The sequence below is a fragment of the Pantoea sp. ACRSB genome (assembly GCF_022346905.1).
Classification (GTDB): domain Bacteria; phylum Pseudomonadota; class Gammaproteobacteria; order Enterobacterales; family Enterobacteriaceae; genus Pantoea; species Pantoea piersonii.
On record NZ_JAKRNL010000009.1, the window covers coordinates 57,672 to 115,034 of the forward strand.

At 56.6% G+C, this 57,363-nt stretch carries 51 protein-coding genes and 2 pseudogenes (2 of these 53 running past the window's edge); 26 read left to right on the forward strand and 27 right to left on the reverse strand.

Translation table 11 applies throughout. From position 1 onward, the window contains the following. From MHZ89_RS20060 to pdeR, 4 genes are all read left to right on the forward strand, one after another. Window positions 1-1,482, forward strand: partial view of an exoribonuclease II gene (locus tag MHZ89_RS20060; protein WP_311784431.1) — the 3' portion only. The gene continues 453 nt to the left of window position 1, outside the view; 1,482 of the gene's 1,935 nt are visible here — the last part of the coding sequence; its start codon lies beyond the left edge, outside the window; it ends in the stop codon at window positions 1,480-1,482. A 181-nt stretch (window positions 1,483-1,663) separates the two neighbouring features. Then, entirely contained in the window at window positions 1,664-3,730 is a 2,067-nt protein-coding gene (locus tag MHZ89_RS20065; RefSeq protein ID WP_311784432.1) for a carbon starvation CstA family protein, read from the forward strand. After that, window positions 3,723-4,007, forward strand: a complete 285-nt coding sequence (locus MHZ89_RS20070; protein WP_311784433.1) for a CstA-like transporter-associated (seleno)protein — start codon at window positions 3,723-3,725, stop codon at window positions 4,005-4,007. Before MHZ89_RS20065 ends, MHZ89_RS20070 begins: the two co-directional genes overlap by 8 nt. Before the next feature lie 159 nt (window positions 4,008-4,166). After that, window positions 4,167-6,152, forward strand: a complete 1,986-nt coding sequence (pdeR, locus tag MHZ89_RS20075; RefSeq protein ID WP_311784434.1) for a cyclic di-GMP phosphodiesterase — start codon at window positions 4,167-4,169, stop codon at window positions 6,150-6,152. Between the two features lie 12 nt (window positions 6,153-6,164). On the opposite strand, the gene MHZ89_RS20080 is transcribed toward pdeR, so the two are convergent. The 3 genes from MHZ89_RS20080 to araD form a co-directional block, all read right to left on the reverse strand. Beyond that, the gene (locus MHZ89_RS20080; protein WP_103795955.1) at window positions 6,165-7,031 is read right to left on the reverse strand and encodes a crotonase/enoyl-CoA hydratase family protein; all 867 of its coding nucleotides are present in this window, start codon (window positions 7,029-7,031) and stop codon (window positions 6,165-6,167) included. Between the two features lie 140 nt (window positions 7,032-7,171). Then, window positions 7,172-8,155 (reverse strand): 2-keto-3-deoxygluconate transporter, encoded by a 984-nt coding sequence (gene kdgT, locus MHZ89_RS20085; RefSeq protein WP_311784435.1) that lies wholly within the window; start codon window positions 8,153-8,155, stop codon window positions 7,172-7,174. Window positions 8,156-8,547: 392 nt separating this feature from the next. Continuing rightward, the gene (gene araD, locus MHZ89_RS20090) at window positions 8,548-9,249 is read right to left on the reverse strand and encodes an L-ribulose-5-phosphate 4-epimerase (RefSeq protein ID WP_120454092.1); all 702 of its coding nucleotides are present in this window, start codon (window positions 9,247-9,249) and stop codon (window positions 8,548-8,550) included. 354 nt (window positions 9,250-9,603) lie between these two features. Between araD and osmB the strand changes: the two genes are divergently transcribed. Next, window positions 9,604-9,819 (forward strand): osmotically-inducible lipoprotein OsmB, encoded by a 216-nt coding sequence (gene osmB, locus MHZ89_RS20095; RefSeq protein WP_033746828.1) that lies wholly within the window; start codon window positions 9,604-9,606, stop codon window positions 9,817-9,819. A gap of 82 nt (window positions 9,820-9,901) precedes the next feature. Here the strand turns inward: osmB and yciH are convergent, their stop codons facing one another. The 5 genes from yciH to pgpB form a co-directional block, all read right to left on the reverse strand. Beyond that, entirely contained in the window at window positions 9,902-10,225 is a 324-nt protein-coding gene (yciH, locus tag MHZ89_RS20100) for a stress response translation initiation inhibitor YciH (RefSeq protein WP_311784436.1), read from the reverse strand. Next, entirely contained in the window at window positions 10,222-10,944 is a 723-nt protein-coding gene (pyrF, locus tag MHZ89_RS20105) for an orotidine-5'-phosphate decarboxylase (protein WP_311784437.1), read from the reverse strand. The genes yciH and pyrF overlap by 4 nt, the downstream gene beginning before the upstream one ends. 199 nt (window positions 10,945-11,143) lie before the next feature. Further along, the gene (lapB, locus tag MHZ89_RS20110; RefSeq protein ID WP_311784438.1) at window positions 11,144-12,313 is read right to left on the reverse strand and encodes a lipopolysaccharide assembly protein LapB; all 1,170 of its coding nucleotides are present in this window, start codon (window positions 12,311-12,313) and stop codon (window positions 11,144-11,146) included. Between the two features lie 6 nt (window positions 12,314-12,319). Then, window positions 12,320-12,628, reverse strand: a complete 309-nt coding sequence (locus tag MHZ89_RS20115) for a LapA family protein (protein WP_311784439.1) — start codon at window positions 12,626-12,628, stop codon at window positions 12,320-12,322. Between the two features lie 128 nt (window positions 12,629-12,756). Continuing rightward, a complete protein-coding gene (pgpB, locus tag MHZ89_RS20120; protein WP_311784440.1) occupies window positions 12,757-13,521 on the reverse strand; it encodes a phosphatidylglycerophosphatase B in 765 nt (254 codons plus the stop codon). Window positions 13,522-13,750: 229 nt separating this feature from the next. Between pgpB and ribA the strand changes: the two genes are divergently transcribed. Further along, window positions 13,751-14,347 (forward strand): GTP cyclohydrolase II, encoded by a 597-nt coding sequence (gene ribA, locus MHZ89_RS20125; RefSeq protein WP_311784441.1) that lies wholly within the window; start codon window positions 13,751-13,753, stop codon window positions 14,345-14,347. Between the two features lie 193 nt (window positions 14,348-14,540). Here the strand turns inward: ribA and acnA are convergent, their stop codons facing one another. The 4 genes from acnA to topA form a co-directional block, all read right to left on the reverse strand. Beyond that, complete coding sequence (acnA, locus tag MHZ89_RS20130; RefSeq protein WP_311784442.1) at window positions 14,541-17,222, reverse strand: aconitate hydratase AcnA; 2,682 nt, start codon at window positions 17,220-17,222, stop codon at window positions 14,541-14,543. 623 nt (window positions 17,223-17,845) lie between these two features. Continuing rightward, the gene (locus MHZ89_RS20135) at window positions 17,846-18,004 is read right to left on the reverse strand and encodes a YmiA family putative membrane protein (RefSeq protein WP_120454073.1); all 159 of its coding nucleotides are present in this window, start codon (window positions 18,002-18,004) and stop codon (window positions 17,846-17,848) included. Between the two features lie 495 nt (window positions 18,005-18,499). After that, window positions 18,500-19,474 (reverse strand): HTH-type transcriptional regulator CysB, encoded by a 975-nt coding sequence (cysB, locus tag MHZ89_RS20140; RefSeq protein WP_033746805.1) that lies wholly within the window; start codon window positions 19,472-19,474, stop codon window positions 18,500-18,502. 197 nt (window positions 19,475-19,671) lie between these two features. Then, window positions 19,672-22,269, reverse strand: a complete 2,598-nt coding sequence (topA, locus tag MHZ89_RS20145; RefSeq protein ID WP_311784443.1) for a type I DNA topoisomerase — start codon at window positions 22,267-22,269, stop codon at window positions 19,672-19,674. Window positions 22,270-22,640: 371 nt separating this feature from the next. On the opposite strand from topA, the gene MHZ89_RS20150 reads away from it, so the two are divergent. Further along, the gene (locus MHZ89_RS20150; RefSeq protein ID WP_120454067.1) at window positions 22,641-22,889 is read left to right on the forward strand and encodes a YciN family protein; all 249 of its coding nucleotides are present in this window, start codon (window positions 22,641-22,643) and stop codon (window positions 22,887-22,889) included. A gap of 49 nt (window positions 22,890-22,938) precedes the next feature. Here the strand turns inward: MHZ89_RS20150 and sohB are convergent, their stop codons facing one another. Continuing rightward, the gene (gene sohB, locus MHZ89_RS20155; protein WP_311784444.1) at window positions 22,939-23,988 is read right to left on the reverse strand and encodes a protease SohB; all 1,050 of its coding nucleotides are present in this window, start codon (window positions 23,986-23,988) and stop codon (window positions 22,939-22,941) included. Window positions 23,989-24,161: 173 nt separating this feature from the next. Between sohB and MHZ89_RS20160 the strand changes: the two genes are divergently transcribed. Next, window positions 24,162-24,923, forward strand: a complete 762-nt coding sequence (locus MHZ89_RS20160) for a YciK family oxidoreductase (protein WP_311784445.1) — start codon at window positions 24,162-24,164, stop codon at window positions 24,921-24,923. Then, on the forward strand, window positions 24,923-25,513 hold the full coding sequence (gene cobO / locus MHZ89_RS20165; RefSeq protein WP_311784446.1) for a cob(I)yrinic acid a,c-diamide adenosyltransferase: 591 nt from the start codon (window positions 24,923-24,925) through the stop codon (window positions 25,511-25,513). Before MHZ89_RS20160 ends, cobO begins: the two co-directional genes overlap by 1 nt. Window positions 25,514-25,544: 31 nt before the next feature. Here cobO and rluB read toward each other — a convergent pair whose 3' ends face one another. Continuing rightward, complete coding sequence (gene rluB / locus MHZ89_RS20170) at window positions 25,545-26,426, reverse strand: 23S rRNA pseudouridine(2605) synthase RluB (protein WP_311784447.1); 882 nt, start codon at window positions 26,424-26,426, stop codon at window positions 25,545-25,547. A gap of 284 nt (window positions 26,427-26,710) precedes the next feature. Between rluB and MHZ89_RS20175 the strand changes: the two genes are divergently transcribed. Beyond that, window positions 26,711-28,060, forward strand: a complete 1,350-nt coding sequence (locus tag MHZ89_RS20175) for an MFS transporter (RefSeq protein ID WP_311784448.1) — start codon at window positions 26,711-26,713, stop codon at window positions 28,058-28,060. A gap of 631 nt (window positions 28,061-28,691) precedes the next feature. Continuing rightward, window positions 28,692-29,339 (forward strand): trypsin-like peptidase domain-containing protein, encoded by a 648-nt coding sequence (locus MHZ89_RS20180; protein ID WP_126690435.1) that lies wholly within the window; start codon window positions 28,692-28,694, stop codon window positions 29,337-29,339. A gap of 8 nt (window positions 29,340-29,347) precedes the next feature. Here the strand turns inward: MHZ89_RS20180 and MHZ89_RS20185 are convergent, their stop codons facing one another. Together MHZ89_RS20185 and rnm are read right to left on the reverse strand one after the other, a co-directional pair. Then, on the reverse strand, window positions 29,348-29,968 hold the full coding sequence (locus tag MHZ89_RS20185) for an L-threonylcarbamoyladenylate synthase (RefSeq protein WP_311784449.1): 621 nt from the start codon (window positions 29,966-29,968) through the stop codon (window positions 29,348-29,350). A gap of 13 nt (window positions 29,969-29,981) precedes the next feature. Continuing rightward, a complete protein-coding gene (gene rnm / locus MHZ89_RS20190) occupies window positions 29,982-30,866 on the reverse strand; it encodes an RNase RNM (RefSeq protein ID WP_311784450.1) in 885 nt (294 codons plus the stop codon). 279 nt (window positions 30,867-31,145) lie between these two features. Here rnm and MHZ89_RS20195 point away from each other — a divergent pair, with 279 nt between their 5' ends. The 6 genes and pseudogenes from MHZ89_RS20195 to MHZ89_RS20220 all read left to right on the forward strand — a co-directional run bounded on the left by MHZ89_RS20195 (window position 31,146) and on the right by MHZ89_RS20220 (window position 38,164). Further along, window positions 31,146-32,708 (forward strand): anthranilate synthase component 1, encoded by a 1,563-nt coding sequence (locus MHZ89_RS20195; protein WP_311784451.1) that lies wholly within the window; start codon window positions 31,146-31,148, stop codon window positions 32,706-32,708. Next, window positions 32,708-34,302: pseudogene (trpD, locus tag MHZ89_RS20200) on the forward strand (bifunctional anthranilate synthase glutamate amidotransferase component TrpG/anthranilate phosphoribosyltransferase TrpD). Before MHZ89_RS20195 ends, trpD begins: the two are co-directional and overlap by 1 nt. A 2-nt stretch (window positions 34,303-34,304) precedes the next feature. After that, window positions 34,305-35,666, forward strand: coding sequence for a bifunctional indole-3-glycerol-phosphate synthase TrpC/phosphoribosylanthranilate isomerase TrpF (trpCF, locus tag MHZ89_RS20205; protein WP_311784452.1), 1,362 nt, complete (start codon window positions 34,305-34,307; stop codon window positions 35,664-35,666). A 43-nt stretch (window positions 35,667-35,709) separates the two neighbouring features. Then, window positions 35,710-36,900 (forward strand): tryptophan synthase subunit beta, encoded by a 1,191-nt coding sequence (gene trpB / locus MHZ89_RS20210; RefSeq protein WP_311784453.1) that lies wholly within the window; start codon window positions 35,710-35,712, stop codon window positions 36,898-36,900. After that, a complete protein-coding gene (trpA, locus tag MHZ89_RS20215) occupies window positions 36,900-37,706 on the forward strand; it encodes a tryptophan synthase subunit alpha (protein ID WP_311784454.1) in 807 nt (268 codons plus the stop codon). The genes trpB and trpA overlap by 1 nt, the downstream gene beginning before the upstream one ends. A 143-nt stretch (window positions 37,707-37,849) precedes the next feature. After that, entirely contained in the window at window positions 37,850-38,164 is a 315-nt protein-coding gene (locus MHZ89_RS20220) for a BON domain-containing protein (protein ID WP_311784455.1), read from the forward strand. A gap of 43 nt (window positions 38,165-38,207) precedes the next feature. Here the strand turns inward: MHZ89_RS20220 and ompW are convergent, their stop codons facing one another. Next, a complete protein-coding gene (gene ompW / locus MHZ89_RS20225; protein WP_311784456.1) occupies window positions 38,208-38,840 on the reverse strand; it encodes an outer membrane protein OmpW in 633 nt (210 codons plus the stop codon). Between the two features lie 253 nt (window positions 38,841-39,093). Between ompW and MHZ89_RS20230 the strand changes: the two genes are divergently transcribed. From MHZ89_RS20230 to yciA, 4 genes are all read left to right on the forward strand, one after another. Next, window positions 39,094-39,510, forward strand: a complete 417-nt coding sequence (locus MHZ89_RS20230) for a YkgJ family cysteine cluster protein (protein ID WP_311784457.1) — start codon at window positions 39,094-39,096, stop codon at window positions 39,508-39,510. 27 nt (window positions 39,511-39,537) lie between these two features. Beyond that, window positions 39,538-40,272: a YciC family protein gene (locus MHZ89_RS20235; protein ID WP_311784458.1), complete on the forward strand. Its 735-nt coding sequence runs from the start codon at window positions 39,538-39,540 to the stop codon at window positions 40,270-40,272. A 59-nt stretch (window positions 40,273-40,331) separates the two neighbouring features. After that, entirely contained in the window at window positions 40,332-40,871 is a 540-nt protein-coding gene (locus MHZ89_RS20240) for a septation protein A (protein ID WP_311784459.1), read from the forward strand. A gap of 65 nt (window positions 40,872-40,936) precedes the next feature. Further along, complete coding sequence (gene yciA, locus MHZ89_RS20245) at window positions 40,937-41,359, forward strand: acyl-CoA thioester hydrolase YciA (RefSeq protein WP_103795988.1); 423 nt, start codon at window positions 40,937-40,939, stop codon at window positions 41,357-41,359. Window positions 41,360-41,387: 28 nt separating this feature from the next. Here yciA and tonB read toward each other — a convergent pair whose 3' ends face one another. Continuing rightward, window positions 41,388-42,131, reverse strand: a complete 744-nt coding sequence (tonB, locus tag MHZ89_RS20250) for a TonB system transport protein TonB (RefSeq protein WP_311784460.1) — start codon at window positions 42,129-42,131, stop codon at window positions 41,388-41,390. Between the two features lie 201 nt (window positions 42,132-42,332). On the opposite strand from tonB, the gene MHZ89_RS20255 reads away from it, so the two are divergent. After that, entirely contained in the window at window positions 42,333-42,629 is a 297-nt protein-coding gene (locus tag MHZ89_RS20255; RefSeq protein ID WP_120454027.1) for a YciI family protein, read from the forward strand. A 77-nt stretch (window positions 42,630-42,706) separates the two neighbouring features. After that, a complete protein-coding gene (locus MHZ89_RS20260) occupies window positions 42,707-42,880 on the forward strand; it encodes a hypothetical protein (protein ID WP_311784461.1) in 174 nt (57 codons plus the stop codon). A 25-nt stretch (window positions 42,881-42,905) separates the two neighbouring features. Here the strand turns inward: MHZ89_RS20260 and MHZ89_RS20265 are convergent. Next, window positions 42,906-43,079 (reverse strand): annotated as a pseudogene (locus tag MHZ89_RS20265) (YciY family protein). Window positions 43,080-43,240: 161 nt separating this feature from the next. Between MHZ89_RS20265 and cls the strand changes: the two are divergent. After that, complete coding sequence (gene cls / locus MHZ89_RS20270) at window positions 43,241-44,701, forward strand: cardiolipin synthase (RefSeq protein WP_311784462.1); 1,461 nt, start codon at window positions 43,241-43,243, stop codon at window positions 44,699-44,701. Window positions 44,702-44,746: 45 nt separating this feature from the next. Further along, window positions 44,747-45,070, forward strand: a complete 324-nt coding sequence (locus tag MHZ89_RS20275; RefSeq protein WP_033746744.1) for an HI1450 family dsDNA-mimic protein — start codon at window positions 44,747-44,749, stop codon at window positions 45,068-45,070. Window positions 45,071-45,191: 121 nt separating this feature from the next. On the opposite strand, the gene oppF is transcribed toward MHZ89_RS20275, so the two are convergent. The 7 genes from oppF to MHZ89_RS20310 all read right to left on the reverse strand — a co-directional run bounded on the left by oppF (window position 45,192) and on the right by MHZ89_RS20310 (window position 53,773). Continuing rightward, window positions 45,192-46,193 (reverse strand): murein tripeptide/oligopeptide ABC transporter ATP binding protein OppF, encoded by a 1,002-nt coding sequence (gene oppF / locus MHZ89_RS20280; protein WP_033746742.1) that lies wholly within the window; start codon window positions 46,191-46,193, stop codon window positions 45,192-45,194. Then, the gene (locus MHZ89_RS20285) at window positions 46,190-47,203 is read right to left on the reverse strand and encodes an ABC transporter ATP-binding protein (RefSeq protein ID WP_311784463.1); all 1,014 of its coding nucleotides are present in this window, start codon (window positions 47,201-47,203) and stop codon (window positions 46,190-46,192) included. Before MHZ89_RS20285 ends, oppF begins: the two co-directional genes overlap by 4 nt. A gap of 11 nt (window positions 47,204-47,214) precedes the next feature. Then, a complete protein-coding gene (gene oppC, locus MHZ89_RS20290; RefSeq protein WP_311784464.1) occupies window positions 47,215-48,123 on the reverse strand; it encodes an oligopeptide ABC transporter permease OppC in 909 nt (302 codons plus the stop codon). A gap of 14 nt (window positions 48,124-48,137) precedes the next feature. Next, complete coding sequence (gene oppB / locus MHZ89_RS20295; RefSeq protein WP_311784465.1) at window positions 48,138-49,058, reverse strand: oligopeptide ABC transporter permease OppB; 921 nt, start codon at window positions 49,056-49,058, stop codon at window positions 48,138-48,140. 93 nt (window positions 49,059-49,151) lie between these two features. Continuing rightward, entirely contained in the window at window positions 49,152-50,789 is a 1,638-nt protein-coding gene (gene oppA / locus MHZ89_RS20300) for an oligopeptide ABC transporter substrate-binding protein OppA (protein WP_120454015.1), read from the reverse strand. Between the two features lie 150 nt (window positions 50,790-50,939). Further along, the gene (locus MHZ89_RS20305) at window positions 50,940-52,556 is read right to left on the reverse strand and encodes an ABC transporter substrate-binding protein (RefSeq protein ID WP_311784466.1); all 1,617 of its coding nucleotides are present in this window, start codon (window positions 52,554-52,556) and stop codon (window positions 50,940-50,942) included. Between the two features lie 569 nt (window positions 52,557-53,125). Further along, window positions 53,126-53,773, reverse strand: coding sequence for a YchE family NAAT transporter (locus MHZ89_RS20310; RefSeq protein ID WP_033747940.1), 648 nt, complete (start codon window positions 53,771-53,773; stop codon window positions 53,126-53,128). A 428-nt stretch (window positions 53,774-54,201) separates the two neighbouring features. Here MHZ89_RS20310 and adhE point away from each other — a divergent pair, with 428 nt between their 5' ends. Beyond that, a complete protein-coding gene (adhE, locus tag MHZ89_RS20315) occupies window positions 54,202-56,889 on the forward strand; it encodes a bifunctional acetaldehyde-CoA/alcohol dehydrogenase (RefSeq protein WP_311784467.1) in 2,688 nt (895 codons plus the stop codon). Between the two features lie 59 nt (window positions 56,890-56,948). Here adhE and tdk read toward each other — a convergent pair whose 3' ends face one another. Then, window positions 56,949-57,363, reverse strand: the 3' portion of a protein-coding gene (gene tdk, locus MHZ89_RS20320) for a thymidine kinase (RefSeq protein ID WP_311784468.1). The gene runs 203 nt beyond the window's last position; 415 of the gene's 618 nt are visible here — the last part of the coding sequence; its start codon lies beyond the right edge, outside the window; the stop codon is at window positions 56,949-56,951.

Sequence of the window (57,363 nt, forward strand, 5' to 3'; positions counted from 1 at the left end):
GTTAAAGCCGACGATCATCTGGCGCCGTGGTGGGTCACCCTGTCGCGCCATAATCTGGAGCGCGAAGCGCCGCAGGTTGGCTTTGGCGAGATGCTGGATGAAAACCTGACGCGTGAAGATCTGACCGCGCTCGATTTCGTCACCATCGACAGCGCCAGCACCGAAGATATGGATGACGCGCTCTATGTCGAAGAGAACGCCGACGGCATGCTGAGCCTCACTATCGCTATCGCCGACCCGACCGCTTACGTGCCGGAAGGCAGCGAGCTGGATAAACTGGCGGCGCAGCGCGCGTTCACCAACTATCTGCCGGGCTTTAATATCCCGATGCTGCCACGCGAACTCTCCGACGACGTCTGTTCGCTGCGTCCGAACGTGCGCCGCCCGGCGCTGGCCTGCCGCGTTACCGTCGCGCAGGATGGATCGCTGGGCGACGACGTACACTTTTTTGCCGCGTGGATCGAATCTAAAGCCAAACTGGTTTACGACGAGGTTTCCGACTGGCTGGAAAACAGCGGCGAATGGCAGCCGCAGAGCGAGGCGATCGCCCGTCAGATCCGTCTGCTGCACCGCATCTGCCTGGCGCGCAGCGAATGGCGTCACAACCATGCGCTGGTGTTTAAAGATCGTCCCGATTACCGCTTTGTTCTCGGCGAGAAAGGCGAAGTGCTGGATATCGTCGCCGAACCGCGCCGTATCGCCAACCGTATGGTAGAAGAAGCGATGATCCTCGCGAACGTCTGCGCCGGTAAGGTGCTGCGCGAGAAGCTCGGCTTCGGGGTCTACAACGTGCACACCGGCTTTGACGCGACGAACGCCGAGCAGGCTGCTGCTGTGCTGTCCAGCCATGGCGTGACCGTTGACGCCGCCGCCATCACAACGCTGGAAGGCTTCCGCCAGCTGCGCCGCGAGCTGGATGCGCAGCCGACGCAGTACCTGGACAGCCGTATTCGCCGCTTCCAGTCATTTGCTGAGATCAGCACCGAGCCGGGCCCCCATTTCGGGCTGGGTCTGGAGGCTTACGCCACCTGGACCTCGCCGATCCGTAAGTCGGGCGACATGATCAACCATCGTCTGCTGAAAGCGATTATTCGCGGCGAGCAAGGCGCGCGCCCTGATGAGGCGTTGACGGTGACCATGAGCGAACGTCGTCGCCTTAACCGTATGGCGGAGCGCGACGTCGGCGACTGGCTCTACGCGCGCTGGCTGGCACCCCATGCCGGCACCGACCGCAAGTTCAGCGCGGAGATTATCGACGTCTCGCGCGGCGGCATGCGCGTGCGCCTGCTGGAGAACGGCGCGGTCGCCTTTATCCCGGCGCCCTTTATCCATGCGGTGCGCGACGAGCTGGTGTGCAGCCAGGAAAACGGCACCGTACAGATCAAAGGTGAGGTTGTCTATCGCGTCACTGACGTGATTGACGTCACCATCGCCGAAGTGCGTATGGAAACGCGCAGCGTGGTTGCCCGCCCCGCAGTCTGAGCATAAAAAAACGGGGGGATAACGATTGTTATTCCCCTTTCTTCTTTACCGCTGCTACAAATGTTAAATTTGTTCCCCGCTTCACACTTCTCAACACATTAACTTTCACTTACATTCCATTACATTACTTTTGACTCGTTGTCTTTGAACGTCCCTTTCGGTTCATACAAGGAGTGAGGTCATGAAGAACGTCAAAACCGGTGCAATCTGGTTAGCGGTGGCGTTAGTCGGCGCGGGCGCATTCGCTATGCTGGCGTTAAATCGCGGCGAACAGGTTAATGCAGTCTGGCTGGTGGTGGCCGCCGTCGCCTGCTACAGCATCGCCTATCGCTTTTATAGCCTGTTTATCGCACGCAATATTTTTGAACTGGACGACCGTCGTCGTACGCCAGCCGAACGCTTCAATGACGGCCTCGACTATGTGCCGACCAATAAATGGGTGCTGTTCGGCCACCATTTTGCCGCCATTGCAGGCGCGGGTCCGCTGGTCGGCCCGATACTGGCGGCGCAGATGGGCTTTTTGCCCGGCACCATCTGGATCCTCGTCGGCGTGATGCTAGCGGGCGCGGTGCAGGATTTCCTCGTGCTGTTTATCTCAACCCGCCGCGACGGTCGCTCGCTGGGCGAAATGGCGCGCCAGGAGCTGGGCGCTTTCGCTGGCGTGATCACCATGCTCGGCGCGCTCGGCGTGATGATCATTATTCTCTCCGCGCTGGCGCTGGTGGTGGTGAAAGCGCTGGCTAACTCGCCGTGGGGTCTCTTTACTATCGCCGCGACGATCCCGATTGCGCTGCTGATGGGCGTCTATATGCGCTTTATCCGCCCTGGCAAAATCGCGGAAGTCTCCTTGATTGGCTTTGTGCTGATGATGGCGGCGATTATCTACGGCGGAAACGTCGCCCAGGATCCCTTCTGGGGCCCCTTCTTTACCCTGAAAGGCACCTCGCTGACCTGGGTGCTGGTTATCTACGGCTTTGTTGCCTCGGTGCTGCCGGTCTGGCTGCTGCTGGCGCCGCGCGACTACCTCTCGACCTTCCTGAAAATCGGTGTGATTGTCGGGCTGGCGATCGGCATCCTGTTTGCCATGCCGGAAATGAAAATGCCAGCCGTTACGCGTTTTATTGACGGCAGCGGCCCGGTCTTCTCGGGACAGCTTTTCCCCTTCCTGTTTATCACCATCGCCTGCGGCTCGATTTCCGGCTTTCATGCGCTGGTCTCCAGCGGCACCACGCCGAAGCTGGTGGAGCGCGAGAGTCATATCCGCTTTATCGGCTATGGCGCGATGCTGATGGAATCTTTCGTCGCCATTATGGCGCTGATCTGCGCCTCGGTTATCGATCCTGGCGTCTACTTCGCCATGAACTCACCTGCCGCGCTGATCGGCACAACGGTCGAGAACGCCTCGCAGGTGATTAACGGCTGGGGCTTTGTGGTGACGCCGGAGACGCTCGCCAGCATCGCGCGTGACGTCGGCGAAACCTCAGTGCTGTCGCGCGCGGGCGGCGCGCCGACCTTTGCAGTCGGCATGGCGCATATTATCACCGACGTCTTTAACAGCCGCGCGATGATGGCCTTCTGGTATCACTTCGCTATTCTGTTTGAAGCGCTGTTTATACTTACCGCCGTGGATGCCGGCACGCGCGCCTGTCGCTTTATGGTGCAGGACCTGGTCGGCACCGTAGTGCCGTCGCTGGCGAATAACCGGTCGTGGGCGGGCAATATGGCGGGCACCGCGGTGTCAGTCGCCGGCTGGGGCTTTTTCGTCTATCAGGGCGTGGTCGATCCGCTGGGCGGCATTAATACGCTATGGCCACTGTTCGGCATCGGCAACCAGATGCTCGCTTCGATGGCGCTGATCCTCGGCACCGTGGTGCTGTTTAAGATGAAGAAGCAGCGCTACGCCTGGGTAACGATTCTGCCGACCGCCTGGCTGTTTATTACCTCCATGACGGCGGGCTGGCAGAAAATTTTCCATGAGAAGCCCTCAATCGGCTTTCTGGCGCAGGCGAATAAGTTCCGTAAAGGCATCGACGAAGGCGTGATTATCGCGCCGGCGAAGAGCGTGGCGGATATGCAGACCATCGTGTTCAGCAATCAGATCAACGCTGTGCTGTGCGGCTTCTTTATGCTGGTGGCGGTGACGATGCTTATCGCCGCGTTCTTCGTTATTCGTCGCGCCCTGCAAAGCAACGTGCCGACCACGCACGAAGCGGAGCCGTCGCTGCGTAAGGAGGTTCATCATGTCTGATGCGATTCGCCGCGCCGTCCGCCCGGCAAGCCTGGGCGGCATTATCTGCTGCCGCCCCATCGCCGCGCCCGCGCGTTTTAGCTGGCGCAGGTTATGGCGTGGGCTGCAGCAAAGTTTCCGGCTGATGGTCGGCGTGCAGGATTATCAAAATTATCTTCAGCATATGCAGCGTCAACATCCGGATCTGCCCCCGATGAGCGAGCGCGATTTCCATCGATACTGTCTTGATGCCCGGTTCCCCAGCCAGGCAGGCAAGCTGGGGAAATGTCCTTGTTAAGCAGGGAAATCGGCCCCGCGGTGCGGGGCTTTTTTGTGCCATTGTTAATCAGACCGGAAAATATATTTGGCTGGCATCTTGTGCTGAAGTCAGATGCCGAATACTGTTGATAAAATAATGAGATAACGCCAGCAGAGCACTCCCCCGGAGGACCTTTCCATGACCGATGAACAAGGGCAAACGTTGCTATACACCTTGTTTGGCACGACCAGCCCTCATTGGCGCCTGACCACCGACAGCGATGCTTTGCATTTAGCAGAGGATGAAAACGCGCATACCAACATCGCCGTTGCGCTGACCCCCGCGCAGGCCAGCCTGTTGCGCGCGATGCCGGTGATCACCTCCAGCGTCAACCTGACGCTGTCGCTGCACGGCACGCCGGTGCCCATGCACTTTGTCGGCCGTAAGGTTAATCAGTCAAGCTGGGCGGGCACCGCTTCCGCCTGGGGCGATACCTCTGCGGTCGCGCGCGATCTGACCCAGGGCCTCTCTTTTGCCGAACAGGTGGTTTCTGAAGCCAACTCGGTGATCGTTATTCTCGATCAGCGCGGCAATATTCAGCGCTTTAACCGCCTCAGCGAAGAGTACACCGGCCTGAATGAACATGAAGTGATTGGCCGTAACGTTTTCCAGCTGTTTATGACCAAACAGGAGGCGGCCGCTTCGCGCCGCAATATCGCCGGTTTCTTCCGCGACGGCAATTCCTATGAGGTTGAGCGCTGGGTGAAAACCCGTAAGGGCCAGCGACTCTTTCTGTTTCGTAATAAGTTCGTTCACAGCGGCAGCGGGAAAAATGAAATTTTCCTCATCTGTTCAGGAACGGACATAACTGAAGAGCGACGGGCGCAGGAGCGCCTGCGGGTGATGGCAAACACCGATACCGTGACCGGTTTGCCTAATCGCAACGCTATTCACCAGCAAATTAGCCTGGCGCTGGAGCTGGCGAAAGGCGATGAGACCGGCGTGGTCTACCTCGATCTCGATAATTTTAAAAAAGTTAACGACGCCTACGGTCATATGTTCGGCGATCAGCTGCTGCAGGCGGTATCGCTGGCTATCCTCAGCTGTCTGGGCAAAGACCAGACGCTGGCGCGCCTCGGCGGCGATGAGTTCGTGGTGCTGGCGGAGCATACCAGCCAGGCAGCTCTGGAGGCGATGGCGTCGCGCATTCTGGAGCGCCTGCGCCAGCCCTTCCGTATCGGCCTGATTGAGGTCTACAGCGGCTGTTCCATCGGCATCGCCCTCGCCCCGCTACACGGCGAGGATCGGGAAAGCCTGATCCGCAACGCCGATACCGCGATGTATCACGCAAAAGAGAACGGGCGCGGCAAGTTCTGCGTTTTCGCCGCCGAAATGAATCAGCGCGTGTTTGAGTATCTCTGGCTCGACACCAACCTGCGCAAGGCGCTGGAGCAGGATCACCTGACGGTGTTCTATCAGCCGAAGCTCGACAGCGACGGTGTAGTACGCAGCGCAGAGGCGCTGGTGCGCTGGAATTCGCCGGAGCGCGGCATGGTCTCGCCCGCCGACTTTATCCCCTATGCCGAAGAGTCTGGCCTGATTGTGCCGCTCGGCCGCTGGGTGATGCTGACGGTGCTGCGTCAGATACTGGTCTGGCGCGAACAGGGCATCAATCTGCGCGTGGCGGTCAACGTCTCCGCGCGGCAGCTCATCGACCAGAGTATCTACAGCGATCTCAGGCTGGCGCTTATCGACAGCGGGCTGACGGAGTGCCCGATCGATATTGAGCTGACCGAAAGCTGCCTGATAGAGAACGAAGCGCAGGCGCTGACCCTGATGAAACAGTTTCAGGAGCTGGGCGCGCAGGTACACCTCGACGATTTCGGTACGGGCTACTCTTCGCTGTCGCAGCTGGCGCGCGTACCGATCAACGCCATCAAGCTTGACCAGAGTTTTATTCGCAATATTAATGAGCAGCCGGTCTCTCAGTCGCTGGTGCGCGCTATCGTCGCCGTCGCCAAGGCGCTGGCGTTGCAGGTGATTGCCGAAGGCATCGAGACCAAAGCGGAAGAAGAGTTTGTCCTCCTTAACGGCGTAGATGGGCGTCAGGGATATTTCTACGCAAAACCAATGCCCGCAGAACAGTTCGGGCATTGGCTGGCTAAGCATCCTGCCCGCGTTTAAAACGTGTTGTTACTAGCCGGCTTTACGCAAGGATGCGCTATGACGGTTCTGTAACTGTACCAGACGTTCCATATAGGCAATGTCTTTGGGTTCCAGCGTAAAGGCATAATCTACCCAGTCTTCAGTGATATCCATCAGCTCGGCGCGCGACAGCTGCAGTACGCGCTGACGCGCTTTCAGCATGGCACGCACGCCGTTCAGCTTCGGCCGCAGCGTATCGATAAAGGTACGCGTGCAGCGATAGCTTTCGCCAGGCTGAAAGACTTTGTCCACCAGACCGCGCGTTTCATACCATTCGGCGCTGTGCGACTCCCCTTCGCAAATCAGCTCTTCTGCCAGCTTCATCCCGGCGCGACGCGCGACTAAGGAGTAGCCGCCCATGCCGGGGAACAGGTTAAAGGCGATTTCCGGAAAGCCGAGCCGCGCGTTGTTTTGCGCCAGGATAAAGTGGTGCGCCAGCGCGGCCTCGAAACCGCCGCCTAGCGCGCTACCCTCTATCATCGCCAGCGTAACCGCGCCCGTGTCAAAGCCGCGCGCCGCCGAGTGGATGCAGTCGACGCAGGCGCGCGCATAAGCGCGCAGCGCCTCGCGGCGGTTGTTACGAATGCACTCGACAAAGAAACGCAGATCGCCGCCCGCATTGAACATCTGCGGCACCAGCGAACCCGTGACCCAGAAATCAATCGGCAGACCGGAACGCTGCGCCGCATAGCTCAGGTTCATGATCTCCTCGATTAATTCGTGGTTAAAACTGGGACGCGGTTGCGCCCGCAGCATCATCCACATGGTACGGCGGCCCTCTTCGTAATACGCGGCAAGCTGGGTGGTCTGTCCCACTTCGGTGAACAGTCGGCAGGTTGGTTGGTTAATTACTGTCATCGTCTCATCCTCTGTTTATTTGATGCGTTAAACGCCACATCAGCGTAATGCAGAGAGAGGCCAGACCAAATGAGAGATTGATTTATAAAGTAAAATCCAGAGATATCCCCGACTTAGAGGTCGGGGATGCTTAAGCAGGGTTACTTGATCGCCGCGCGCTGGCCAACCGCAACGCGAGAACGCTTAACGCGTTTTGAATAAACAGCAGTTATGACTGGCACCAGCACTGAGGTCACAATCACCGAGGTTGCTACCAGCGCAGTTGCGGCTGGCGCAACCGGTTTAAACTGCGGCAGCATTTCTGCTATCAGCACCGGCGTCGCGACCGCCGCGCCTGCCGTACTGGAGGCGGCGATGCCTGCGGTACCGTCGCCGCCGCCAATCAAACGGTCGGCGATAATCAGCGGAATGCCGGTTACGATAATCACCGCCACGCCCAGCAAAATACCCAGTAAGCCGGTCTGCGCGATAACCGTCAGGTCGATGGTGTTACCCAGCGCAAAGGCGAAAAAGGGGATAAGCGTATGCACCGCTTTGCCGAAAAATTCCCGCAGTTCCGGATCCAGATTGCCCAGCGCGAAACCGAACAGGAATGGCAAGACCGCGCCGACAAAGACATGAGGCTCAAAGGAGGCGATGCCTGCGGTACCAAGGATCACCATTGTCATCAGCGGGCCTGACTCAAGCGACATCAGCACAAAGGCGCCCGCTTCTTCCTTGCTGCCGTACTGCTGCATGATCGAGGCATAGAGACCACCGTTTGTCATATCCATCGCCGCGACCAGCGCCAGCGTTGACAGCCCGGCAAGCATCCCGACTTCTACGCCATTTTCCGGCATTACGCGTGAAGCGATAGCCGCCACGATCCAGGCCACCGCGATCTTGGTAATGACCAGCGTGCCGGATTTGCGCAGTACGGTGCCGGTGGCGCTAATCCTGATTGAGGCACCCATACAGAAGAACCAGATGGCGAGGATCGGCACCGTACCGGTCATCAGGCCATTGGTGAATGAGCCAAGATATTTCCCGGCGCCAGGAGAAAGGGTATGACAAAGCGCGCCGAGAAAGAGCGGGATAAGCATCATGCCGCCAGGGATTTTATCGATAGCACGTTTGATATGCATCAGGGATCACCTTTGCTGTCCAGAGGGAGGTGCGTTTTTATGCCCGAAGGCGTGACAGCAAAGTACGTGGGGCGACGGGAGAAAACAGTGATCTCATCCTTAAAATGAAACGCTGTTTTATTTTTTGTGAATATCACGTTTCATTTATTTGATCGACGTCGCCATACCAGCCGCTTCAGGCACAGATAGTGCACATGTCACTGGCTTTGTGTTTTGAGCAGCGCAGGCAGTAACGTCCGCTCGCGCAGAGGCAAAAGCGGCATCCCTGCCCGCCCGGCCTGTTTGCGTTGTCGGTTTGTACTACCTGCTCAGGTGAGATCTGAGTTCTCTGTGAGAAGCAGAGCGCGGCGGATCAGGCGCTTTGCTCTTTATTGAGGAGAGGATGCTGCAGGTTACCCTTTTTGACCATACCAGGCGTTTTCGCCATGCTTACGCAGGTAGTGAAGGTCAAGCAGCGTCTGATTGATCGGCGGCAGGTCGGCGCGCAGCTGCTGGCTGAACAGCCCCATATAGGCAACCTCTTCCAGCACCACCGCGCTATGTACCGCCGCGTGCGCGTCGCGTCCCCAGGCGAAAGGTCCGTGTGAATTGACCAGCACCGCCGGAATCGCGCTCGGCGACAAATCGCGCTGGGCGAAAGTCTCGATGATAACGCCGCCGGTATTCCATTCGTAGTCGTTCTGAATCTCCTCATCACGCATGGCGCGTGTACAGGGGATCTCGCCGTAAAAGTCATCGGCATGGGTCGTTCCCCATGCCGGTATCGGCCGACCAGCCTGCGCCCAGATGGTGGCGTGGCGCGAATGGGTATGAACAATACCGCCGATTTCCGGCCATGCCTGGTAGAGCGCGCGGTGAGTGGCGGTATCAGAGGAAGGCCGCTTGTCTCCTTCTACCACCTCGCCGCTGGCGAGATCCACCACTACCATATCGTCGCGCTTCATGCTTGCGTAGCTGACGCCCGAAGGCTTGATCACCAGCAGCCCCTGCTCGCGATCGACCGCGCTGACGTTGCCCCAGGTAAAGGTGACGAGGTTATAACGCGGCAAGTCCAGGTTCGCTTCCAGTACCTGCTGTTTAAGTTGTTCCAGCATTGTTTTCTCCTGCTCAGATTTATCACTGAATTGTGCAGGGGCTGGCTCAGAAAAGGTTATGGAGCGATCGGCTGGAAAAGCGGCGGAAAACGGCTGATAACGCAAAAATGCGGCGCGAATTAGGAATCTTCCATCTTCGGAAAATTTGCATAAGGCTTAGAATTCCCTCATGCAATGGGCGGATCTGTTTGTCGGTTGCATTTATCTGTCCGAGACAACATTGTCCATAGTGAAAAGGCATATCGGCATCTTCAGGGAAGAAGCGATGGCGTAATACGGGCGGATTTAAGAACAGAGGAAAAAACCACCTATACTGAGTGTGTTGCCTCTGTGAGCACAATCAAGGAGAAGTTTATGACAACAACCATGAAACGTATTACCGCAGCTGTTTTGGCTACCACTTTAGTTGTCGCGCTGAGCGGCTGCTCCAACTGGTCAAAACGCGATCGTAACACCGCCATCGGTGCCGGAGCCGGCGCAATTGGTGGCTCGGTGTTAACACACGGCAGCGCGCTCGGCACTCTCGGCGGCGCAGCAGTGGGCGGTGTCATCGGTCATCAGGTCCATTAATGACCAAAAAGCATTTTTAATAATAAAGGCTACGCAGCGCATCTACAAAACTCTCGGGCTACCTTCGTAGCCCGATTTTGTTTTAACCACCGGCCAGTTTTACCTTCAGGCCCTTCGCTTCCAGCAGTTGCTTAAGCAGATCGCGTTTATCGCCCTGAATTTCAATTACGCCCTCTTTCACTGAGCCGCCGCATCCGCATTTTTTCTTAAGTTCCGCGCCCAGCTTGTTCAGCGCGTCGTCGTCGAGATCGAGTCCGGTAATCAGGCAGACCCCTTTGCCTTTGCGGCCGCTGGTCTGACGCTGAATGCGCACAATGCCGTCACCTTTTGGACGTTCGACTTTTTCTTTTGGCTGCTCGATGCGGCCCGCATCGGTTGAGTAGACCAGAGGATTATCGCGGCTCATGAAGACTCCTTAAGGCTGGTTAAAATGGCGGTCAGCGTAGCGGCCGGATCGGCCGACTGGGTAATGGGACGTCCGATCACCATATAGTCTACCCCTGCCTGTTTCGCCTGTTGCGGCGTCATAATACGGCGCTGATCGCCAGCGTCGCTGCCTGCCGGACGGATACCCGGCGTCACCAGCGTAAAATCCGCGCCGATTGCCGTTTTGAAACGTGCGGCCTCATGCGCTGAACAGACTACGCCGTCGAGGCCGCACTCGCGGGTCAGCTTCGCCAGACGCTCGGCCTGTTCGGCAGGCGATAAGGTGATACCGAGGCCGCGCAGATCCTCTGCATCCATGCTGGTTAATACCGTTACTGCGATCAACAACGGCGCGTCACTGCCGAACGGCACCAGCGCTTCGCGCGCGGCATTCATCATGCGCGCCCCGCCGCTGGCGTGCACGTTGACCATCCAGACGCCAAGATCCGCCGCCGCCGCGACCGCATGCGCGGTGGTATTGGGAATGTCGTGAAATTTGAGGTCGAGAAAGACCTCGAACCCGCGCTGCTGTAGCTCCTTTACCAGCGATGGCCCGAACAGGGTAAACATCTCTTTACCGACTTTTAGCCGACAGCTCTGGGGATCAATCTGGTCGACGAAACGCAATGCGCTGTTGAGATCGTGATAATCGAGCGCCACAAGAATGGGCGAAGCGGTCACGGCTGATGATAAGGGCATGGCATTTCCTCATAGTTAACGGCAGCGGGCGTACAGGACAAACGGCAAGCATTCTACCCGCGCGTTATGTCAGGGACAACGTTTGCGGCTACCTTCCCGCCTGCGTGGCGATAAGTTGCACGGTGCCGACTGGTTGCTCAGTTGTCTTTTAGTATGTTGTAACTATTGAAATACCGATAAACGAACGTCCAACGGCCAGTTACTGGCCGTCGAGTCCGCGAATAGGTTTGACGGAGGACCAGGTGCGGCAGGAAGGACAATGCCAGTAGAGCGCATGCGCGGTAAAACCGCACTTCTGGCAGCGGTAGCGCGGCTTGGTGCGGATCTGCTCGCCGACCATATCGCGCAGCACCATCAGGCTCTCTTTAGCGCGTCCGTCTTCCGCCTCATGCAGGTGAAAGTCCATCAGGCGATGGAAAACGCGCATAGTGGGATGACGCTGCAGCTGACGGTTGATATAGAGCTGCGCGGCGTCCGGCCCTTCCTCTCTTTCCAGAATATCAGACATATAGAGTTCAGCCGCCGCGCCCGTATTCTCGTCCACGCAGCGCTGCAAAAATGCAGCCCAGGCAGCGGGCTGGTTAAGCCGCTGATAACAGGTTTCCAGCATCGGCAGAGTTTCGCTCACCAGCTCTTTATCCTGATCCAGCACGCGCTGCAGATGCTCAATAGCTTTGGCATATTCGCCTTTTTCAATCAGGATGCGTCCCATCATGATCGACACGCGCGCGCTCTGGCGATCGGCGGCTTCGCCTTTTTTCAGCAGCCCCATGGCGCGATCGAGATCGTCGCTGCTCATCGCCTGCAGCGCCAGTTCGCAGTAGAAGTGGGCTATCTCCCCTTTCTGCTTATCCTTGCCGAGCTTGACCAGCCTTTCGGCCACCTCTATCGCCTGATGCCAGTCGCTGGTCGCCTGATGGATAAGCAGCAGCTGTTGCAGCGCGCTAATGCGAAAATCGGTTTCATCGGTCAGCTGCTTGAACATATCTTCGGCGCGATCGTAAAGTCCGGCGGCCATGTAATCGCGGCCCAGCTGCTGGATCGCCAGCAGGCGCTGGTCGTAGTTAAGCGAGGCGCTCTCCATCAGCGACTGGTGAATACGTATCGCGCGATCCACCTCGCCCCGCGAGCGGAACAGATTGCCCAGCGTCAGGTGCGCCTCTACCGTCCCGCTGTCCTCTTTCAGCATATCGAGAAAGAGATCGACCGCTTTATCCTGCTGGTTAGAGAGCAAAAAGTTAACGCCTGCAACATAATCACGCGACAGGCGACTCGCTTCCTGTTGCTTGTCCTGCTGCGCGCTGCGTCGACCCATATACCAGCCGTAAGCCGCAGCGACGGGCAATAACAGAAACAGCAATTCGTGCATGGAGGGCTATTCCCGACCCGCGACGGCGGTCGATGAGGTCGCAGGCTGATTACTTTTATCCAGCTGCGTCTGCATACGTTTGATTTTGCGTTGCGCATGCGCCAGCGAAACGCGGACGCGCAGCCAGAAGAGACCGCAGATGGCCCAGCCCAGCACAAACCCCGCGCCGAACAGCGAGGCCAGCAGCGTAGAGATACGGAATTCGCCCTGCGCCAGCAGATAGTTAAAGGTGATGACCTGGTCGTTATGCGCGCCTAAGGTGACGGAAATAATAAAAATGACCAATACCACTAAAAAAATCAGCAAATATTTCACAGTGCTTCCTGTTGTGAGGTTATCCAGTAGAAGTATGCCAAAAAAGCGGCAACAATGCTGCTCCCTGCAGCGCCAGGCGAATGGCTTTTACGCAAGCGCAATCAATAATATGGGGATAAAGTACGGAATTACAATCCGTTTTCCCTTTGCGCCACGTCCTTTCGCTCTTCCGGCGGTACGGTAAGCGGGCCGCAAAAGCGCTGCGCCAGCCAGGTGGCAAAGGAGACCAGCAGCCAGGAGAGTGCTACCGCCATCGCCAGATCGCCCGGCCAGTGCATGCCCAACAGCAGTCGGCTGGCCATGACCGCGCCCGCCCAGACGCCGATCGCCGCAATGGTGATATAGCGGCGGCGAGGCCAGAGCAGCCCTACCGCCAGCAGCGCCCAGCTGGCAGCAAACAGCGTATGGCCGGAAGGAAAAGCAAAGCCGGTTTCAAAGGCCCAGTGCCGCTTCAGCCAGCCCGGCAGCAACTGATCGCTGGCGAGCAGCTCATCGACGCGCTGGCTGCGCTCTTTGCGCGTCATGCTGTAAAATTCGCGGTCGTCCAGCCCATGATTATGCTCAAGCCAGACCACATAGGGCCGCGGTTCCTGCACCTGATCTTTGATATAAGATTTGGTGTATTGTCCGGTCAGGATGGTGGCGTTCATGATCAGCAGCAGCAGTAGCGCAGGCTTGAGGCGAAAGCGCAAACACCACAGCACCCACAGGCTGAGCACCAGGCTGGTCAGGGTTCCCCAGGGGCGCGTCACGGTTTCTGTCATCCAGTAGAGTACGCGCAGCAGCGCGTCGCTTTGGCCGGGTTGCCAATGCCAGCCGGTCAGCCAGACCGTTGCCGGAATAATCATCAGCAGCAACATGCCTGCCGTGGTGCGACGCAAAATCTGCAGCATCCCTTCTCCTTCAATTTGGCGCCTTTGCGCCGCTGGTGAATAATTTTATCTTAAAAAATAGTAACATAACTTATTGCGCATTGGATAATTGTGCTTTATCGCTACAATCGCTCTGACAAATTACCAGCCCAACTTCTCGTTGTGGCACAATATTGCCAATTTTTTCAGGCCATACTGGCCTGTGCGCTATTTTAGAGTAGCGCATCCTCTGAAGGTTCTGGAGAGTCACATGCAGCTTAAACGGGTGGCGGAAGCCAAACTGCCCACGCCCTGGGGCGATTTCCTCATGGTAGGTTTTGAAGAAGTGGCAACCGGTCACGATCACGTCGCGCTGGTATTCGGCGACATCAGCGATAACACGCCCGTACTGGCGCGCGTTCATTCGGAATGTTTGACCGGTGATGCGCTGTTCAGTTTACGCTGCGATTGTGGTTTTCAACTGGAAGCGGCGCTGAACGCCATTGCCGAAGAGGGTCGCGGCGTGCTGCTTTATCACCGTCAGGAAGGGCGTAATATCGGCCTGCTGAATAAGATCCGCGCCTACGCGCTGCAGGATAAAGGCTATGACACCGTTGAAGCCAACCATCAGCTCGGCTTTGCAGCAGACGAGCGTGATTTCACGCTGTGCGCCGATATGTTCAAACTGCTGGGGGTAAATGAAGTGCGTTTGCTGACCAATAATCCGCGTAAGGTGGAGATCCTCAGCGAAGCGGGCATTAATATCGTCGAGCGCGTGCCGCTGATTGTCGGCCGTAACCCGAAGAACGCGCACTATCTTGATACTAAAGCGGAAAAGATGGGCCACCTGCTGCCTAAATCTGAATAGACGCACGATTTATCGCCTGCAAACGGCTCAAATGTAGAGACGCGGATGGCAGGGTACGAGGAGCAAAGCGTCCTGCGCCAGGGATGGCGCGGGCCGAGCTGGCAGGGATGCCGTTTTTTGCGTCTTTGCGATCGGACCCTGCCATCCGCGTTAGCGCCTTACTGCTATAAGCCGGGTTTCCCCGGCTTTATCGTTAGTTCAGCATATTGCGAATCACATAGTGCAGAATGCCGTCGTTGCGGTAGTAGGTCAGCTCATTACCAGTATCGATACGGCAGTGCGTCTCCAGCGTCTCCTGCGTGCCATTCGGGCGCGTCATCGTCACTTTCACCGTACAGCCCGGCTGCAGCTGCGACAGATTTTCGATGTCGAACACCTCTTCGCCGGTAAGCTGCAGGGTTTTACGCGTCACGCCTGGCGCGAATTCCAGCGGCAGAATGCCCATGCCGATCAGGTTGGAACGGTGGATACGCTCAAAAGATTCCGCTATCACCACGCGAACGCCCTGCAAGCGTGGGCCTTTTGCCGCCCAGTCGCGGCTTGAGCCAGAGCCATACTCTTTACCGGCAATTATCGCCAGCGGCGTCCCCTCTTCCTGATACTTCATCGCCGCATCGTAAATCGCCAGCTGTTCGCCACTCGGAATATGACGGGTATAGCCGCCTTCAACGCCTGGCACCATCTCATTGCGAATACGGATATTGGCGAACGTACCGCGCATCATCACTTCATGGTTGCCGCGTCTTGAACCATAAGAGTTAAAGTCAGCTTTATCGACGCCATGCGACTGAAGATAACGTCCTGCAGGACTATCCGCTTTAATGCTGCCCGCAGGCGAGATATGGTCGGTCGTCACCGAATCGCCCAGCATCGCCAGCACGCGCGCGCCTTTGATATCCTGGACAGGTTTCGGTTCACGCTCCATATCGTCAAAGAACGGCGACAGACGAATATAGGTCGATCCTTCATCCCATTCATAGGTGGCCGCTTCGCTCACCTTGATCTGCTGCCAGTCCTTCGTTCCGTAGAACACCTCGGCATACTCTTTATGGAACATATCACTGGTCACCTGCTGCACCGCCGTGGCGATCTCTTCCGGTGACGGCCAGATATCCTTCAGGAAAACGTCGTTGCCCTGACGATCCTTGCCCAGCGGTTCAGTCTGCAGATTGACTTTCATATTGCCCGCCAGCGCATAGGCAACCACCAGCGGTGGCGACGCCAGCCAGTTGGTTTTCACCAGCGGATGGATACGACCTTCAAAGTTACGGTTGCCGGAGAGTACGGCACCGACGGTAATATCGCCCTCTTTAATAGCAGCTTCTATTTCATCGGGCAGCGGCCCAGAGTTGCCGATACAGGTAGTACAGCCGTAACCGACAAGGTTGAAACCCAGCTTATCGAGGTACGGCGTCAGCTGCGCTACCGCCAGATAATCGGAGACAACTTTCGAACCCGGCGCCAGTGAGGCTTTCACCCAGGGCTGACGCTTCAGGCCGCGCTCTACCGCTTTTTTCGCCAGCAGCCCCGCCGCCATCAGCACGCTCGGGTTGGAGGTGTTGGTACAGGAGGTAATGGCGCTAATAACTACTGCGCCATCTTCGATCTGATGGCTCAGGCCGGTTTTGCTGTCGGTATAGGTAACGGATTTATGCGCCGGCTGGCTATGATTTACCTCAAGCTCGTTGCTGGCGTTGAACGCGGCGGGCACATCGCCAAGAGAGACGCGATCCTGCGGACGTTTGGGGCCGGCAATGCTGGATTCTACGCTCTGCATATCGAGCGCCAGCGAGCTGGTGAAGATCGGCTCGTCGCCAGGATTACGCCACAGCCCCTGCGTTTTCGCATAGGCTTCAACCAGCGCAACCTGCTCGGCATCGCGTCCCGTCAGCGTCAGGTAGCCCAGCGTCACGTCGTCAATCGGGAAGAAGCCGCAGGTGGCGCCATATTCGGGTGCCATATTGGCGATGGTGGCGCGGTCCGCCAGCGGCAAATCGGCCAGACCGTCGCCGTAAAACTCTACAAACTTCCCGACCACGCCATGCTTACGCAGCATCTGGGTGACGGTCAGCACTAAATCGGTCGCGGTAATGCCCGGACGCAGCTTACCGGTCAGCTTAAAGCCGACAACATCTGGGATCAGCATAGAAACCGGCTGGCCCAGCATCGCCGCCTCGGCTTCAATGCCGCCGACGCCCCAGCCCAGTACGCCCAGCGCGTTAATCATTGTGGTATGCGAATCGGTGCCGACCAGCGTATCTGGCCAGGCGAACTGCTTGCCGTCTATCTGCTCATGCCAGACAGATTTACCGAGATATTCCAGGTTAACCTGGTGGCAAATACCGGTTCCCGGCGGCACAACGCGGAATTTATTGAACGCTTTCTGTCCCCAGCGCAAAAACACATAGCGTTCATGGTTGCGCTCCATCTCCAGCTGCACGTTCTCTTCAAAGGCGCTGTCGTCGCCGAAGCGGTCTACGGTGACGGAGTGGTCGATAACCAGATCGACCGGCGACAGCGGATTCACCTTCGCTACATCGCCGCCTAAACATTTCACCGCCTCGCGCATTGCCGCCAGATCCACCACCGCCGGGACGCCGGTAAAATCCTGCATCAGCACGCGCGCAGGACGGTAAGCAATTTCACGGTCGGCATGCCCGGTCTGCTGCCAGCCGACCAGCGCACGAATATCTTCTTCCGTTACGGAATCGCCATCCTGCCAGCGCAGGAGATTCTCCAGCAGCACTTTTAATGATTTGGGAAGGCGGTCGATGTTACCAAGATGTTGGGCGGCGCGGGGTAGACTGAAAATATGATACTGCTGCTTGTCGACCTGCAGCGTGTCCTGACTCTGCTCGCGTAGGGTGTCCGACATAGCTCCTCCTTTTCTTATCGTGATCGCGTTAACCTCAGAGAGAACAAGGTTTATGTTAAAGATAGACTACATTTTCCTTAACGTTTTGATTACAACAAAAAATGCTACATTATTGCGCACGCAAACGAAAACGCCCCGCAGGCTATGCGGGGCGTAAGCGAAAAGAATGAGGGTCAATACTGCTTTCAGGTTATACAGCAATCCATACGGCCGCGGCCCAGAATGCAAATGAGAATGCATAAGCGCTCAGCCAGGACATCTTAATCATATTGATGTTCATACGTCACTCCTCCCGAAAACGGGCGTAAAAAAGTCCTGCTGCCATCATTTATGTGATGACACCCTTTTTATATGCTGAGTGTAAAGAGTGGGCTTTTAATTTGCCCGCCGGAAAACCGGAAAGAAGTATTGCACTGGCGATGCCAGGTAACGCTGACAGCTTATTTGGCTTTCGGGTCCATGAAAGACTCGATGAAGTGACGCTGATTTTCACTCAGTTCCCAGCTATCCGGGATAGTCACTTTGTGTTCCGTCACGCTGCTCTCTTTGCCTTTACAGGCCGGGGCTTTAAGCTGAGGCGCGGATAACGACTGTTTACTGCTGAGTGTGTTCGCCCACATGGTTTAACCCCATATACGCCAGATCATCAATGCCACAACCACCCAGAACAGCGCAGAAGCAGCTATTACGGTTAACCAGGCTTTGCGACGGATATTACCAGAGCGCTCAACCTTGGTGCTTTTTGCCCGGAAGTCGGGTTGTACAGTCAGTCTCGTAGCCATAGTTTCTGATAATCACTCTCAATAAAACGATTGATAACATCGATTAAGATTTAGGACGAATCCTAAACTCATTAAGGCCGAAAATCCAGTTATTTTTATTGAGCACAACGATTAACGCTATTAATCAACGTGGCCATAAAACTTAAGGAATAATGAATCGCGACATATTTCCTTAATTGAATTATTAGATTGCAAATTTGAGTTAAATTGCGATTAGGGCCATTTCAAATTTGAGTTAACTTTAAAGAACCTGATAAAAAGCGCTTTCACATCAGGTCTTAACTGGAGTATGGGAATAATCCTGGCAGCACGCAAAGCGGCAAAGTAAATTTTGTGTACTGTTTCTCATTTAAGTAATGCAAACGGAAAAACATGTGATCGATGTTTCATTTACAAAAAAATAATAACAATTTTCGACATTAAGGTGGCGCTAACGACTACGGACAAAAAAGGCTGCCCAGGGCAGCCTTTAACAAAATTAAACGATACGCGGATTTACTTAAACGGCAGCTTAATATCTTTGAACATCGCTTCAATATCTTCATTGGAGCGTAACGCTACCGCCGCATCGACCACATCGCGCGTAAGATGAGGCGCGAAGCGCTGAATAAAATCATACATATAGCTACGCAGAAAGGTGCTGCGGCGGAAGCCAATTTTCGTGGTGCTGTTGGTGAAAATTTCTGCCGCTTCGATGCGCACCAGGTCAGGATCGGCAATCGGATCCACGGCCATACTGGCGATAACCCCCACCCCCAGGCCTAAGCGAACATAAGTTTTGATTACGTCTGCGTCGGTAGCGGTGAAGACGATACGCGGCGTAAGGCCTGCCCGATTGAATGCAGTATCCAGTTCTGAACGTCCGGTAAAGCCGAAGGTGTAGGTAACCAGAGGGTATTCCGCCAGCTCCTCGATTGAAACCTGCCCCTTGCCCGCCAGCGGATGATCGGGCGTGACAACAATCGCGCGATTCCAGTGGTAGCATGGCAGCATAATCAGGTCGTCGTAAAGATGCAGCGCTTCGGTGGCGATAGCGAAATCCGCATTGCCTTTGGAAACCGCTTCGGCGATTTGCGTCGGCGAGCCCTGATGCATATGCAGTGAGACGCGCGGATAGCGCTCAATAAAGCCTTTGATCACCCCTGGCAGCGCGTAACGCGCCTGCGTATGGGTCGTCGCCACGTAGAGCGAGCCTTTATCCGGCCAGGTATGCTCTCCCGCCACCGACTTTATCGCATCGACCTTAGACAAGACTTCACGGGCGATACGAATGATCTCTTCGCCTGCTGGCGTGACCTGCGTTAAATGTTTGCCGCTGCGCGCAAAGATCTGCACGCCCAGTTCATCCTCCAGCATGCGCACCTGCTTACTGATGCCCGGCTGAGAAGTGTAAAGTCCTTCTGCTGTCGAAGAGACATTAAGGTTGTGGTTAACCACTTCGACGATATAGCGCAACTGCTGCAATTTCATATCTGTTCCATCCCAGTAAGCTACAGAGCGCATCCCCGATTGACGTATTTTCGCCGGATCGGTGAGAAATGAGGCAAAGCACAGGAACATGTCGGAAATGCTATAACCACTATATCATTGTAAAGATAAATGTAGAACGTTTTGATATAAGGCTAAGAAAAAGGCCAGCATGGCTGGCCTTTATGAGGGAAAGGAACTTACTTTTTGGCTTCCTGCCACTTACCGTCGATATAAAACGCCGACCAGCCTGTGGCTTTGCCCTCTTTTTCAGAGGCGACATACTGCTGTTTGGTTTTACGACTAAAGCGAACCATTGTCTTGTTGCCGTCAGGATCGGTCGCTGGCGCGTCAGCCAGGTAGCGCAGTTTTTCCGGCAGACGATCTTTAAAACGCTGCAGCTCTTCCACCAAAGGCGCGCGCGTTTCACGCGATTTGGGGAAAGTGTTCGCCGCCAGGAAGACGCCCGCCGCGCCGTCGCGCAGCACGAAGTAAGCGTCTGATTTCTCGCAGGGCAGCTCAGGCAACGGCACCGGATCTTCTTTCGGCGGCGCGACTTCGCCGTTACGCAGAATTTTGCGTGTGTTCTTACAGTCGTCGTTGGTGCACGCCATGTACTTACCGAAACGGCCCATTTTCAGGTGCATTTCCGAACCGCACTTCTCGCACTCTACCACCGGGCCGTCATAGCCTTTGATCCGGAATTCGCCCTGTTCAATCTCGTATCCGTCGCACTCTGGGTTGTTGCCGCAGACGTGCAGCTTACGCTGCGGATCGATCAGGTAGCTGTCCATCGCGGTACCGCACTTCTGGCAGCGGCGACGCGCGCGCAACGCATTGGTTTCGGCGTCGTCGCCTTCCAGCACGTTGAGCACTTCGTTTTCCGGGATCAAGTTGATGGTCTGCTTGCAACGCTCCTTCGGCGGCAGCGCATAGCCGGAACAGCCAAGGAAAACGCCGGTGCTGGCGGTGCGGATACCCATTTTCCGTCCGCAGGTGGGACAGTCGATAGAGGTGAGCACCATCTGGTTCGGCTGCATGCCGCCCTCTTCTGGATCTTTCTCAGCTTTATCCAGCTGCTGAGTAAAGTCGCTGAAGAAGTTGTCCAGCACGCCTTTCCATTCCGCCTCATTGTTGGCAACCCGATCGAGGCTGTCCTCCATGGTAGCGGTAAAGTCGTAGTTCATCAGATCGCGGAAATTCTCTTCCAGACGATCGGTGACGATTTCGCCCATTTTCTCGGCGTAAAAACGGCGGTTTTCCACCCGCACGTAACCGCGATCCTGAATGGTCGAGATAATGGCGGCGTAGGTAGAAGGACGACCGATGCCACGCTTTTCCAGTTCGCGCACCAGCGAGGCTTCGCTGAAGCGCGCCGGTGGTTTGGTGAAGTGCTGGCTCGGAACCAGCTGCTGCAGATCCAGCGTCTCGCCCGTTTCCACAGGCGGCAGCGTGCGGTCTTCATCATTTTTACGCAGCGCTGGCATCACGCGCGTCCAGCCGTCGAAGCGCAGCGTGCGCCCTTTCGCCTTCAGCTTAAAGCCGGCAGCGGCAACGGTCAGCGTCGTGGAATCATACTGCGCAGGCACCATCTGGCAGGCGACAAACTGACGCCAGATCAGCTGATAGAGCTTCTGCGCGTCCGCTTCCATATCTTTAAGTTTTTCCGCTACGACGTTAACGTCGGAGGGACGGATCGCTTCGTGCGCTTCCTGGGAATTCTCTTTGCTGGCGTAGGTGTTCGCCGTCTCCGGCAGATACTTTTTACCGAAGTTCTTGTCGATATAGCCGCGCGCCATCGCCAGCGCATCCTGACTCAGGTTGGTCGAGTCGGTACGCATATAGGTAATGTGGCCCGCTTCATAAAGCCGCTGCGCCATCATCATGGTTTTCTTGACGCCAAAGCCGAGTCGCGTACTGGCCGCCTGCTGTAGCGTCGAGGTAATAAAAGGTGCGCCAGGTTTGCTGCTGGTCGGTTTATCTTCGCGGTCCACCACTTCATAGCGCGCATTTTCCAGCAGCGCGACGGCAGCCTGCGTCTGTTCGCCGTTGACCGGACGGAACGGGCTGTCGTTCTGGTGCGTCACGGACATCGCCAGCAGATCGCCTTTCGCCGTATGCAGATCGGCGTTCAGCTCCCAGTATTCTTCCGGTACAAACGCTTTGATTTCACGTTCACGCTCAACCACCAGGCGTACGGCGACAGACTGAACGCGACCGGCAGAGAGGCCACGCGCGATTTTCTTCCACAGCAGCGGCGATACCATATAGCCGACGACGCGGTCCATAAAGCGGCGCGCCTGCTGCGCATTAACGCGATCGATATTAAGTTCGCCCGGCGTTTCAAACGCCTGACGAATCGCATTTTTGGTGATTTCGTTAAAGACTACGCGGCTAAAGCGCTTATCGTCGCCGCCGATCACTTCCCGCAGGTGCCAGGCGATGGCTTCCCCTTCGCGGTCAAGGTCGGTTGCGAGGTAAATGTGGTCAGCATTGGCCGCCAGCGCTTTCAGTTCGGAGACGACTTTTTCCTTGCCGGGCAGGATCTGATAGTCAGCTTTCCAGCCGTGGTACGGGTCAACGCCCATTCGACTGACTAGCGCAGCTTTTTCGTCTTTTTTAACCTTTTTGGTTTTTTTATCGCCGGCCCCGTCAGCACTCTTTTTCGCGGTTGAACCACTGGTCGGCAAATCACGGATATGACCGACGCTGGATTTCACCACGTAGTCACTACCGAGGTATTTATTGATTGTTTTGGCCTTTGCCGGGGACTCAACGATGACGAGTGCTTTACCCATATGTACCTTTACCTAATGAAAACGTCCTGATAAACGGGAGAGGATTTGATGCCCTGAAACCCATTGGGTTCAATATTGTTGCGCCTTTTTTGCTTTTCAAGGCTGCGGGGTCAATCTCGGGCCAGCTGGCATATGCTTATGCAAGGGTATGAATAAGAGCGACTTTTTCATCTGACTCAACCACACATCCCGGTGTGATCTCCCTGAAATCTGAATCGCCCACACTCTACCTGATAAAATTCGTTACGCAACTTAATTAGCACTCAGTCGATTTTTGCGCCAGATTTTCGCGCTTTTTGCTGATTTGCCGCGCAGCGGTTTTGGCAAGTAATATAGAAAGGATTTTGTGCATGTCAAAAAGGCGCTATTCAATGCAGAAGAATACTCAGGCCATTTCACGCCAGGCGCTACTGGAAAAAGCCAATGCGCTCATTCGGGAGCATGACGATTATTTCGCCGGGCTTGAAGCAGACGACGTAATCCAGCAAGGAGACGTTCTGGTTTTCCGCGGCCCCTTTTTCCTCGATGACGAGGGGCTGCCGACGGCGAAGACCACGGCGGTGTTTAACGTGTTTAAATATCTGGCGCTGACGCTCTCGTCACGCTACCACCTGGCATAAAAAACCCGGCGGATGCCGGGTTCGTTTATCGCGAGTGTGCAGACGCTCTTTACAGCAGCGGCTTTTCGCCGCGCTGCCACCACTTCATCAGCAGGCGCTCCGCTACCGAGCCAGCGCTGTGAGTCACGCGGTCGATCATTTTGCGGCGGCGCGCATAGTGCACGCCCAGCACGTTAAAGAGATCCATCTGGCTGATGATCAGCTCGTCGCTGGTGCTGATATCGTCAATAAGCTTTAAGTCGAGCGCCTGTCGGCCATACCAGTGCTCGCCTGTCGCCACTTTGTCGATATCCAGCGTTGGGCGCATCTGGTGCACGAACTCTTTGAACAGCACATGCGTTTCGTTGAGATCTTCCTGAAACTTCTCACGGCCTTCGTCGGTGTTTTCACCGAACAGCGTCAGGGTGCGTTTGTACTGCCCTGCGGTATGCAGTTCGACATCAATGTCGTTACGCTTGAGCAGACGATTGAAGTTAGGGATTTGCGCCACGACGCCGATAGAGCCGAGAATGGCGAAGGGCGCGGCCACGATGCGATCCGCCACGCAGGCCATCATATAGCCGCCGCTGGCGGCCACTTTGTCGACCGCCGCCGTCAGGCGCAGGCCGCGATCGCGCAGGCGCTGCAGCTGCGACGCCGCCAGGCCGTAGCCATGCACTACGCCGCCTGGGCTTTCCAGCCGCAGCAGTACCTCATCGCCCTTTTCCGCTACCGCCAGTACGGCGGAAACCTCTTCGCGCAGCGCCGTCACTTCGCTGGCGTCCATGCTGCCCTTAAAATCGATGACGTAAAGCGTCGGTTTCTGATGTTCAGCAACGCCTTGCTTCGCGGCGCGCTTCTCCGCTTTCGCCTTCTGCTTTTCCGCTTTTTTATGCTGCTTCAGCCACACTTTCTGTACATGCGGCTTCATTTTAGCCAGCTGCAGTTCTTCCTTCATTTGCTGATAATCATCGCCCAGATGCGTCAGCCGGAGCTGCCCGGCCGCCTGGCCGCGCTTGCGCAGCGCCGCGTTCACAATAATCGCCACGACGGCGCCGACGGCTACAACAACCGTCACCGCTTTGGCCAGAAATAATCCATAACTGGAGAGTAAATCCATTCTGCCGCCTTATTAAACAGAGAATTAGCACTAATCAGAGAGTTTAACGGGTTTAGCGCCGCGCGTCGCCTGAAATGCCAGCGCCCGGCACAGAAAGCGCCTGTGGATGATTGCACCCTCCGGCGAATTAAGGCATAAAGCCAAAAACCCGTTTAGCGCTCAAGGAAATCGCCGTGCACTATCAACCGAAAAGCGACCTGCTGCAAAACCGCATCATTCTTGTCACCGGCGCCTCAGACGGCATCGGCCGCGAAGCCGCCATTACCTATGCGCGCTACGGCGCGGAAGTCATTCTGCTTGGCCGCAATACAGAGCGTCTGGAGCAGACCCAGCAGGCGATCGGCCAGCTGGGCCTGCGTCCGGCGCACTGCGTGGTGTTCGATCTGGCGCAGGCGACCCCGGATACCTGTCGGCAGCTGGCTGACCGGCTGGCGCAGCAGTTTCCACGCCTCGATGGCGTGCTGCACAACGCCGGCATTCTGGGCGAAATCGTGCCGCTGGCCGAGCTGGATCCGCAAATCTGGCAAGATGTGATGAAAATCAATCTTGATGCCACCTTTTTCCTGACGCAGGCCTTACTGCCGCTGCTGCTGAAATCGAGTGCCGGTTCGCTGGTGTTCACTACCTCCAGCGTGGGACGTACCGGTCGCGCGGGCTGGGGCGCCTATGCCGTTTCCAAGTTCGCCACCGAAGGGATGATGCAGGTGCTGGCGGATGAGTATAAAAACCAGTCGCTGCGCGTTAACTGCATCAATCCTGGCGGCACGCGCACCAAAATGCGCGCCTCGGCCTTCCCGCAGGAGGATGCCGGTAAGCTGAAAACGCCAGCCGACCTGATGCCGCTCTACCTTTATGTTATGGGCGACGACAGCCGCCGTAAAACAGGCGTCAGCTTCGACGCGCAGCCCGGCCGCAAACCTGGAGCCGCAGAGTAATGAGCGACGATCGCCACCAGCAGCGCCAGCAGCGGCTGAAAGAGCAGGTTGATGCGCGCATCGCCGCGGCAACGGAGACGCGCGGCATCCTGATGGTCTTTACCGGCAATGGTAAAGGCAAAACCACCGCCGCCTTCGGCACCGCGCTGCGCGCCGTCGGGCATGATAAAAAGGTGGGCGTGATCCAGTTTATCAAAGGTGAATGGCCTAACGGCGAACGCAACCTGCTGTCGCAGCACGGGGTGGAATTTCAGGTCATGTCTACCGGCTTTACCTGGGAGACGCAAAATCGTGAGACCGATACGGCCGCCTGCCTTGCGGTCTGGCAGCACGCCAGGCGGATGCTGGCGGACGAGCGTCTGGATCTGGTGCTGCTGGATGAGATCACCTATATGGTGAGCATGGACTACTTACCGCTGGAGGAGCTGGAGCGCGCGCTCCGTGAGCGTCCGGCGCATCAGAGCGTTATCCTGACTGGACGCGGCTGCCATCGCGCGCTGATGGAGATGGCAGACACCGTAACTGAAATGCGGCCGGTTAAGCACGCCTTCGATGCGGGTATTCAGGCACAGCAAGGCATCGACTGGTAAAAAAAACGCAGCCCGAGAGCTGCGTTTTTTATTAGCCGCGTTTGCTGCCGCCGCCGCTGCTGCGTCGGCCGCTGCCGCTGACCTGCGTGTGGCGCTTGACCGCACGACGAATTTGATTCGCCTTGGTGCGACGGCGATCTTTCTCAACCGCCAGCTTGGTGACCGTCTCGTCATCCATGCCAACCAGCGAGCGCAGGTAGTTAACCGCCGCCAGATCCATTTCCATCCAGCCGCCGCGCGGTAAACCTTTTGGCAGATGGATATCGCCATAGCGCACGCGCATCAGGCGGCTGACCTGCACGCCGACCGCTTCCCACAGGCGACGCACTTCACGGTTGCGCCCTTCTGTCAGGGTGACGTTATACCACTGGTTCACCCCTTCGCCGCCGGCAAAGCGCAGCGTTTTAAAGGCTGCCGGGCCATCTTCCAGCTGTACGCCTTTGCTCAGCTGACGAATTTTATCATCGTCCACCTGACCAAACACGCGTACGGCATATTCACGCTCGACTTCACGGCTTGGATGCATCAGGCGGTTAGCCAGTTCTCCATCGGTGGTGAACAGCAGCAGGCCGCAGGTATTAACGTCCAGACGCCCTACCGCGATCCAGCGGGAGCCGCGCAGGCGCGGCAGGCGATCGAATACCGTTGGACGGCCTTCCGGATCGCTTCGGGTGCAGAGTTCGCCCTCAGGCTTGTAATAGGCAAGCACGCGGCATACTTCCGTCGCCGACTCGGCGATAGAGACCAGATGGCCGTCGATGCGGATTTTCAGGGATTTATCGTTTTCAATGCGGTCGCCCAGCGTGGCGAGTTTGCCGTCGATACTGACGCGACCAGCGGCGATTTTTGCTTCGATTTCACGACGGGAACCGTGGCCTGCACGTGCCAGGACTTTCTGTAACTTTTCGCTCATAGCGGCCTCACTGTCGCCTTCCCAGGCGTCATTTGGGTTAAACTTCTTTAAAATCAATAACTTAAGTTATGATGTTCCGCCCATTATACCTTTAATTTACTGATTTGTAACCTGCTTTATCAGAATAGCAGGCAGGGCGTTTCAGGCTGATACAGGTGACAATGATGGCGTACGCGGCGCCTCTCCTTCTCGTCTCCCCTCTGTTTAACATCTGTGATCATCTTCGCAACAGACGCCTTTGCAGACTTGTATGGTAGGCAAGCCTCTGACAACGGGAGATCCCCATGACCTCTGTATCCACGCCATCCGCTAATGCAACCGCCGAAACCGCTGACAACCAGCGCATCATACGCCGGGTTGCCAGCGCATCCGCTATCGGTACCGCAGCGGAATATTATGACTTTTTCGCCTATGGAACCGCCGCAGTACTCTTCTTCGGGCACCTTTTCTTCCCCAGCGATAATCCGCTGGTCAGTACGCTGGCCGCCTTCGCCACTTACGCCGTCGGCTTTCTGGCGCGTCCGGTTGGCGGGATTATTTTCGGCCATATCGGCGATAAGGTGGGACGTAAAAAAGCGCTGGTCGCCACTATCCTGATTGTCGGCCTGGGCACCTTTTGCATCGGTTTGTTGCCGACCTATGCCACCCTCGGTATCTGGGCGCCGGTCTCCTTAATCGTTATCCGGCTCTTGCAGGGATTCGGCGTCGGCGGCGAGCAGGCTGGCGCAGTATTGATGACGGCGGAGTATGCCCAGCCCGCGCGGCGAGGTTACTTCGCCAGCTGGGTACAGACGGGCGCGCCGGCCGGCTTTCTGCTGCCGCTGGCGCTGTTCGCCCTTCTGAATGCGTTCCTGACCGCAGATCAAATGATGAGCTGGGGCTGGCGCGTCCCTTTTTTGCTGAGCGCCCTGCTGGTCATCGTTGGTCTGTTTATCCGACTGCGAATTGATGAGTCGCCGGTTTTCGCAGAGATCCGCGCCACCAAAGCCACAGAATCGCGCCCGCTGAAAGAGGTGATTCAGGCTTATCCTGGGCTGGTGATCAACGGCGTAGCGGCGAAGCTGATTGAAGCCTGCGCTTTTGCTCTGTTCACCGTGATTATTCTGGCCTGGGCTAAAGCTAATCAGCTCGACAGTAATATCCTGATGGAGAGCATGATTGTCGCTGTGATTCTGGAAATCTTCGCTATCCCGCTGATGGGTGCGCTTTCTGACCGCATCGGCCGCAAACCAGTCTACCTGCTGGGCGCGCTGCTGATTGTGCTGTCGATCGTGCCCTTTTTCCTCGCGCTGCAGCAAAACAGCTACTGGCTGACCCAGATTGCCATGATCGTGGCGCTGACGCTCGGTCACAGTATGTGTTACGCGCCTCAGGCCTCCTGGTTTCCGGAGCTGTTTCCGACTCATATACGCTGCAGCGGCATTGCCGTGATCTGGCAAATTGGCTCGTTAATCGGCAGCGGTCTTCTCGGTCTGGCCGCGGTAAAAATTTTGCAGGTCACGAATGGTCACTGGTATGGCCTGGCGATCTATGTCGGCGTGCTTGGTGTTATTTCTCTGGTGGGGCTGTTCCGTTTACCCGAGACCGCGCCAGGGCGCCGCGGCGAGGAGTATCACCGCTGGCGGCAACGTTAACCCTCTTCTTTTCTCCCTGTTGCCGTCTTCGCGGACGGCAATCATTAATTCGTCACCTTCAGGCTTTCACCGTGGCCTGGTAAACAACTCTCTGAAGCAAATATGCTTTTTCGCCTAACAGGATCTGTTTTCAATGGCTAATGTATCCAGCGAACAGAATATTCATCAGATAAATTAAACAGTTAAAAACAGATTAAGCTTAACTGGCTTTTTCATTGTTTTTTTCAACTGGCAGCGCGCAAAGTGGCAGATGGTTATTCTGTATTTTGAGGATAAATCGCAATATTCATATGGATATTGCACTTTATTGCCGCTCTTAAAACCATAGATTGAATTAGCACCCTATTTCTCTGCATTTCTTTTTAGGATTAATCTTAAGAGATTGTCTGACGGTAATTTATAAGTACAATCAGAGCCAGAAACGCAAAAAATAACTTTCGCATTATTAATCTTAAGCTGTTATCTGACCGGAAGTTATTAACAAGCATTTAACTAATTTTTGCAGTTTCTTTAAAAATAAACCGGCGCTACCGGAAATGCAGCGTTAATACGGCTCAATGATGAGTCTGAAATTGCATGTCAAAAGCCTTCACCAGGGATTTTCCGACATGCCAACATAAAGATAATCACCATGAGAAAACTGTTCTTATGGCCGGCGTTCGCTGCGCTGGCTCTGAGCGGTTGCTCTGTGGGCCATACCGAATACAGCCGTACGGCAATGCAGCATGTGGACATGAGTTTCACCGGCATTCCTACGATTCTCGGGCTTGGCACGCTAGGCAGCAGCATTCCCATTACGCCTGAATACAGCCTGACGGCAGCGCACGTGGCGAAATTCGCCGTACAGCGCGTAAAGGCTTACCACCCTTATTGCGATCTGGCGATCATTTACCACAAAAACGACGCGACGACGCTGGCTAAATTCCGCAGCAGCGATATCGGCGACCCGGTAAAAATGTACGGTTATAGTTTTATATCCGCTATGCCGGTTGAATCTTCGGGCACTAATTTAGCGCGCACCGCTATCCGTAACAGCTGGAATAAAAAACCCTGTATGGCGATGGCGTCAAATGCGGGCGTGGTAAAAGGGATGTCGGGCGGCGCGGTTTATAATGCGGATAATACGCTGGGCGGGGTTATTGTCGGTTTCAGCGACGAGATAAAAAGCAACCGCAGCGGCAAAATCGTTTTAAAAGATGTGTCGCTCTATATTCCCTATTCAGATTTTCAAAACTGGCTGAAGCAGAATATTGGTCAGGCGGCGCAAAGCGGCACCTGACCAGGCTGTTACAGGAAAGGCCGGATATCGCCTGAACCTTCGCGCGCTATCACGGGTGCATCGCTGGTGAGATCGACAACCGTTGTCGGCTGCTGTCCCAGCGTGCCCCCGTCAATAATCAAATCAACCAGCTTGCCGATGCTGTGCTGGATCTCTTCCGGATCCGATTCAGTAAAATCGTTGCCCGGCAGGATCAGCGAGGTCGACATCATTGGCTCGTTAAGCGCCTCCAGCAGTGCCAGCGCAATCGGGTTGGACGGCACGCGCAGGCCGATAGTTTTCCGCTTGTCATTCATCAGACGACGCGGCACCACTTTGGTCGCCTTCAGAATAAAGGTATAGCTGCCCGGCGTATTATTTTTCAGCAGGCGAAAGGCGCTGTTATCAACCTGCGAATAGTTGGAGATTTCCGACAGATCGCGGCACATCAACGTGAAGTTATGGTTGCCGTCCAGCTGACGAATGCGGCAAATGCGCTCCAGCGCATTTTTCTCTTCCAGCCGGCAGCCCAGCGCATAGCCGGAATCGGTGGGATAGACGATGACGCCACCCTTATTGAGATAGTCGACGGCCTGAGAAACCAGACGCGGCTGCGGGTTTTCCGGGTGAATGTGAAAAAGTTGACTCATAAAAAACCTCTTATCACCTGTCCGCGTCAGAGCCTGCCGGCACCAGCGCCGGGAATCGCTCCCATACTGGCTCAACGCCGGCCGGAAGCCAGAGTTTGCGGCCCAGCTCAATCCACGGGCAGGGTTGATGAAAATCGGAACCTTGCGACGCAGCCAGATCGTAATCACGGGCGTATTGCGCCAGCTGCGTTCGTTCATTTGGCGCCTGCTGACACTGCGCCACTTCCATGGCGTCACCGCCCGCTTCGCGAAAATGCGCGATCAGACGCTTCAGCCATTTTGCCGACAAACCGTAGCGGCCAGGGTGCGCCAGCACCGCACAGCCGCCAGAATGGTGAATAGCATCAATAGCTTGTTTAATTGTACACCATTGCGGCGGAACATAGCCGGTTTTGCCGCGCGCCAGGTAGCTTTTGAAAACCTGCGCTATCGTGTCGGCTTTTCCCTGCTCAATGAGAAAACGGGCAAAGTGGCCGCGCGTAATTACCCCGCCATCGGCCAGTCGGGCTGCGCCAGCCAGCGCGTCAGGAATACGCGCCTTTTCCAGCCGTTCAGCAATCTGCTCCGCCCGTTCCTGACGGCAGCGGGCTTGCTCCGCCAGAAAAGCAGTCATTGCCGGGTGGCTAATATTGATGTTCAGCCCGACAATATGAATTTCATGATTTTCCCACAGCGTCGAGGCTTCTACCCCCGACAGCACCTTTAGCGGCAGCGACTGCTCAGCGACGGCGCGCTGCGCTGCTGCAACGCCAGCTACGCTGTCATGGTCGGTAATGGCCAGCACGCCGACGCGCATAGTAACGGCGCGCTGCACCAGCGCTTCCGGCGTCAGCAGCCCATCGGAAGCACGCGTATGGCTGTGTAAATCGTAAAGAGGGAAACGGGCAATATCGTTCAAATGGCACTCCTGCTGCACGTTGAAGCGGCCAGCATGATAACGATTTTATGCTCAGGTGAAAAAGCGTATTGACTTTTATGCGCTGAACCCGTTAACTAGTACACAAGTTCACAACTAAACGGGTCTTTTCTCATGGCGACGATTTTTATGCTTTCTGCAGGCTGGTGGCGCGATGTTTCCCATAACGGGCAACGTCTGGCACGCCTTGCGTAACGCAGTGCAGAGACCCGAGCCCGCTTAAAGCGGGCTTTTTTTTAGGCGAATTTCAGAGAGACCACCATGCCAAATGCGAAACCTACATTGAAGTTGATTACCGGCACCGCGCCCTACCGCGAAGATCCGGCCGCAGTGTTTCACCAGTTATGCGGCGCACGTCCGGCAACTCTGCTGCTCGAGTCGGCGGATATCGACAGCAAACGTAACCTGAAAAGCCTGCTGATTGTCGACAGCGCCCTGCGCGTCAGCGCGCTGGGATCCTGCGTGACGGTGCAGGCCCTGTCCGAAAATGGCCGCGCGCTGCTGCCGCTGCTGGATGCCGCGCTGCCCGAAAGCGTCAATATCGAGGCGCGCCCGGATGGCCGCGAGCTGCATTTTCCTTCTGCTGACGCCGTACAGGATGAGGACTCCCGCCTGCAGGCGCTGTCGGTGTTTGACGCACTGCGCCTGATCCCCCACCTGGTAAACTCGCCCGCTGACGAACGCGAAGCGATGCTGCTCGGCGGCCTGTTCGCCTACGACCTGGTAGCGGGATTTGAAGAGCTGCCCGCGCTGAAGAACCAGCAGCGCTGCCCAGACTACTGCTTCTACCTGGCAGAGACCCTGCTGGTGCTCGATCATCAGACGCGCAGCGCCACGCTGCAGGCAAGCCTGTTCTGCCCGTCCACCAGCGAATTCCAGCGTCTGCAGAGCCGCATCGAACAGCTACACGGCCAGATGCTGCAGCCCGCGCCTGCGCTGCCGGTTCAGACGGTTGAGCAGATGACCCTGAGCGTCAGCCAGAGCGACGAAGCCTATTGCGATACGGTGCGCCAGATGCAGGAAGCGATTCGCCTCGGCGAGATTTTCCAGGTGGTGCCGTCGCGCCGCTTCTCGCTGCCCTGCCCGTCGCCGCTCGCCGCCTATGAGACGCTGAAGAACAGCAATCCCAGCCCCTATATGTTCTTTATGCAGGATCGCGATTTCGCGCTGTTCGGCGCCTCGCCGGAAAGCTCGCTGAAATATGACGCCGTCACGCGTCAGATCGAAATCTACCCAATTGCCGGCACGCGCCCGCGCGGTCGCCACGCTGACGGCTCGCTTGACCGCGATCTCGACAGCCGTATTGAACTGGAGATGCGCACCGACCATAAAGAGCTGGCGGAGCATCTGATGCTGGTGGACCTGGCGCGCAACGATCTGGCGCGTATCTGCGTGCCGGGCAGCCGCTATGTTGCCGATCTGACCAAGGTCGACCGCTACTCTTTCGTGATGCATCTGGTCTCCCGTGTGATCGGCACGCTGCGCGAAGACCTCGACGTGCTGCACGCCTACCGCGCCTGCATGAATATGGGCACGCTGAGCGGCGCGCCGAAAGTACGCGCCATGCAGCTGATCGCCGCGGCGGAAGGCACGCGCCGCGGCAGCTACGGCGGCGCGGTCGGGTACTTCACCGCACACGGCGATCTGGACACCTGCATCGTGATCCGCTCGGCCTGGGTAGAAGATGGCATCGCCACGGTGCAGGCCGGCGCTGGCGTAGTGCTCGACTCTGATCCGCAGGCGGAAGCGGACGAAAGCCGCAATAAAGCCCGCGCCGTTCTGCGCGCTATCGCGACCGCCCATCACTGCAAGGAGATTTTCTGATGGCCGATATCCTGCTGCTCGATAACATCGACTCTTTTACCTACAACCTCGTTGATCAGCTGCGATCCTTCGGCCACAACGTGGTGATCTACCGCAACAACGTCCCGGCGGCGCTGCTGGCTGAACGTCTGCAGCGTATGGAGAACCCGGTGCTGATGCTTTCGCCTGGCCCTGGCGCGCCGAAAGACGCAGGCTGCATGCCGGAACTGCTGCAAACCCTGCGCGGACGCCTGCCGATTATCGGCATCTGCCTGGGCCATCAGGCGATTATCGAAGCCTATGGCGGTCATGTCGGTCAGGCAGGCGAAATCCTGCATGGCAAAGCCTCCGCCATTACTCATGATGGAGAAGCGATGTTCGCCGGGCTGAGCAATCCGCTGCCGGTGGCGCGCTACCACTCGCTGGTGGGCAGCAATACGCCTGCGGAGCTGACGGTTAACGCCAGCTACAACGGCATGGTCATGGCGGTACGCCACGACGCCGATCGCGTCTGCGGCTTCCAGTTCCATCCTGAATCCATCCTGACCACTCAGGGCGCCCGTCTGCTGGAGCAGACGCTGGCCTGGGCGCTGGCGACATCACAGGGAGAATGAACATGCATGCCATCCTGGAAAAACTTTATCAGGCGCAGACGTTGACGCAGGGCGAGAGCCATCAGCTCTTTAGCGCCATTATTACCGGCCAGCTGGAGCCCACCCAGCTCGCCGCCGCGCTGATCGCCATGAAGGTGCGCGGCGAATCGCCGCAGGAGATCGCTGGCGCGGCCAGCGCGCTGCTGGAAGACGCCAGACCTTTTCCGCGCCCTGACTACGCCTTTGCCGATATTGTCGGCACCGGCGGCGACGGCAGCAACAGCATTAATATCTCTACCGCCAGCGCCTTTGTTGCCGCGACCTGCGGGCTGAAAGTGGCGAAGCACGGTAACCGCAGCGTATCCAGCAAGTCGGGCTCTTCCGATCTGCTGGCGGCGTTCGGCATCAGCCTGGATATGCCCGCTGAGCAGGCGCGCGCGGCGCTGGACGATCTCAACGTCTGCTTCCTGTTCGCGCCGCAGTATCACACCGGCTTTCGCCATGCGATGCCGGTGCGTCAGCAGCTGAAAACGCGCACGCTGTTTAACGTGCTTGGCCCGCTGATCAACCCGGCGCGACCGCCGCTGGCGGTTATCGGCGTCTACAGTCCCGAACTGGTGCTGCCGATCGCCCAGACGCTGAAGGTGCTGGGCTACCAGCGCGCCGCGGTGGTACACGGCGGGGGAATGGACGAGGTGGCGCTACACAGCGAAACCCACGTCGCCGAACTGCGCGACGGCGAAATCACCCGCTATCAGCTGACCCCGGAAGACTTCGGTTTCGGCTTTCATCCCAAGGAGGCGCTGGCTGGCGGCACGCCCGAAGAAAACCGTGACATTCTTACCCGTTTACTTCAGGGTAATGGCCAGCAGGCCCATGAGGAAGCGGTTGCCGTCAACGTGGCGATGTTGTTAAAAGTATTCGGTCATGAAGATTTGCGCGAAAACGCGCAGCGTGCGCGACAGGCTATCCACAGCGGACAGGCCTACGAGCGCGTTGTCGCTCTGGCAGCGAGAGGATAACCATGCAAGGCACGATTTTAGAGAAGATTGTTCAGGATAAAGCGCAGTGGGTAGAGGCGCGTAAGGCGCAGCAGCCGCTGGCGTCCTTTCAGAATGAGGTACAGCCCGCATCCCGCAACTTTTATGATGCACTGCAGGGCGCCCGTACCGCTTTTATTCTTGAGTGCAAAAAGGCGTCTCCTTCTAAAGGACTGATCCGCGAAGATTTCGATCCGGCGACGATTGCGGGCATTTATCGTCACTACGCCTCCGCCGTCTCGGTGCTGACCGATGAAAAATATTTTCAGGGCAGCTTCGATTTTCTGCCGATCGTCAGCGCGGCGATTACGCAGCCGGTGCTGTGCAAAGATTTTATTATCGATCCGTACCAAATCTATCTGGCGCGTCACTACCAGGCTGACGCCATCCTGCTGATGCTGTCGGTACTGAATGATGACGAGTATCGTCAGCTGGCTGCCGTGGCGCACAGCCTGAACATGGGCATACTGACTGAAGTCAGCAACGAAGCGGAGCTGGAGCGCGCCATTGCGCTGAAGGCAAAAGTCGTCGGCATTAATAACCGCGATCTGCGCGATATGTCGATCGATCTTAACCGTACGCGTCAGCTGGCGTCCCGCCTGTCACACGGCGTGACCGTTATCAGCGAATCCGGCATTCATAACTATGCGCAGGTGCGCGAGCTGAGCCGTTTCGCTAACGGCTTCCTGATTGGCTCGGCGCTGATGGAAGAGGCGGATCTGGCGGGCGCGGTGCGCCGCGTGCTGCTGGGCGACAATAAAGTATGCGGTCTGACGCGAGCGGAAGATGCGCGCGCGGCCTTTGAAGCGGGCGCGCTTTACGGCGGTCTGATTTTCGCCGAAGGCTCGCCGCGCCGAATTGATGAGCAGCAGGCGCAGCAGGTAATGGCTGGCGCGCCGCTGCGCTATGCAGGCGTGTTCCGCAACGCCCCTGTCAGTGACGTTGTCACTAAAGCGACCGCGCTTAACCTCAGCGCCGTCCAGCTACACGGCGATGAAGACCAGCCGTATGTGGCGGAACTGCGCGCCGCGCTGCCCGCCGGAATCGCTATCTGGAAAGCCCTGAGCATTCAAAACGCGCTGCCCGCGCGCGACTGGCCGCACGTCGACCGCTACGTTTTCGATAACGGCAACGGCGGCAGCGGCGCGCGCTTCGACTGGTCACTGCTCAAGGACCAAGACTTAAGCAACGTGCTGCTTGCTGGCGGCCTGAGCGCGGATAACTGCGTGGAAGCGGCGCGCCTCGGCTGCGCGGGCCTTGACTTCAACTCCGGCGTGGAAAGCGCGCCCGGCATCAAAGATGCCAGCAAAATCGCGGCGGTTTTCCGCACGCTGCGCGCCTACTGATTTGTCAGGTCCGCTGCGGCGGGCCCCTAAGGAAGATGAAACCATGACACTACTGAACCCCTATTTTGGCGACTTTGGCGGCATGTATGTGCCGCAGATCCTGATGCCGGCGCTGAGCCAGCTGGAAGCGGCCTTTGTCGAGGCGCAGAAAGATCCTGCCTTTCAGGCGGAATTCACTGACCTGCTGAAAAACTATGCGGGACGCCCGACGGCGCTGACGCTCTGCAGCAACCTGACAAAAGGCACTAAAACCCGCCTTTATCTTAAGCGCGAAGATCTGCTACACGGCGGCGCGCACAAAACCAATCAGGTGCTGGGTCAGGCGCTGCTGGCGAAGCGCATGGGCAAGAGCGAAATCATCGCGGAAACCGGCGCGGGCCAGCATGGCGTCGCCTCGGCGCTGGCGTGCGCGCTGCTCGGTATGAAGTGCCGCATCTATATGGGCGCGAAAGATGTTGAGCGTCAGTCGCCAAACGTCTTCCGTATGCGTCTGATGGGCGCGGAAGTGATCCCGGTGCACAGCGGCTCCGCGACGCTGAAAGATGCCTGTAACGAGGCGCTGCGCGACTGGTCTGGCAGCTATGAAACCGCGCACTATATGCTCGGCACCGCAGCGGGCCCGCACCCCTATCCGACCATTGTGCGCGAGTTCCAGCGCATGATCGGCGAAGAGACCAAAGCGCAGATTCTGGAAAAAGAGGGGCGCTTGCCGGATGCGGTTATCGCCTGCGTCGGCGGGGGATCTAATGCGATCGGCATGTTCGCCGACTTTCTTATGGATGAAAGCGTCGGCCTGATCGGCGTCGAACCGGCCGGTCACGGCATTGAGACCGGTGAGCACGGCGCACCGCTCAAGCATGGCCGCGTCGGCATCTATTTCGGTATGAAAGCGCCGATGATGCAGACCGAAGAGGGCCAGATTGAAGAGTCCTACTCTATCTCTGCCGGGCTTGATTTCCCGTCCGTCGGCCCGCAGCACGCGCATCTCAACAGCACCGGCCGCGCCGACTACGTGTCGATTACCGATAATGAAGCGCTCTCCGCCTTTAAAGAGCTTTGCCGCGCGGAAGGCATTATCCCGGCGCTGGAGTCCTCGCACGCCCTGGCCCACGCGCTGAAGATGATCCGCGAGAACCCGGAGAAGGAGCAGCTGCTGGTGGTGAACCTTTCGGGCCGCGGCGATAAAGACATCTTTACCGTTCACGATATTCTGACTGCGCAGGGAGAAATCTGATGGAGCGTTATCAACAGCTGTTTAAGCGTTTACAGGCCAGCAAAGAAGGCGCGTTCGTTCCCTTCGTCACGCTGGGCGATCCCTCGCCGGCGCTGTCGCTGAAGGTTATCGACGCGCTGGTTGCGGGCGGCGCCGACGCGCTGGAGCTGGGTATCCCCTTCTCCGATCCGCTGGCGGACGGCCCGACGATTCAGAACGCCACCCTGCGCGCTTTCGCGTCCGGCACCACTACCGCGCAGTGCTTCGAGATACTTAGCAGCGTGCGCCAGAAATACCCCGATCTGCCCATCGGCCTGCTGATGTACGCCAACCTGGTGTTCACCAACGGCATCGACGCCTTCTATGCGCGCTGCGCCGAGGCGGGCGTGGATTCAGTGCTGGTGGCGGATGTGCCGGTCGAAGAGTCGGCGCCTTTCCGTCAGGCAGCGCTGCGTCACGGCATCGCGCCGATCTTTATCTGTCCGCCCAACGCCAGCGATGAGCTGCTGCGCGAAGTCGCTTCTCACGGCCGCGGCTACACCTATCTGCTGTCGCGCGCAGGCGTGACCGGCGCGGAAAATCGCGCCAGCAGCCTGCCGCTGCAGCGCCTGATCAACAAGCTGCGCGAATATAACGCCGCACCGCCGCTGCAGGGGTTCGGTATTTCCGAACCGACGCAGGTTAAAGAGGCGATCGGCGCGGGCGCGGCGGGCGCCATCTCCGGCTCGGCTATTGTGAAAATTATCGAGCAGTATCATGCGCAGCCGGAAGAGATGCTGGCGAAGCTGACCGCGTTCGTCAGCAGCCTTAAAGCGGCCACCCGCTGAACATTTCATGCCCTGTCTGCGGATAGGGCATGATTTTTCACTCTTTTTTACATTCCAACGTTGCCGCTTTCATTTTTCCCACCCACACTTGTTTTGCGCCGTTATGGGAACGACGCATCTTGTTTGAGACAGGGAGAGAAGCAATGAAACTGTTTAAAGTCCTTTCAGGCGCACTGGCCGCCGTTGTAGTCGCGCTGACGCTGAGCGCCTGTGCGCCTACCGCAAAGCAGGAAGGCACCGGCGGTTATATTGACGATACGGTGATCACCACTAAAGTCAAAGCAGAACTATTGAATGACGATCAGCTTAAGTCGCGTGAGATCAACGTCGAAACCTTTAAGGGTCGTGTGCAGCTCAGCGGCTTCGTCAGCTCACCGCAGATGGCCAGCCATGCGGTAGAAGTGACGCGTACCGTGAAAGGCGTGAAGTCTGTTGTGAACAATATGCAGATTAAATAACGCAGAAAAGCAAAAGGCCGCGAGCGATTCGCGGCCTTTTTTATCAGAAGCGGTAACCCGCGCCAAAAAAGAAGACCCAGGGGTCGATGCGCGTATCAATATTCTGTTTCTGTCCGTTTGCCTTAAACTTCACTTCCGTATCGATATCCATATACCAGAGCGAGGCGTTCAGCATCCAGTCACGGTTGATCTGGTAGTCAAGGCCGACCTGTCCCGCCACGCCCCATGAATCTTTCACGCTGAGGTCGCTCAGCCCGGCATCACGGCCGGTCTGGTTGAAATCGGCATCGTAAAAAGTGGTGTAGTTAACGCCGACGCCGACGTAAGGACGCACTTTGCTGCGGCTGTCGAAGAAATAATATTGTGCCATCAGGGTTGGCGGCAGCTGGCGCACCGTCGCCAGCGTACCGGTAGAGGCAAGCCCCACCTTGTGACGGAACGGCGTTGCGGCCAGCAGTTCGACGCCGATATTGTCGGTCGCCATATAGGTAAAGGTCAGGCCGAGCTGGGTATTGTTGCTGACGTCAAAGCCGCCCATACCCAGGACGTCGTCAGAGCCTTCGGTAGGACGAACCGTCGCGCTGCCCGCGCGCATAAAGAAATCACCCGCTTCATGAGCCAGTGCCAGCTGCGGTAAAGCCATTGCCAGTAATAAAGCGCATTTTGTCAGTTTCATGATCGCTCCTTTGCACAAAATAAACGTAGGGAATTATGGTGTGACGTTGTGGGCAACGTTCTAACGCGATTTAACAAAAAATGCACCTGAATCAACTGTAATAAAGCGTTTAAAAAACAATGGATTGATTCAGATCAATTTTGGCGGGGAGGGCTCAGCTGAAATTTTGCTTGAAGAAATTCATTGGCGTGATTATTTTGATTTTTCCCCGTGTTGATTTTGGTTCGATGCCTCAGGAGTGGCGGGCGATCAAATGAGCGATAATTCCAACCCTTGCATGACCTGCGGCGCCTGCTGCGCCCACTTTCGCGTCTCTTTTTACTGGGCCGAAGCCGATGACGCCGGCGGCGTTGTCCCGACTGAGCTCACTGAACCCTTAAGCCTGCTGATGCGCAATATGCGCGGCACCAACGCGCGCGAGCCGCGCTGTGTGGCGCTGCAGGGCGAACCTGGCGGCTGCGTCTCCTGTAGCATCTATGAGCAGCGCCCTTCGCCCTGCCGCGAGTTCGCCATGTCGGGCGAAAACGGCGTTCATAATGAAGCCTGCGATCGCGCCCGCGCTCGCCACGGCCTGCCGCCGCTTTTTCACCCTTCTTTACCTTCCATGACAGAAAGTTATCTCGCTGCGGGTGCCAGCGCCGGGCCAGACCATGTACAATCGCCGGGTTAATCAACCCGGTTCCACCAAGGAGTGTACATGTCTATCACGGCAAGCTCGTTATACCGTGACACAGGAAATTTTTTCCGCCACCAGCTGCTGACCATCGTGCTGATGTCGTTACTGACGGCCTTTATCACGGTCATTCTGGTGCACGCTTTTACCCCGGGCGGCGACCAGCTGGCCCAGCTCCAGCAGGGCGATACCAGCGCCTCTTCGCTGTTTGAACTGGTGCAAAATATGTCGCCGGATCAGCAGCGTATCCTGCTACGCGCCTCTGCGGCCGGCACCTTCTCGGCGTTGATCGGCAATACGCTGTTGCTGGGCGGCATGCTCTGCCTGATCTCGATGGTTTCCGCCGGACAACGCGTCAGCGCGCTGCGCGCTATCGGCGCCGCTGCGCCGTTGCTGCCGAAGCTGCTGCTGCAGACGTTTTTGATTACCCTGGTGGTGCAGCTGGGCTTTATGGTGGTGATGGTGCCGGGCATTATTCTGGCGATACTGCTGTCGCTCTCGCCGGTTATCCTGGCGAACGAAAAAAGCGGCATTCTGGCCGCGATGCGCGGCAGCTGCCGTCTGGCATGGAAGAACGTTAAGCTGATCGCTCCGGCAATTATTCTCTGGCTGCTGGCGAAAATGGTGCTGCTGTTCGCCTCTTCCTCGCTGACGGCGCTGCCGGATAACGTGCTGGCCGTTGCAATCACCGCTATCGGCAACCTGATCTCCGCGCTATTGATTATCTATCTTTTCCGGCTTTATATGCTGGTCCGTTAAGCCCGCAGCGCCTCTCCGGGCGCGCGGCTTTTTACTGTGTTAGCTGAACTGGAATGACTATGAAGCAGTTACTCGATTTCCTTCCATTAGTGGTCTTCTTTATTTTCTATAAGCTTTACGACATTTTTGTCGCCTCCGGCGCGCTGATTGTCGCTACCGGCCTTGCGCTGGTGGCAAGCTGGGTGCTCTATCGTAAGCTGGAGAAGATGACCATTTTTACCTTCGCGCTGGTGGCGATATTCGGCACCCTGACGCTGGTTTTCCATAATGATGAATTTATTAAATGGAAAGTGACCGTCATCTACAGCCTGTTCGCGCTGGCGCTGCTCTACAGCCAGTTCTTTATGGCGCAGCCGTTAATCAAAAGCCTGCTGGGCAAAGAGATTAAGCTGCCGGAAATCACCTGGCGCCGCCTCAACGTCGCCTGGGCGCTCTTTTTCCTCGCCTGCGGCCTGGCGAATATTTACGTGGCGTTTTGGTTGCCCGAAGCCTTTTGGGTTAACTTTAAAGTGTTTGGTCTGACCGCGCTCACTCTGCTGTTTACCCTGCTTAGCGGACTCTACATCTGGCGACAGATGCCGCAACAAGAAGAAAAATAAACGAGGCCCGGCCAGACCGGGCATGACGGGCGCAGCGCGCCTTCACCTGCATAAGAAGTTGAGCAATGGGCGAAAGACATAAGTTGCCGCAAGGCGAAATGGTTTTGCGTACCCTGGCGATGCCGGCGGACACCAACGCTAATGGCGACATTTTCGGCGGCTGGCTGATGTCGCAGATGGATATGGGCGGCGCTATTCTGGCGAAAGAGATCGCCGAAGGACGCGTCGTCACCGTACGCGTTGACGGCATGTCGTTTCTGAAGCCGGTGGCGGTTGGCGATGTGGTGAGCTGCCACGCGCGCTGTATACGCACCGGCAACAGTTCGATGACCATCAATGTAGAAGTGTGGATCAAGAAGGTCTCTTCCGAACCTATTGGTCAGACCTACTGCGCCACCGAAGCGGTGTTTATTTATGTCGCCGTGGATAGTGAAGGTAAATCGCGCCCGCTGCCGCCGGGACGCGCGAATCTCGAACCGGCGGAGTAAGGCAAAAGCGGTCAGATGACCGCTTTTTTTATTCGATGCTGGTGCCGCCGTTGATTTTGAAGACGATATTCATCTTCAGGTTTTTACCGGGACGGCCAGGCTGATAGCGCCACTGCTTCATCGCCTGTTTGACCTCGCGCTCAAACATATTGCGCGGCTGCGCGGAAAGAATAGTGACATTCTCCACCCTGCCGTCATCGCCTACGTCAAACTGCACCTGTACTCGCCCTTCAATGCGCAGCGCCAGCGCGCGCGCGGGATAGCCAGGCTTCGAGACGCTGATCGCCTTCGGCCCTTGCGAGACCGACTGTACAGGCGACGGGTTCGATTTTGGTGCGGTCGTCGGTTTCGTCTGCGTAGCGGGCGCGTCCTGATTAAATGGATTCTCCTGCGGCTTCGCCTCCTGACGCGGTTTTAACTCGCGCTTGTGCTCAACTTTAGGTTTGGGCTTAGGTTTGGGCTTCGGCTTAGGCTGCGGCACAGGAATCGGCACCGGCTCGGCCTTAGGCGGTTCCGGTACCGGCTGAGGTTCCGGCTCCGGCTCAGGCTGGGGTTCCGGCTCTGCCTGCGGCTGCTTTACCACAGGCGCGGGTTCAGGCTGCACTTCCGGCGCGACCAGGCTGACGCTGATCGGCTGCGATTCCTTGGGTACGTTGATAACCTGGTGAAACGAGGCATAGAGAATGCCGGCAATTACTGCACCGTGCAGGACAACAGAGAGCAGCACAGAAACAGGCGTACGTTTTTGAATGAGCATTGTCAACGTGGTCATAGCGGTCGCAGTCAAAGAATGAAGCAACGATTTTAAATGCAAATAGCAATCAGTTTCAATAACTGCTGAAAAATGGACAGATATTGCCGTTTTTTAAACTAACCTGCTCCGCCTCATACATTACACCATCTTTCATTTGCACTCTTATTTACGATCCCTTACCGTGTTGCGAAAATATGATGAGCCAATGGGGGCTTTCAAGTGCTGTACATCATCTACGCCGAAGATAACGCTGATTCTCTGGAAAAACGCACCTCGGTGCGCCCTGCCCATCTGGCGCGCCTGCAGCTGCTGCAGGATGAAGGCCGTCTGATCGTTGCCGGGCCAATGCCGGCCGTCGACAGCAACGATCCGGGCGTCGCAGGTTTTACCGGCTCAGCTATCATCGCGGAGTTCAGCTCGCTGGAAGCCGCGCAGGCCTGGGCGGAGGCCGATCCCTATATCGCGGCTGGCGTCTATAAAAACGTCTCGGTAAAACCGTTCAAACGCGTTTTCTGACTGTTCGCCCGGTTCTGTCCTGATGGCTTCCGCGTCCGCGCCGAAGCCATTTTTATTTCTCTAACGGAGTCACCGCTATGCAATGGCTGGTTATTGCGCTGCTGGCGCTGGTCCTGGTTCTGATTGCCTGTGCGCTGCTGCTCTGGCGTCGTCACGGCTGGAAGCAGAAAAAACACCTGATTGTCATGCTGATCGTTATCGCCGCAGCGGTGCAGCTGGTGAATCTGGTGCTGGTCTCGAAGGGACACTAAAAAGCCGCCCTTGCGGCGGCTCTGATCAGATATTCTGCGTGATGAACAGAATCGAACGGCGCTGCTGCTGCGCCAGCTGCTGGCGAATCGCATGAATACGACTGTAGCGACGCGACTGGCCTTCCAGTCAGCGGGCGCGTCGGCGATGCACCTGGCGCAACATTCTCCAGCGTGCCACTTCATTTCTGCTCTTTCTCATCACCTGCTCTCCTGCTTCGACATCACGCGGCCGCATTATAAACATCTTCGCGCCAATGCCAACTCGGATCTCTTATCGAACTCCTGCGGCGATTGGGGGTTTCGTTGTCCTCTGTCAGCACGTAAACTTCTCTGACCAAGCGCGAACGGGATGTCCACTTAATGACCACTTTTTACACTTTAATCAGCTGGTTGCTGCTGTTTGGCTACTGGTTGCTGATTGCCGGCGTCACGCTACGTATTTTGATGAAGCGCCGTACGGTCACTTCCGCCATGGCCTGGCTGTTGATTATCTATATCATTCCTCTGGTGGGCATCATTGCATACCTCTCCTTTGGCGAATTGCATCTGGGCAAGCGCCGCGCGGAGCGGGCGCGCACCATGTGGCCCGCCACGGCAAAGTGGCTAAGCGACCTTAAGCAGCGCAGCCATATTTTCGCCACCGAGCACAGCGATGTCGCGCGTTCACTGTTCCAGCTCTGCCAGAACCGCCAGGGGATCGCCGGGGTCAAAGGCAATCAGCTACAGCTGCTCACCAGTTCGGATGACGTTATGCACGCGCTCATCCGCGATATACAGCTGGCGCGCCACAATATTGAGATGGTGTTCTATATCTGGCATCCAGGCGGGCTGGCGGACGAGGTGGCCGAGTCCCTGATGGCGGCCTCGCGGCGCGGCGTGCACTGCCGTCTGATGCTCGACTCCGCAGGAAGCGTGACCTTTTTCCGTAGCCCTTGGGTGGGCATGATGCGCAATGCCGGCATTGACGTGGTAGAGGCGCTGCAGGTCAGCCTGCTGCGCGTGTTTCTGCGCCGTATGGACCTGCGCCAGCACCGCAAGGTGGTGCTGATTGATAACTACATCGCCTACACCGGCAGCATGAACCTGGTGGATCCGCGCTTCTTCAAGCAGGACGCGGGCGTCGGCCAGTGGGTCGATCTGATGGCGCGAATGGAAGGCCCGGTCGCAACCACCATGGGCATCGTCTACAGCTGTGACTGGGAGATTGAAACCGGCAAACGTATTCTGCCGCCGCCGCCCGACGGTAATATCATGCCGTTCGAGCGCGAGAGTGGTCATACTGTGCAGGTCATCGCCTCCGGGCCGGGCTTCCCGGAGGATATGATCCACCAGGCGCTGCTGACTGCCGTCTATTCAGCGCGCGAGCAGCTGATTATGACCACGCCCTATTTCGTGCCGAGCGACGACCTGCTGCACGCCATCTGCACCGCGGCGCTGCGCGGCGTCGAGGTGAGTATTATCGTGCCGCGCCATAATGATTCGCTGCTGGTCGGCTGGGCGAGCCGCGCCTTTTTTAGCGAGCTGCTGGAGGCGGGCGTCAGGATCTATCAGTTTGAGGATGGTTTGCTGCACACCAAGAGCGTGCTGGTGGATGGACAGCTTAGCCTGGTCGGAACGGTGAATCTGGATATGCGCAGCCTGTGGCTCAATTTTGAAATCACGCTGGTTGTAGATGACGCGGGCTTCGGCAGTGATTTAGCCTGCGTGCAGGATGATTATATCGCGCGAGCGCGCCTGCTCGACGCAAAGCGCTGGTCAAAACGTGCCTGGTGGCAACGCATTGTTGAACGACTGTTTTACTTCTTTAGCCCTTTACTGTAAAACGAGCGGAAATTGCAACGCGGCCACAGGCAGACAGAACCGATGATGGATTTAAATAATCGCCTTACCGAAGACGAAACGCTGGAACAGGCTTACGACATTTTTCTTGAACTGGCAGGCGACAACCTCGATCCGGCGGATATTATTCTTTTTAACCTGCAGTTTGAAGAGCGCGGCGGCGCAGAGCTGTTCGATCCTTCAGAAGACTGGAAGGAGCACGTCGACTTCGATCTCAACCCGGACTTCTTCTCTGAAGTGGTGATTGGGCTGGGTGAGGCGGACGGCGAGCCGATTACCGATGTGTTCGCGCGCGTGCTGCTGTGCCGCGAAAAAGATCACAAGCTGTGCCATATTCTCTGGCGCGAGTAAGCGACCTGACAGTCTGCTATCGCGGATAACAGGGCCGGAAAAGCCAGGCGCTCCGACAGAGATGTCTTTGCCCTGTTACATATCAGATAATAAACGCCGGGCTTCTGCCCGGCGTTTTTAATTACAGCGGATCCACCTTCAGGCAGGAGACCGCATGGCGGAAACTCCCCTCCAGCAGCGGCCGCGTTTTAGCACACTCTGGCCCGGCAATCGGGCAGCGGGTGCGAAACACGCAGCCTGACGGCGGATTGATCGGCGACGGCAGCTCCCCTTCCAGCAGCTGGATCTGCTTGTTCTTCTCCAGATCGGGATCGGGAATCGGCACTGCCGACATCAGCGCGCGCGTATAAGGATGCTGCGGATTGTTGTAGACCGCATCGTAGGTGCCCAGCTCTACCGCATGGCCAAGATACATCACCAGCACGCGGTCAGAGATATGCTTCACTACCGCCAGATCGTGCGCGATAAAGATTAGCGACAGGCCCATCTCGCGCTGCAGCTGCTGCAGCAGATTGACCACCTGCGCCTGAATCGAGACGTCGAGCGCTGACACCGGCTCGTCGCAGATAATCAGCTTCGGCTCCAGGATCAATGCGCGCGCGATGCCGATACGCTGGCACTGACCGCCCGAAAATTCATGGGGATAGCGGTTAATCAGGTTCGGCAACAAACCCACTTTCATCATCATATTTTTGACGCGGTCTTTCACTTCCTGACGCGGCATCTTTGGATGATAGGTACGCAGCGGCTCGGCGATAATGTCGCCGATGGTCATACGCGGGTTAAGCGAGGCCAGCGGATCCTGAAAGATCATCTGAATATCGCTGCGCGCCTTGCGCCACTCCTCTTCGCTCTGGCCGAGCAGATCGCGCCCCAGCCAGGCGACGCGGCCATCGGTGGCCTTTACCAGACCGATAATGGCGCGCGCCAGCGTCGATTTGCCGCAGCCGGACTCGCCGACCACGCCCAGGGTTTCGCCTTCATAAAGACGCAGGCTGACGCCATCCACCGCCTTAAGGGATTTGGGCGGCTGCCAGAACCACTGACGTCCATCTTTAATGTCGAAATGCACCTTGAGATCGGCGATTTCCAGCAGAACTTTTTTCTCAGCGACGGTACTCATACTAACTCCTCCACCGGCTTAAAGCAGGCGCGCAGGCGCCCTTCACCAAACGGCAGCAGCGGCGGCGACTGGGTGCAGATATCCATCGCATGCAGACAGCGCGGCTGGAACGGGCAGCCCTGGGGCAGACGCAGCAGGTTTGGCGGGTTGCCGGGAATGGTGGTCAGGCTTTCGCCTTCGGCGTCCAGGCGCGGCACCGCGCTCAGCAGACCGATTGAATAAGGGTGCGCCGGCTGGTAAAAGACGTCGCGCGCGCGGCCATACTCCATGGTGCGCCCGGCGTACATCACCAGCACCTTGTCGCAGATGCCTGCGACCACGCCCAGGTCGTGGGTGATCATAATAATTGCGGTATTGAACTCGCGCTTCAGCTCGTTGAGCAGCGTCATGATCTGCGCCTGAACCGTCACGTCGAGCGCCGTGGTCGGCTCATCGGCAATCAGCAGCTTAGGCCGACAGAGCAGCGCCATAGCAATCATTACGCGCTGGCGCATCCCGCCGGAAAACTCATGCGGGAACATTTTCATGCGCTTGCGCGCTTCCGGCATTTTCACCGCGTCCAGCATACGCACCGACTCTTCAAAAGCCTGCGCCCCGCTCATCCCTTTGTGCAGCTTCAGCACTTCCATCAGCTGATCGCCGACGCGCATATAAGGATTAAGCGAGGTCATCGGATCCTGAAAGATCATTGCAATCTGCTCGGCGCGCAGTTTATTTAGCGCTTTCTCCGGCAGGTTAAGGATCTCTTTGCCGTTAAACAGCGCGGTGCCGCCGATGCGGCCGTTTTTCGCCAGCAGTCCCATCAGGGCGAACGCCGTCTGCGACTTGCCGGAACCCGACTCGCCGACGATGCCCAGGGTTTCGCCGGCGCGCAGCGAAAAGTTCAGGTCGTTGACCGCCGTGACGTCGCCGTCATGGGTCTGGAAAGTCACGCGTAAATCCTTCACTTCCAGTAACAGGTCGCTTCCCGCGCGGGCAGCCATTGCTGGCTGAAATTCATGAATAGTCATCGGGAAACTCCTTAGCGATCTTTCGGGTCGAGGGCGTCACGCAGGCCATCGCCGATAAAGTTGAAACAGAACAGCGTCACCACCAGAAAACCGGCCGGGAACAGCAGCAGCCACGGCGCAACTTCCATTGAGTTAGCGCCATCGCTGAGCAGTGCCCCCCAGCTGCTCAGCGGCTCCTGGGTACCGAGGCCGAGGAAGCTGAGGAAGGATTCAAACAGGATCATGCTCGGCACCAGCAGCGAGGCGTAAACCACCACCACGCCCAGCACGTTCGGCACGATATGGCGCAGCACAATGCTGGGGGTCGAGACGCCGCCGACGTGCGCCGCTTCGATAAACTCTTTACGCTTCAGGCCCAGCGTCTGGCCGCGCACGATACGCGCCATATCGAGCCATGAAACCATACCGATAGCGGCAAAAATCAGCAGAATATTGCGGCCAAAAAAGGTCACCAGCAGGATAACGAAGAACATAAACGGAAATGAGTTCAGGATCTCCAGAATACGCATCATCACCGAGTCGGTTTTGCCGCCGAGATAGCCAGCAAGCGATCCGTAAAGCGTGCCGACGATCACCGCGATCAGCGCCGAGGCGATACCGACCATCAGCGAGATGCGCCCGCCGATGGCGACGCGCACCAGCAGATCGCGCCCGGACGAGTCTGTACCAAACCAGTGGCCGGAAGTGGTATCCGGCATGGCGGACATCATTCCCCAGTCGGTATCGTCATAGGCGAACTGAGAAAACATCGGGGCGAAAATAACAAATAACGTAATCAGCAGCAGCACCAGCAGGCTGATCAGCGCCGCGCGGTTATGAATAAAACGGCGACGCGCATCCTGCCACAGGCTGCGCCCTTCTACCTCCAGCTTTTCGCTGAAGGCATCAAGAGCTTCGCTGTTTTTCTTACTCAACATCATAGCGAGCTCCAGCTTTAGTAACGGATTTTCGGATCGATCACGGCGTAGAGCACGTCCACGATCGCATTGAAAATAATGGTAAGCACCCCGACCAGGATAGTCAGGCTCATGACCAGCGAGTAATCACGGTTCAGCGCGCCGTTCACAAACAGCTGTCCGATGCCCGGCAGGCCGTAAATTGACTCAATCACCATTGAACCGGTGATAATGCCGACAAACGCCGGACCGAGATAGGAGAGCACCGGCAGCAGCGCTGGCTTGAGCGCATGGCGCAGCACGATACGTCGCAGCGGCAGGCCTTTGGCGCGCGCGGTGCGGATGAAGTTGGAGTGCATCACTTCAATCATCGAGCCGCGGGTAATACGCGCGATGCTGGCGATATAGGCCAGCGACAGCGCCACCATCGGCAGCAGCATATAGCGCAGCTGTCCGCCGTTCCAGCCGCCGCCGGGCAGCCATTTCAGGGTAATGGCGAAGAGCAGCACCAGCAGCGGCGCCACCACGAAGCTGGGTATCACCACGCCGGTCATGGCGACCCCCATCACCGCGTAATCCCACAGGCTGTTCTGCTTCAGCGCCGCAATGACGCCCGCCGTCACGCCAAGTATCACCGCCAGCACAAAGGCCGCCAGGCCAAGTTTGGCGGAAACCGGGAAGGCGTGAGAGACCAGATAGTTAACCGTGTAATCTTTATATTTGAACGAAGGGCCGAAATCGCCGTGCGCCAGCTGGATCAGATAATCGAGATACTGCTTGCCGATGGGATCGTTCAGATGGTACTTCGCTTCGATATTCGCCATCACTTCAGGCGCCAGCGTGCGTTCGCCGGTAAAAGGACTGCCTGGCGCGAGGCGCATCATAAAGAACGAGATAGTGATCAGCACGAAGAGCGTGGGTATCGCTTCGAGCAGTCGACGCAGGATAAATTTTAACATTGCCGTACCTACCAGGCTTATTGCTTCATAAAGCGTACAAAGTACATAAGGGCGACGCGCCATGCGCCGCCCTTGCCGATAGCCTGTTTGCTATTAGTGTTTGATAATATAGAAGTTCTTGTCGAGAGTTTTATCCAGCGGATCTTTCCCGGTATAGCCGCCGACGTAAGGTTTCACCAGGCGCGCGTTCACGTAGTAGTAAACCGGCACGATGGTGCTGTCCTTATCCATAATCTGCTCTGCTTTGGCATAATCCGCCGCGCGCGCCTTGTCGTCTGCCGCCTTGATCGCATCGTGGATCACTTTATCAAACTCGGCGCTCTTGTAATGCGACGTGTTGTTGCTGCTGTCGGAGAGCATGGTGTTCAGGAACGACGTCGGTTCGTTATAGTCCGCGCACCAGGCCGCGCGCGCCACGTCGAAGTTGCCCTGATGACGCGTATCCAGGAAGGTTTTCCACTCCTGGTTTTCCAGCTTGATATTGACGCCGATATTCTTCTTCCAGATTGAAGAGGCGGCGATCGCCAGCTTTTTATGCAGATCGGAGGTGTTATAGAGCAGATTGAACGTCAGCGGCTTATCTGCGGTATAGCCCGCTTCCGCCAGCAGTTTTTTCGCCTCTTCGTTACGTTTATCCTGCGACCACTTGAACCAGTCCGGCGGGAGAATATCCATACCGTCTGTCGCTGGTGGCGTATAGCTGTAAGCCGGCAGCTGGCCCTGCGCCAGCACTTTGTTCACGATAATATCGCGGTCCAGACCCAGCTTGAGCGCGGCGCGCACGCGCGGATCGGTAAATGGCGCTTTCTGGTTGTTGATTTCGTAGTAGTAGGTGCAGAGATAGGGATCGACATGCAGCTCTTTGCCGTTTTCGCGCTGCAGTTTTTTGAACAGCTCAATCGGCATGTTGTTGTAGGTCATGTCGCTGCCGTTTTCCGAGAAATAGCGGTTAACGTCGCTGACTTCGGAGTTGATCGGCAGGAAGGTGACCTTGTTCAGGACGGTATGGGCGTTGTCCCAGTATTGCGTGTTACGCACCAGGGTAATACGTTCGTTAATGACGTGCGCTTCCAGCTTGAACGCGCCGTTGCCGACCCAGTTCTGCGCCTGCGTCCACTGGTCGCCGAATTTTTCAATCGCCGGCTTATAAACCGGTGACATCACGGCGTTGATCAGCAGCTTGTAAAAATAGGGTACCGGCTCGCTCAGCGTCACCTGCAGCGTATGATCGTCCAGCGCTTTGACGCCCAGCTCAGAGGTCGGTTTTTTACCGGCGATAATGTCATCGACGTTCTCAATATGACCATACTGCAGATAGCTGGCGTACGGCGAGGCGGTTTTTGGATCGGCCAGACGCTGCCAGCTGTAAACGAAGTCCTGTGCGGTTACCGGCTCGCCGTTTGACCATTTGGCATTGTTGCGCAGATGGAATGTCCAGACTTTAAAATCTTTGTTTTCCCACTTTTCCGCGACGCCCGGCACCGGGTGGCCGTCGCTGTCGCTGACCAGCAGCCCTTCATAGAGATCGCGCGCCACGTTATCTTCCGGCACGCCTTCAATCTTGTGCGGGTCCAGCGACTGCACTTCATCGCCGTTACCGCGCACCAGCTCCTGCTTCGCCGCCAGTTCGACGCCCGCCGGAACGTTTGCCGCCACTGCATTCCCTGCCAGTGCGCCGATCGCCGCCAGCACGCCAGCGGCAATCAGGCTTTTTTTCGTGATGTTGTTCATTATTACACTCCAGTTTTTTATCTTCACCGAGACGGCAAGCCGTTCCGGCGTCCCCCGTTAGCGGGTTCCTCATTTTGGCTGAGGATAGTCATGTGCCCCGAAAGGCTTCGGCACTGCGCGCGCTTCCCGGCTTATGTTGTCGGGTAAGCCTCAGTGCTTTTTAATGTAGTAATATTTCAAACCGGTCATATCGAGCGGATCTTTACCGGTGAAGCCGCCTGTCCAGGGTTTCACCAGCCGCACGCTGACGCGGTAATAAACTGGCACAATCGCCGAGTCGCTGTCGAGCTGCGCTTCAGCCTGCTGATAGAGAGCAGCGCGCGCCTCCTCGCTGCTGGCGGATAAAGTTTGCGCCAGCAGACGATCGTATTTTTCGCTGTGATAAAAAGCGGTATTAATAGAAACGTTGCCGATCAGCATATTGAGAAAGGTCGACGGCTCGTTGTAATCGGCGCACCATGTAGCGCGTACCACGTCATACTGCGCCTGATGCCGCGTTTCCAGCAGGGTTTTCCACTCCTGATTCTGCAGGCTGACCTGCGCGCCGAGGTTCTTTTGCCACATAGACGCGGCCGCAATTGCCTGCTTTTTGTTTTGATCCGAGGTGTTATAAAGCAGCGTAAAGCGCAGCGGATGCTGCGCATTGTAGCCCGCCTCGGCCAGCAGCTTTTTGGCCGCCGCGTTGCGCTCCGCCTGGCTCCAGGTAAACCACGCCGGCGGCGTCAGCGTTATGCCCGCCGTCGAGGGCGGCGTCAGACTGTAAGCGGGGATCTGCCCCTGCCCCATAATCTTCTGCGTAATAATATCGCGGTCCAGCGTCAGCTTGATGGCGGTACGTACGCGCGCATCGTTAAACGGCGGCTTTTTGTTATTAATCTCGTAATAAAAGGTGCAGAGCAGCGGGCTGACTTTCACCTCATCGCCCAGCTCACTCTGAAGCTTATGGAAAAGCTCAGGCGGCACCACGCTGTTGGTCATATCGGTATTGCCACTGCGATAGCGGTTAACGTCGTTATGATCCGACTCAATCGGCAGGAAGGTGCCCTGTTCAATCACGGTATGGGCGTTATCCCAGTAGCCCGGATTGCGCTTCAGCACCAGCTTCTCGTTGATTACCCACTCGCTCAGCAGATAGGCGCCGTTGCCGACGTAGTGTTCTGGCCGGGTCCAGGCGTCGCCCCACTTCTCTACCGTCGCTGCATTGACTGGCGACAGCGCGGCATTTGCCAGCATGGAGATAAAATAGGGTACGGGTTCGCTCAGCGTGACCTGCAAATGATGGTCGTCCAGCGCCCTGACGCCAAGTCGATCGGGCGGGACTTTCCCGGCAACGATTTCATCGACATTAGTGAGGTGCGCCGCCTGGAGATAGCTGGCATAGGGTGATGCGGTTTTGGGATCGGCGAGACGTCGCCAGCTGTAAACGAAATCCTGCGCGGTAACGGGCGCGCCGTTACTCCACTTCGCGTTGTCGCGCAGGGTAAAGGTCCAGACCTTTCCGCCCTCGTTTTGCCATGACTGCGCCACACCCGGCACGATATTGCCATCGTTATCGGTGGCAACCAGCCCTTCCAGCAGATTCGCTATGATGCGCGACTCAGGCACGCCTTCGGTTTTCTGCGGATCGAGCGACGAAACCTCTGTGCCGTTGTTAATAACGATATTTTGCGTGGCGGCGAGTTCAGTGCCTGGAGGGACGGTTGCGGCGTGCGCGGCGCCGAACATTATCATTAAGCTGACTGACAGCGGCGTAATCTTCCATTCCATCAAAAAAGTAACCCTTCTCTTTTAAGCCCTTTAGCTCATAAGCAAGAAGCGTTCTCACTTTGAGACCAAATGAAAAACTATTGCGCCGAAAATTAGCAGAACGGTCGACCCGCCGACAAAGTAAAAATAACAAAAATGTTACCTGATTCTCTTTTATCACGTCTGCATGCGGGAGCATAGCGTTAATTTTTATGCAGAAATAAGGTTTATCACGCTGTTTCTAAAGCTATTTATCACATTTCCCCGCTTTACAGGCGCTTTACCTTTCTTTCGCCCTTTAAAATGCGCGACCCTTCTGCATTTTTCATCTTTGTTAAAACAATACGCAAGTAATTGCAGATTTCGTGCCAGTTTATTGTGGCATTCCTACAGAAGCTGACATTTTATGATGTGAAAATTGTCACAGCGAGATGAGATCGCGCCTGGCGCGACAGGCATGTTAGTAATTTACTTAATAATTCTGGCAGCCGATTAAGCCGCAGGAATAATTGCATGGTTATGGTGCAATAAAAGGAGCAATTGCACCATTAAGAGACGCGGGGGGATTTGCGCAGGAAATTAAGCGCTAATTAATTTACCAGGCCGGGAAACAGCGCTTTGATGCCGGTGACCACAAATTCAATACCCAGCGCCATCAGCAGCAACCCCATAATACGCGTAATAACGTTGATACCGGTCTGGCCAAGCACGCGCACCATCAGCGGCGCGGCGCGAAACAGCAGCCAACAGCAAAAAGCGAACAGCGCAATCGCAACGCTAAAGCCCAGCAGGTTTTGCCAGCTGTGATAGCGGGTGCTCCAGACAATGGTCGAACTGATAGCGCCAGGCCCAGCCATAAGCGGCAGCGCGAGCGGCACCACGCCGATGCTTTCGCGAATAGCGGTTTCTGATTTTTCCTGTTTGTTCTGTTTGTCTTCGCCCAGCTTGCCGCTGATCATCGACATCGCAATGGTGACCACCAGAATGCCGCCCGCAATGCGGAAAGAATCGATGGAGATACCAAAAATATGCAGGATAGCGTCGCCGAGAAAGAGCGAGGTCCAGAGAATAATGGCGACCGCAAGGTTCGCGGTCATATTGGTTTTGTTACGCTCAGCCGCCGCCTGATAGCTGGTCATGCTGATAAAAACCGGAATAATGCCGACTGGATTCACCAGCGCGAACAGGCCAACAAAGAATTTGATATAGCCCGAAAGATCAAGCAAAGCAGGGTTCACGGTTCGCTCCGATGAGGGAAAAGAAATCGCCCTTAATTTACGCAAAAACCGGACTTTTAACCAGTCGGGGCCACAGAAAATTCTGCTGCATCAGGGCCGCAGAGCGAGTCTGTTACGCCAGCAACGTATCGGGAAGAAGAATAAAACCGTACGGCGCCCGTTACTGTGCAAAATTTAGCAAAAAAGGCTGCTGAAAGGAGTCAGCTTGGGCTTAAATTGATTTACATCAATATTGATCTACCCCATTCCAGGTAATCTTTTCTCACCGAAACTAAACAGTAAGGTTCTTTGCCAGGGCGAAAACTCTTTCAGTAAGCCGACAAAAATTCTGTCTTTTTGGCTTAAGCCAAAATATTAGCGCAGCATGGCTATAATCAGGACTCCAGGCAGGTTTACTAATAGAGTTTAACTTCCTTCAGGAGAGCACCATGGCCGTAACTAATGTCGCTGAACTTAACGCACTGGTAGAACGCGTAAAACAAGCACAGCGTGAATACGCCAGTTTCACTCAAGAACAGGTTGACGCAATCTTCCGCGCTGCCGCCCTTGCCGCCGCTGACGCCCGCATCCCTCTCGCGAAAATGGCAGTCGCTGAATCAGGTATGGGTATCGTTGAAGATAAAGTTATTAAAAACCACTTTGCCTCAGAATACATCTATAACGCTTATAAGGACGAAAAGACCTGCGGCGTGCTGGATACCGACGATACGTTCGGCACCATCACTATCGCTGAGCCGATCGGCCTGATTTGCGGTATTGTTCCAACCACCAACCCGACCTCAACGGCGATTTTCAAAGCGCTGATTAGCCTGAAAACGCGTAACGGCATTATCTTCTCTCCACATCCGCGCGCCAAAGAAGCCACCAATAAGGCAGCAGATATCGTGTTGCAGGCCGCGATTGCCGCAGGCGCGCCTAAAGATATTATCGGCTGGATCGATACGCCGTCCGTCGAGCTTTCAAATCAGCTGATGCATCACCCTGATATCAATCTGATCCTGGCGACAGGCGGCCCCGGCATGGTGAAAGCCGCCTACAGCTCCGGTAAACCAGCAATCGGCGTCGGCGCGGGCAATACCCCGGTTGTGATTGATGAAACGGCTGATATCAAGCGCGCCGTCGCGTCGATCCTGATGTCAAAAACCTTCGATAACGGCGTGATTTGCGCATCAGAACAGTCTGTTATCGTGGTTGACTCCGTTTATGACGCGGTGCGCGAGCGTTTCGCCAGCCACGGCGGCTATCTGTTGCAGGGCGAAGAGCTGAAAGCCGTACAGAATGTTATTTTGAAAAACGGCGCGCTCAACGCGGCAATTGTCGGTCAGCCCGCCTTTAAAATTGCCGAGCTGGCAGGTATCAGCGTGCCAGCCAGCACCAAAATTCTGATTGGCGAAGTGAAGCTGGTTGATGAATCTGAACCTTTCGCCCATGAAAAACTGTCGCCGACGCTGGCAATGTACCGCGCCAGAGATTTCGAAGACGCCGTTGCGAAAGCAGAGAAGCTGGTAGCGATGGGCGGTATCGGTCACACCTCCTGTCTTTATACCGATCAGGACAACCAGAAGGCGCGCGTAAACTACTTTGGCGACCGCATGAAAACCGCGCGTATCCTGATTAATACGCCTGCCTCTCAGGGCGGCATCGGCGACCTTTATAACTTTAAGCTGGCGCCTTCGCTGACGCTGGGCTGCGGTTCCTGGGGCGGTAACTCCATTTCCGAAAACGTGGGACCGAAACACCTTATCAACAAGAAAACCGTGGCTAAGCGAGCAGAAAACATGTTGTGGCATAAACTTCCGAAGTCTATCTACTTCCGCCGCGGCTCGCTGCCGATTGCGCTGGAAGAGGTGGCCACCGACGGTGCGAAACGCGCCTTTATCGTCACCGACCGCTTCCTGTTCAATAACGGCTATGCCGATCAGGTTACGCGCGTGTTGAAATCACACGGCATCGAAACCGAAGTGTTCTTTGAAGTAGAAGCGGATCCGACGCTGAGCATCGTTCGTAAAGGCACTGAACAGATGAACAGCTTTAAGCCAGACGTGATTATCGCGCTGGGCGGCGGCTCCCCGATGGATGCTGCGAAAATCATGTGGGTGATGTATGAACACCCTGAAACCCATTTTGAAGAGCTGGCTCTGCGCTTTATGGATATCCGTAAACGTATCTATAAGTTCCCGAAAATGGGCGTGAAGGCGCGCATGATCGCTATCACCACCACGTCAGGCACCGGCTCGGAAGTGACGCCGTTTGCGGTAGTAACGGATGACGCCACCGGTCAGAAATATCCGCTGGCGGACTACGCCCTGACGCCGGACATGGCGATTGTCGACGCCAACCTGGTGATGGAAATGCCGCGCTCGCTCTGCGCCTTCGGCGGTCTGGATGCGGTTACCCACGCGCTGGAAGCTTATGTGTCGGTACTGGCTAATGAATACTCCGACGGCCAGGCGTTACAGGCGCTGAAGCTGCTGAAAGAAAACCTGCCGGCCAGCTATCGGGAAGGCGCGAAAAACCCGGTAGCGCGTGAACGCGTACACAATGCCGCGACCATCGCCGGTATCGCCTTTGCTAACGCCTTCCTCGGCGTGTGTCACTCAATGGCGCATAAGCTGGGTTCTGAGTTCCATATTCCGCATGGCCTGGCGAACGCGCTGCTGATTTGCAACGTTATCCGCTATAACGCCAACGACAACCCAACCAAGCAGACGGCGTTCAGCCAGTATGACCGTCCGCAGGCGCGCCGCCGCTATGCGGAAGTCGCTGACCATTTAGGCCTGTCGGCCCCTGGCGACCGCACCGCGCAGAAAATCGAGAAGCTGCTGGCGTGGCTGGATGAGATGAAAACTCAGCTGGGTATCCCCACTTCTATCCGCGAAGCGGGCGTTCAGGAAGCGGACTTCCTGGCTAAAGTTGACAAGCTTGCTGAAGACGCCTTCGACGACCAGTGCACCGGCGCCAACCCGCGCTATCCGCTGATTGCCGAGCTGAAACAGATTATGCTGGATACTTTCTACGGCCGCGAATACGCCGAACCCTTCTCCGACGTAGCTCAGGCTCAGGCCGCGCAGCCGGTGAAACTGGAGAAAGCCGAGAAAAAAGCGAAGAAAGCCTGATTATCAACCTGAAAAAAAACCCGCTTCGGCGGGTTTTTTTATCGCTGTTAACAACCTTATTAAGCGGGCTTATGCTGACCGTAGATTGCCGCCAGCGAGCCCTGCTCTATCGCCTGCTTGTAATGTTTGCGGCATACCGAGATATAGCGCTCATTACCGCCGATCACCACCTGTTCGCCTTCGCTGAAGGGGCGGCCTTCGGAGTCAAGCCGCAACACCATGCCCGCTTTTCTTCCGCAGTGGCAGACGGTTTTTAACTCCACCAGCTTATCGGCCCAGGCGAGCAGATACTGGCTTCCGCCAAAGAGCTCGCCGCGAAAATCGGTACGCAGCCCGTAGCAGAGCACAGGAATATCCATATTATCAACAACGTCGGAGAGTGCCTTGACCTGATCGCGCGTTAAAAACTGACACTCATCCACCAGCACGCAGTGCACTGGCTGGCGCGCATGTTCCGCCGCAATCTCCTCATCC

Bases quoted from the DNA above. Each gene is read 5' to 3' on its own strand.
- trpA (WP_311784454.1), top strand. From the start codon at position 36,900: ATGGAGCGTTATCAACAGCTGTTTAAGCGTTTACAGGCCAGCAAAGAA.
- cls (WP_311784462.1), top strand. From the start codon at position 43,241: ATGACCACTTTTTACACTTTAATCAGCTGGTTGCTGCTGTTTGGCTAC.
- topA (WP_311784443.1), bottom strand. From the start codon at position 22,269: ATGGGTAAAGCACTCGTCATCGTTGAGTCCCCGGCAAAGGCCAAAACA.
- osmB (WP_033746828.1), top strand. From the start codon at position 9,604: ATGACAACAACCATGAAACGTATTACCGCAGCTGTTTTGGCTACCACT.
- cysB (WP_033746805.1), bottom strand. From the start codon at position 19,474: ATGAAATTGCAGCAGTTGCGCTATATCGTCGAAGTGGTTAACCACAAC.
- MHZ89_RS20080 (WP_103795955.1), bottom strand. From the start codon at position 7,031: ATGACAGTAATTAACCAACCAACCTGCCGACTGTTCACCGAAGTGGGA.
- MHZ89_RS20220 (WP_311784455.1), top strand. From the start codon at position 37,850: ATGAAACTGTTTAAAGTCCTTTCAGGCGCACTGGCCGCCGTTGTAGTC.
- MHZ89_RS20260 (WP_311784461.1), top strand. From the start codon at position 42,707: ATGCAATGGCTGGTTATTGCGCTGCTGGCGCTGGTCCTGGTTCTGATT.
- MHZ89_RS20235 (WP_311784458.1), top strand. From the start codon at position 39,538: ATGTCTATCACGGCAAGCTCGTTATACCGTGACACAGGAAATTTTTTC.
- pdeR (WP_311784434.1), top strand. From the start codon at position 4,167: ATGACCGATGAACAAGGGCAAACGTTGCTATACACCTTGTTTGGCACG.
- MHZ89_RS20135 (WP_120454073.1), bottom strand. From the start codon at position 18,004: ATGGCTACGAGACTGACTGTACAACCCGACTTCCGGGCAAAAAGCACC.
- kdgT (WP_311784435.1), bottom strand. From the start codon at position 8,155: ATGCATATCAAACGTGCTATCGATAAAATCCCTGGCGGCATGATGCTT.
- MHZ89_RS20285 (WP_311784463.1), bottom strand. From the start codon at position 47,203: ATGACTATTCATGAATTTCAGCCAGCAATGGCTGCCCGCGCGGGAAGC.
- sohB (WP_311784444.1), bottom strand. From the start codon at position 23,988: ATGGATTTACTCTCCAGTTATGGATTATTTCTGGCCAAAGCGGTGACG.
- ribA (WP_311784441.1), top strand. From the start codon at position 13,751: ATGCAGCTTAAACGGGTGGCGGAAGCCAAACTGCCCACGCCCTGGGGC.
- lapB (WP_311784438.1), bottom strand. From the start codon at position 12,313: ATGCACGAATTGCTGTTTCTGTTATTGCCCGTCGCTGCGGCTTACGGC.
- pgpB (WP_311784440.1), bottom strand. From the start codon at position 13,521: ATGCTGCAGATTTTGCGTCGCACCACGGCAGGCATGTTGCTGCTGATG.
- pyrF (WP_311784437.1), bottom strand. From the start codon at position 10,944: ATGCCCTTATCATCAGCCGTGACCGCTTCGCCCATTCTTGTGGCGCTC.
- rluB (WP_311784447.1), bottom strand. From the start codon at position 26,426: ATGAGCGAAAAGTTACAGAAAGTCCTGGCACGTGCAGGCCACGGTTCC.
- MHZ89_RS20240 (WP_311784459.1), top strand. From the start codon at position 40,332: ATGAAGCAGTTACTCGATTTCCTTCCATTAGTGGTCTTCTTTATTTTC.
- yciA (WP_103795988.1), top strand. From the start codon at position 40,937: ATGGGCGAAAGACATAAGTTGCCGCAAGGCGAAATGGTTTTGCGTACC.
- MHZ89_RS20305 (WP_311784466.1), bottom strand. From the start codon at position 52,556: ATGGAATGGAAGATTACGCCGCTGTCAGTCAGCTTAATGATAATGTTC.
- acnA (WP_311784442.1), bottom strand. From the start codon at position 17,222: ATGTCGGACACCCTACGCGAGCAGAGTCAGGACACGCTGCAGGTCGAC.
- MHZ89_RS20065 (WP_311784432.1), top strand. From the start codon at position 1,664: ATGAAGAACGTCAAAACCGGTGCAATCTGGTTAGCGGTGGCGTTAGTC.
- MHZ89_RS20150 (WP_120454067.1), top strand. From the start codon at position 22,641: ATGCAGAAGAATACTCAGGCCATTTCACGCCAGGCGCTACTGGAAAAA.
- oppF (WP_033746742.1), bottom strand. From the start codon at position 46,193: ATGAGTACCGTCGCTGAGAAAAAAGTTCTGCTGGAAATCGCCGATCTC.
- oppC (WP_311784464.1), bottom strand. From the start codon at position 48,123: ATGATGTTGAGTAAGAAAAACAGCGAAGCTCTTGATGCCTTCAGCGAA.
- MHZ89_RS20185 (WP_311784449.1), bottom strand. From the start codon at position 29,968: ATGAGTCAACTTTTTCACATTCACCCGGAAAACCCGCAGCCGCGTCTG.
- cobO (WP_311784446.1), top strand. From the start codon at position 24,923: ATGAGCGACGATCGCCACCAGCAGCGCCAGCAGCGGCTGAAAGAGCAG.
- MHZ89_RS20070 (WP_311784433.1), top strand. From the start codon at position 3,723: ATGTCTGATGCGATTCGCCGCGCCGTCCGCCCGGCAAGCCTGGGCGGC.
- MHZ89_RS20175 (WP_311784448.1), top strand. From the start codon at position 26,711: ATGACCTCTGTATCCACGCCATCCGCTAATGCAACCGCCGAAACCGCT.
- MHZ89_RS20180 (WP_126690435.1), top strand. From the start codon at position 28,692: ATGAGAAAACTGTTCTTATGGCCGGCGTTCGCTGCGCTGGCTCTGAGC.
- oppA (WP_120454015.1), bottom strand. From the start codon at position 50,789: ATGAACAACATCACGAAAAAAAGCCTGATTGCCGCTGGCGTGCTGGCG.
- trpB (WP_311784453.1), top strand. From the start codon at position 35,710: ATGACACTACTGAACCCCTATTTTGGCGACTTTGGCGGCATGTATGTG.
- MHZ89_RS20230 (WP_311784457.1), top strand. From the start codon at position 39,094: ATGAGCGATAATTCCAACCCTTGCATGACCTGCGGCGCCTGCTGCGCC.
- tonB (WP_311784460.1), bottom strand. From the start codon at position 42,131: ATGACCACGTTGACAATGCTCATTCAAAAACGTACGCCTGTTTCTGTG.
- ompW (WP_311784456.1), bottom strand. From the start codon at position 38,840: ATGAAACTGACAAAATGCGCTTTATTACTGGCAATGGCTTTACCGCAG.
- araD (WP_120454092.1), bottom strand. From the start codon at position 9,249: ATGCTGGAACAACTTAAACAGCAGGTACTGGAAGCGAACCTGGACTTG.
- trpCF (WP_311784452.1), top strand. From the start codon at position 34,305: ATGCAAGGCACGATTTTAGAGAAGATTGTTCAGGATAAAGCGCAGTGG.
- yciH (WP_311784436.1), bottom strand. From the start codon at position 10,225: ATGAGCCGCGATAATCCTCTGGTCTACTCAACCGATGCGGGCCGCATC.
- MHZ89_RS20275 (WP_033746744.1), top strand. From the start codon at position 44,747: ATGGATTTAAATAATCGCCTTACCGAAGACGAAACGCTGGAACAGGCT.
- oppB (WP_311784465.1), bottom strand. From the start codon at position 49,058: ATGTTAAAATTTATCCTGCGTCGACTGCTCGAAGCGATACCCACGCTC.
- adhE (WP_311784467.1), top strand. From the start codon at position 54,202: ATGGCCGTAACTAATGTCGCTGAACTTAACGCACTGGTAGAACGCGTA.
- MHZ89_RS20195 (WP_311784451.1), top strand. From the start codon at position 31,146: ATGCCAAATGCGAAACCTACATTGAAGTTGATTACCGGCACCGCGCCC.